The organism is Qipengyuania atrilutea, assembly GCF_013370205.1.
In the GTDB taxonomy this organism is placed as follows: Bacteria; Pseudomonadota; Alphaproteobacteria; order Sphingomonadales; family Sphingomonadaceae; genus Actirhodobacter; species Actirhodobacter atriluteus.
Map to the genome: position 1 here is coordinate 57,672 of NZ_JABWGV010000007.1, position 47,187 is coordinate 104,858.

A 47,187-nucleotide genomic window follows, 5' to 3' on the forward strand; every position below is an offset into this window, starting at 1 on the left:
TCGGCGAGCGCGGCAAGGGGATAGATCCATATCGCGTTCACGCTTCAGTCCCCTCGGCGAGCGCTTCAATGACCAGACAGGTGCCGACCGTTCCTTGCTCGCAGTTTTCCAGCATCCGGCGCAGTTCCCTTCGGAGAGCCTCCAGATCGGCAATCTTGCGGTTGACTTCGCCCAGGTGCGCTCGTGCCAGCGTGTCGACCGCATGGCAGGCCCGCGACCGGTCGTCGGCCAGTTCGAGAAGTTCGCGAATGCGCGTCATGGAAAACCCCAGGTCGCGCGCGCGGCGAATGAAATTCAGTCTCCGGGCGTGCTCGGGACCGTAGTCGCGATAGTTGGCCTGTGTGCGGGGCGGGGACGCGAGAACGCCCTCGCGTTCATAGTAACGGATGGTTTCCGCTTTTACGCCCGCCGCGCGGGCGAGTTCACCGATCCGCATAGGCTTCCCTCGATCGCTTGACCTTGTAGCGACTACAAGGTGTATAAATCGATTCGACACAAGGAGTCGAGCGAATGGGAAAAAATTGCTGCGGTCCTGTCGAGGACGTCGAGGCGAATAATGATCCGCTGTGGCGCCGTATCCTGTGGATCGCTCTCATTCTCAATGCGGTTATGTTCAGCGTCGAAATCGTGGCGGGCCTTGCTGCTGATTCGCGTGCATTGCAGGCTGACGCACTCGATTTTCTGGGCGATGCGGCAAATTACGCCATAAGTCTCTGCGTTGCCGGAATGGCGCTTGCGTGGCGCGCTTGCGCAGCCATTGCCAAAGCAGCGACCATGCTGGCGTTCGGGCTATGGGTGCTTGGCTCCGCGATCTGGGGTTTCTTTGTCGGTGCCTCGCCGGACGCCGGGACCATGGGCATTATCGGAACCGTCGCGCTTGCGGTGAATCTCGCAGTTGCCGCGATGTTGTTCCGGTTTCGCACGGGTGATGCCAACATGCGCTCGGTGTGGATTTGCTCGCGCAACGACGCGATCGGCAATGTAGCGGTTCTGGGCGCGGCGCTGGGTGTCTTCGGAACCGGGCGCGCGTGGCCCGACCTGGTCGTGGCCGCCATTATGGCCAGCCTAGCAATTTGGGGCAGTATTGAGGTATTCGGTCAAGCGCGCGGTGAGTTGCGCTCTGCTTGAGAAGGGACTCCGACAGGCAGTTACGTGATAGCACGACCTCTGCTGGCTTACGCTAACTTCCTTTCAAAGCCCATTGAAGGCCAACCGCTTTCAATTATTGCAGGTGACCGCATGAGTACTGGTCCATCAAAACCATCCTTGCGGTGGACTCCGGAGACGGTGATGTTTTCGGCGGCCGGGTAACGATTGTCTCTCCTGATGGTGACAGTCTTGATGCAATTCGTCGCGCTGCTCATCCCGGCGACCGCTGCTCATTAGGAATCACTTTCGCTCGCTTCGACTAGGCTGACCCAAGTCCCATTTTTCGTGAGAGCCAAAGGGTCGCGGTCGGGACAAGAACCCACATGATTATGGGAACGAGTCCGATCTTTGTCCCAGGGACTAGCGGCATAGTGGGACTGTAGGTCCAGCCCCAGGCAGCCCCAACGGCCAATATTTCGACCACGGATGTTATCGCGAGACCGATGGCGAGATAGATAAGGAAGCGGGATATTGGCCAGTCGACAAGCCAAGGTGTTCGGCGGTTTCCCAACGAGGCGCCCAGATAGGCCGCCACCATGATACCCGCGTCACCGAACGATGCCAGACCACATCGGTATGCGGCTTCAACAGGACCAAGCCCGTCAGTGCTGTAGAACGGGAGCTGGAACATTTCCCAGGCGAAGGCAATCAGTCCGCCGAAAATGGCGATCCACAGGGCGGGATGCGCGCCCCGCCACACTGCTTCGGGCCTACCCGTATTAATAGGCTCCAAAGCTCACCATCCTATTGCATTGGCTCCGCCATCGCCATGCCGATCCGCTAAACAACGAACCGGTCCCAGCTTCCGTAATGTTCGTCGCTCCGATGCCCTCTTGGCAGGCTCAGTACAATCAGAAGCGCTCCGAGCATCGTACCGACAACGTTGCCAACAGTACTGGCGCCTCCGTCCATAAGCCACGGAGCCACGATGAGCCAGGCACCGAACGCGACGTTGAGAAAGCGCAATGGCCTTGCGACCTCCGCCATGGCAATTACCGATACCGTGATGACCAGCGCGCCGACCAGATGGTCGCTGTCAGCAAGAGGCGGTACATTCCCAAGAACGAGCCTGGAGAACATCAGGAAAGCACCGATCAGCACACTGATGGCCAATGTCCATGGGACCGTGACCCCGCGCGCCGCCGAACCGCCGATCGCCGCGAGCGGAGCATCGAAACCGGGATGTGAGTCCTTGCTGCCGCCTGGCAGCGCGTCGCCGCGGAAGAACGAGCGCCAGAACGGTCGCCCGCGCCGCGTGTTGAGAACCAGGAACTGGCCCATCGCGACCAGCTCGTCGAGCGAATAGGGGATCATGATCAGCATCGCGGCCGCCGCCATGAGGCAGATCGTGCAATAGGTGCCGATCATGATCGGCTGGATGATGATGAAGTAGATGCTGATCACGCCGAGGGGCACGACGACGATGCCGAACAGTGTCACCATCCAGGGCATGGTCCGCCAGCGGGCCCTGCCGCCCATGACGCCCATCAGGATCTCGAACATGTAGCTCATCGCACCGATGCCGCCATCGGCCACCGGCCAGGCCTTGGAGACATCGGAGGTAATGATGTATTCGGTCCCGTTGAGCGCGCTTGGCGAAGCGAAGAACGGCTCCCACACGCCGTCGATATGGCCGAGCTGATATGCCGTGAGGATACGTGAAAGAAAGAAACCGACGGCGCCGAGAATAATGATCGGCATGCGCTGGACATAGGTCGAGGGCGAATAGGTCCAACCCGGCGGCACGTCGCTGTCGTCCATCATGCCTTCCGGAGCCATGCCCGGCATCATGGGCACCAGGATGGTGAAAGCGATCACCAGTGCGCCGATGAAAGTGTCGTTGGCATAGACGGCAGCATCGGGCGTCCAGAACAGCAACGGGGCGCCGAGCAGCCAGATGCCGATACAGGTGTTCGCCCATTGCGCCCAGCCTCCGCGCGGCGAAAGGGAAATGGCCGCGAAGATCATGATCAGCACGCCGCTCACCAAATCGTTCCAGGCTGTCAGCCAGCTTCGTAGCGCGGGATCCCAGAGATCGCGATCCTCGGTTATGCGCGTGACTGCAGCGGTAAATTCGCTCTGGTCGAAGGTCCCGAAGACAAACGGTGTGGTCGCGAGCCATAGGCCGAGCAACATCGTAAACCAATGAACCCAGAGCATGTTGAAATGCATCTTGCGCATGTGACCGGCGTGGTCCGCCAGAGCATCTTCGCTTAGCGGGGCAGGCTCTGCCTCATCGGCTTCATCGAAATTGCTGCCGGCCACCCGCGCGGCATTGAGCTTGTTCTCAGCGTACCAGGCCGAAGGATCGGCTTTCAGACCTTCGACGATCCGCGGGAGGGCGGTCCTCAGCCTGTGCTGCGGCGTCCAGTCCAGCCTTTCCCGCGCATTGCTGAGATCGAGTTCGTAGTGGTCGTCCGAAATGTCCACCATCCACGGCCGGATGAAAGTCTCTTCGCCAAGCACTTCGTTTTCGACCCAGGCGCCGGTCTTGGCGAGGCCCTTCGGCACCGTGCGCGTCGTCCAGTCCTCATCGTGGATCAGGCGTCCAAGCGACTTTTGCAGTTCGCCATAGGACATCACGTCATCTTCGCCGAGAAGAACCGGCCATTCACTGGGAAGCTCGCTCCGCCGGTCGACGATTCGCTCGATCCCGTCGAGCAAATCCTCAAGGTGCAAATATGGCTGTCCGGTGTCGAGGTCACCGGGATAGACGCGGGCGCTCGGCCGCTTCTCGTAAATTCGCGCGACCTGCTGTGCCAGAAACGCCGAATGGCCTTCATCGTCGTATACGCCCGCAGGCCGCACGAAGACCGCATCGATGTCGCCGCGCTTCTCGCGGATCAACTGCTCGGTGCGGACCTTCGATTCGCGGTAGGGCAGATCCGTGTCCAGCGGCGAGGTCTCGTCGATCAGCCCGCCGCCCTTGATGGGGGCATGGGCCAGCATCGTGCTCACGAACACGAACTGGTCGATTTCGAAATCCTGAAGTGCGTCGAGCAATCGACCGGTTCCCTTGACCGTCACCGCGTCATATTTGGGGTTCGGTTCACCGGTAAGATCGAAATAGGCAGCAAGGTGGACGAAGGAGGCGATCCTTTTGCCATAGGCGGTTCGAACGCGTTCGAAGGCGGCATCGATGCTCGCCTGGTCGGTGACATCGACACAGACGCATTCGGCCTCTGCCGGGGGATGGGGAGCGGCGTCGCGGTCGAATCCGATCACGCGGTATCTCGCTGCAAGCTTCTTTACGATGGCTGAGCCGATATAGCCGCTCGAGCCAGTAACGATCACGACAGGTTTATCGGAGTTGTCAGTCAAGATATGATCCTTGCTTCGACTTTGAACGACCTCACGACCCTTGAGCGGTGCCTAAAAACCTCAATCTAACAGAGTTTCCAACCCGAAAGCGTGCGGGAAAACGCAGTCCTTCTCCCTGTTACGAAATAACGATCGATTTCCCTCACATCGAGAGCAATTTCCGCAGCGAGCGGGCATTGGATTTAACTAACGGCACCCTTCCTGCCGAGCCTCGGGTTTCCTCGGCAGCCGATAATACGGACCAGCGCGAAAGACCAACGAGTCGGCTTTGAAATAGGAACACATGGTAAGGGGAGACCGTAGTTCTGTCATATCAAACTACAATTTTCGAAGAGTAGGAGGCGACATGAAGGCCCAAGACGTAATGACATCGAACCCCGCATGCTGCAATCCATCGAGCACCGTGCAAGAGGCAGCTTTACTGATGGTCGATAATGATTGCGGCCAAATCCCCGTTGTCGATGATTCCGGTGCGTTGGTGGGCGTGGTGACCGACAGGGACATCGCCTGCCGCTGTGTTGCCAAAGGCAATTCCTCCGACCAACGCGTTGAGGAGGTGATGACATCATCACCTGTTACTGTCACCGCCGATGCAAGCGTCGACGAATGCTGCACCAAGATGGAAGACAATCAGGTTCGGCGGCTTCCGGTGGTCGATGACGAAGGCAAATGCTGCGGCATCGTTGCGCAGGCCGATATCGCCAGAAGCGCAGCTGAGAAGGAAACCGGCGACCTCGTGCGCGAGGTATCGGAGGCCAGTTCGGAGCCAGCTTCGGCGGGATGCTGCTAGTCGCACAAGACTATTGATTTTACGCGGATAAAGCGGACGGGGCGATCTGATCGGTCCCCGTCCGCAATCGCTCGTTACTTGTCAATCGCCTCGCCCCCGACTATCTCGGGCCGGTGAAGTTCATTCGTACCTTGACCTTGATCCTTTTTGGCTTCGGACTCTTTGTCCAGGTTGGAGCGAATGCGGCAGCCCTTCCTCAGATCGAGGCGGCGGAGATGAGCGACTGTGCCGAGATGGCCGATAACGATACATCCACCGATCCGGCAGGACCATGTTCCAGCATGACGCTCGATTGCGTGATTGCCATGAATTGCTTGCCGCCTTTGGCTCTGTCGAATGCGACTGAAATGGAGGGTGCGCCCCTTCGTTTGGTACCGAGCTACCTTGTTTCTGCGGCCCCGTGGTTTGAAACAGATCCACCGCGACCGGAATCGCCTCCTCCAAAACCAATCCTCACCGTCTAGTTTTCCCTGAAGGCGCGTTGCGACTTTTGCGAGACTGACGAACGATGCAGCCGCACGAACCGGTCTTCGCCGGTGCGGCATGTTATGTCGTCAGCTCGCTCTGCACGAGTGAGATTTATGAACTGGCGAATTGGTTGGGTGCCGTTTTCGGCCCTGCTGGTCGCGCAGGCTGCCCAAGCGCAGTCGGTCGGCTATGAAGAAACCCTTGCGGCGGCGCGGGCGGAACAGCCCATGCTTGAAGCGGGCGCTTTGCGTGTACAGGCGAGGCGCGATGCTGCGGACGCAGCGGACGAATTGCCCGATCCACGCGTTCGTGCAGGCGTGATGAACTTGCCGGTCACCGGACCCGCTGCATTTAATCCGTATGCGCAATTGCCGACGCAGCTCGCGGTGGGCATCGAGCAGGAAATTCCCAATCTTGCCAGGCGGCGAGCACGATACGGCCTTGCCGGATCCGAAATCGGTATTGCCGAAGCCCGTCTTGGCTTGTCCGAACGTTCCATCCTCGCCGAGGCCGGGACGGCTTGGATTGGCCTGTATTATGCTCAGCAGCGCCTCGCTCTTGCGCGCGACTCTCTGGACAGCTTAAGGGACTTCGTTCCGGTCGCAGTCAGTGCCGTCGCTTCGGGATCGGCCAGACCTGCCGAAAGCCTTGCGATCCGGCGCGAGCTTCTCGAAATCGAGGATGCCATTACCCGGATCGAGGCCGCGCGCGCAGCCGCGCGTGCCCGGCTGCAGCGATATATCGCCGGAAGCGAGCCCGTCGCTGCGGGGGGCGCTCCCCAAGTTACCGTGGACCCGGAAGAGCTTCGGTTCGCGTTGGAGGCCAATCCGGAATTGCGTCTGGCGGATGCCGAGCAGCGACGTGCCGAAGCTGCAGCCGATCTGGCACGCGCTGAAAAGCGACCTGATTTCGGCGTCAGCGTGACTTATGGACACCGTAATCCTGATTTTGGCAGTGTCATATCGGTCATGGGATCGGTCACTTTGCCAATCTTCACTGACAGGCGGCAGAATCCGCGCATCGCGGCGGCCGAAGCAGACGCTGCTGCCGCCTCGGCCGAGCGCGTCGACCGCCTGAGGGCGATCAGGGCCCGGTTCGAAACCGATCTTGCTGAATGGCGCAGCGCGCTACAGCAATGGGAACGTGCGCGTGACCAGCTTCTCCCGCTCGCGCGCGACCGTGCCGACCTAGAAACCGCCAGCTTCGCTGCTGGACGCGCCGACCTCGTTGAAGTGATCGCGGCCAAATCTGCGCTGGCATTGCTCGAACTCGAGATTCTCGAACGCGAACAGATGGCTGTCGAAGCCGCTGCAACTCTACGACTTACATATGGGGAGGACAGGCCATGAAAGCCGTGTTCGAACGTCTTTCGCCGCGCCAGCGTTCTTATGCAGCGGCGGCGGGTATAGCCCTGATCAGCCTGGGGGCTGGCTACGGTCTGTCGATGCTCGGCGGCGGCAGCGATGGCGGTGACGCCGCTGCCGATGCCGGCTGCGAAGAAGTGCTCTACTGGTACGATCCGATGGTGCCGGATCAGCGCTTCGACGAGCCGGGCAAGTCGCCATTCATGGACATGCAGCTGGTTCCCAAATGCGCGGGCGGCGATGCGCAGGCTGGCGAAGGGGTCAGCATCGATTCCGGAATGGTCCAGAACTTCGGGATCCGCACTGCCGAGGCCGAATACGGCGTGCTGGAACCGGAAACGACGGTGACCGGCACGCTTGCCTACAATGGCAGCGAGGTAGCGATCGTCCAGCCACGCGCGGGCGGCTATGTTCAGCGAACATACGGCCACGCCCCGCAGGATCTGATCGCAAGAGGCGCGCCGGTCGTCGATTTGCTGGTGCCCGAATGGGGCGGCGCCCAGCAGGAATTTCTTGCCGTGGCGGCCACTGGCGACGCGGCGCTTACCAGTGCAGCCCGCCAGCGCCTTCGATTGCTCGGGATGCCGGAAGGCGTGATCTCCTCGGTGGCTCGAAGCGGGAGACCCCAATCGACGATCACCGTCACCGCGCCGCAATCGGGCGCGATTACCTCGCTCGGTGTAAGGCCGGGCATGACCGTCATGGCAGGCCAAAGCCTCGCCGAAATCAGCGGCTACAGTCCGATCTGGCTCGAGGCCGCTGTGCCCGAGGCCCTTGCGGGAAGCGCCCGCGTGGGACAGCCGGTAAGCGTGACGCTCACCGCTTTTCCTGGCGAGCGATTTGCAGGGCGGATCATTGCCATCCTGCCGAGTGCACAGGAGGCAAGCCGGACGATTACCGTGCGCGCGGCGATGCCCAACCCCGGCCTTCGCCTGAAACCGGGCATGTTTGCGCAGGTCACGATCGCTCCTGAACGGCGTGAAGCATTGCTCATCCCGTCGGAGGCCGTGATCCGCACCGGCGAACGCACGCTGGTGATGATCACTCAGGAAAGCGGAGGATACCGACCTGTCGAAGTCCGGATCGGGCGAGAAGCAGGCGGCCGCACCGAAGTTCTCGCGGGCCTCGCGGCAGGCGAGGAGGTGGTTACCTCCGGCCAGTTCCTGCTCGATTCCGAAGCCAGCCTTGCGGGTATCGATGTACGTCCCATCGATGATGCACCGACGGCTGCCGGTGAAGAAGGCGCACAGGCGCAGGCGGATGCGGACGAGCCGCGCACCTATCGAGCCACAGGTACGATCGAACGCATCACTTCCCGCAGCATTACCTTGCGGCACGGGCCGGTCGAAGCTCTGGAATGGCCAGCCATGACGATGGGTTTTGCCACTGAAGGTCCGGCCCAGGTTCGCGGTTTCCAACGCGGCGACCGGGTGACCTTTACCTTCGTTCAGGCAAGCACCGGTCCGCGCATCGTCTCGATCCGGAAGACCGGCCAATGATCGCGCGGATCATTGACAGTTCGATCGCCAACCGCCTTTTCGTGGTTCTGGCGGCGATCGGCCTGGCGCTCGCCGGCTTCTGGGCAGTGCGGACCACCCCTGTCGATGCGCTTCCCGATTTGTCCGACGTGCAGGTGGTTATCCGCTCCAACTATGCCGGGCAGGCCCCGCGTATCGTGGAGGACCAGGTTACCTATCCACTGGCGACGACCATGCTCTCGGTGCCGGGAGCAAAGACCGTGCGAGGCTATTCGTTTTTCGGCGATAGCTATGTCTATGTGATTTTCGAGGACGGGACCGATCTCTACTGGGCGCGCTCGCGCGTGCTCGAATACCTCAACCAGGTCCAGAACCGCTTGCCTGACGGAGTCGAAAGTACTCTCGGCCCTGACGCGACCGGCGTGGGATGGATCTACGAATACGCCTTGGTCGACCGCAGCGGCGGCCACGATCTGGCCGGACTGCGCAGCCTGCAGGACTGGTTCCTGCGCTACGAGCTGAAGACTATACCTGGGATCGCCGAGGTCGCCAGTGTGGGCGGCATGGTCAAGCAGTACCAGATCGTTCTCGACCCCTACCGCATGGCTTCCTTCGGAGTGACCCACGGCCAAATCGTGAGCGCGATCCAGGCAGGCAACCAGGAGGCAGGCGGTTCCATCGTCGAGATGGGCGAAGCGGAATTCATGGTGCGTTCGTCGGGCTATCTCGGCAGTCTCGATGATTTCCGCTCGATCCCTTTGCGCGCCGAAGCGGGCGGTGTGCCGGTGACGCTTGGCGATGTCGCCAATGTGCAAATCGGCCCCGAACTGCGCCGCGGTATCGCCGAGCTGAACGGCCAGGGCGAAGTCGCAGGCGGCATCGTCATTCTGCGGCAAGGCGCCGACGCGCGCGGTGCGATCGAGGCGGTCGAAGCGAAGCTCGACCAGTTGCAGGCAAGCCTGCCCGAAGGGGTCGAGATCGTCACCACCTATGACCGATCGCAGTTGATCGATGCCTCAGTCGATAACCTCACCACCAAGCTGATCGAGGAATTCGTCGTCGTTGCGCTCGTGTGCCTGCTGTTTCTGTGGCACGCCCGCTCTGCGCTGGTCGCCGTGGTGACCTTGCCGCTGGGTGTTCTGGCAGCCTTTCTGGTGATGCGCTTCCAGGGCGTGAACGCCAACATCATGTCGCTTGGCGGGATCGCCATTGCGATCGGCGCGATGGTCGATGCGGCGGTCGTGATGATCGAGAACGCGCACAAGCACATCGAGCGATGGACCGAGGAAAATCCCGATACGGTCATGTCGGGTGAGGAGCGTTGGCGGATCGTCGCGGATGCTTCCAAGGAAGTCGGTCCGGCGCTGTTTTTCAGCCTGCTGATTATCACCCTTTCGTTCCTGCCGGTCTTCACTTTGCAGGCACAGGAGGGACGGCTCTTCGCTCCGCTGGCCTTCACCAAGACCTACGCGATGGCAGCGGCTGCAATCCTCTCGATCACGCTGGTTCCGGTCCTCATGGGATGGCTGATCCGCGGCAAGATACCGCGGGAAGACAGCAACCCGATCAACAAGGCGCTGACCCGTGCCTATCGTCCGGGGCTCGACTGGGTGATGCGGCGTCCGAAGGCGACGCTGGTCATCGCAGGACTGATATTCGCGACGACGCTGGTGCCTTTTACGCGGCTGGGCGGCGAGTTTCTCCCGCCGCTCGACGAGGGCGATCTTCTCTACATGCCGAGCGCGCTTCCCGGACTTTCACCGGGGGAAGCCTCGGCCCTGCTTCAGCGGACCGACCGCCTGATCAAAACGGTGCCCGAAGTCGATACCGTTTTCGGCAAGGCGGGCCGCGCTGATACGGCCACCGATCCCGCGCCGCTGACGATGTTCGAGACGACGATCAGCTTCAAGCCGCGCGAGGAATGGCGCGAAGGGATGACGCCTGACAAGCTGGTGGAAGAACTCGATCGCGTGGTCCGGGTTCCGGGCCTCGCCAATGTCTGGGTGCCCCCAATCCGCAACCGCATCGACATGCTCGCCACCGGCATAAAGAGCCCCATCGGGGTCAAGGTCTCGGGCGAAGATTTGGGCGAAATCGAACGAGTGGCGCTACATGTCGAACAGATTGCGAAGGAGGTGCCGGGCGTCAGTTCGGCCCTGGCCGAAAGGCTTTCAGGCGGGCGCTATGTCGATGTCGATATCAATCGTCTGGAAGCAGCCCGCTACGGGCTCAACATCGCCGATGTGCAGCAGATTGTATCGGGCGCGATCGGCGGCGCAAATGTCGCGCGTACGGTGGAGGGGTTGGCCCGTTATCCGGTCAATGTCCGCTATCCGCGCGAGATTCGCGACAGCGTCGATGAGCTGCGCAATCTTCCGGTTCTAACCCCCGCGGGACAGCAGATTACGCTTGGTACAGTGGCGGACGTCCGCGTGACCAGCGGGCCGCCCATGCTCAAGAGCGAGCAAGGCCGGCCGACGAGCTATGTCTATGTCGATGTACGCGGGCGCGACCTCACCTCGGTGGTGGGCGATTTGCAGGAGGCAATCGGTGCCGAGGTCGATCTGCCCGCCGGCGTCAGCCTGTCCTATGCTGGGCAGTTCGAATATTTGACGCGCGCTTACGAGCGGTTGCAGATCGTCGTACCGGCGACGCTGGCGATCATTTTCCTGCTACTTTACCTGATCTTCCGCCGCTTCGACGAGGCGCTGCTGATCATGGGCACGCTGCCATTCGCGCTGACCGGCGGGTTCTGGTTACTTTACCTGATGGGATACAACCAATCCGTCGCCACCGCCGTCGGGTTCATTGCGCTGGCAGGCGTGTCAGCGGAATTCGGAGTGGTCATGCTGATCTACCTGAAGGCCGCGCTGGAACGGCGGGAGGGCGATCTCGATGCCGAGGAGGTATCGGCAGCCATCCGCGAAGGCGCGCTGCTGCGCGTCCGGCCCAAGGCGATGACCGTCGCCGTGATCCTCGCTGGACTTTTTCCGATCCTGATCGGCACTGGCGCCGGATCCGAGGTGATGAGCCGTATCGCGGCCCCGATGATCGGCGGGATGATCACCGCCCCGCTGCTTTCAATGTTCGTACTTCCCGCCGCCTTTCTGATGATGCGGCGGCCCAGGGCCAAACGGTCCAAACCCCTCGAAGGAGAAGAAGAATGCGTATTACAACCCTCGTGACCCTATTGGCAGCGCCGCTGGCTCTCGCCGCGTGCGACTCGGGCGACGATACCGAAGCGATGGACGACACGGCCATGGCAGACGTTCAGATGCCGATGGACGATAGCGACATGCCGATGATGGGATCGGATGGCGCGATGCGGACCGCCAGCGCCGAAGGGATCGTCACCGCCATCGACGCCGATGCGGGAACGATCACAGTCGATCACGGCGCTGTCCCCGCGATCGAATGGCCCGCCATGACGATGGGGTTCCAAGCCGACGAACAGCTGCGTCAGGACGTGGCGGTTGGCGACACGATCTCGTTCGACTTCACAACCGGCGAAGGCGGCAACACGATCACTTCGATCACCAAGAAGTAATTGTGAACCGGCCCCGGATCATTTTCGGGGTCGGCACAATAGGAGAAGTACGATGATGAACGGTGACATGCCAGCGGCCATGATGGGGATCATGGGCCTGTTCTGCTTATTGCTGACCATCCTCATGGTGTTGGGCATCGCTGCACTGATCAAATATCTCCGGAGCAAGTAAGATGGACCAGTGGTCGATTGCATCCAGCCTCAACCGTCGTGCCTTGCTGCGACGGGCTGGCACAGCGGCTGCCGGCCTCGTGGCACTTCCCTTGTCTGCATGCGAAGCGCAAAATTCGCTGTTTAGTGCGGATGGAGCCGGCGCCAATCCGCTCGCCATTCCCGAGCTCAATCAGGGAATTGTCGAACAAGGCGAACGGGTCTTTCGACTGTCGATATCCGCGGGGCAGAAGGAATTCGTTCCCGGGGTCGTTTCGCCTACGATCGGTATAAACGCGCCTTATCTTGGTCCGACATTGGAGATGCGCCGCGGCGAGCGGGTCCGGTTGCATGTCGACAACGGCTTGGACGACGGCGCGACAGTCCACTGGCACGGGTTCGAGCTTCCCGCCGCTGCGGATGGCGGACCGCACCAGCTTATCCGCCCCGGCGCGCGCTGGAGCCCGTCTTTCGAAGTTCGCCAGCGTGCCTCTCTCTATTGGTATCATTCGCACCTGCATCGCGGCACGGGACCGCAGGTCTATGCTGGTCTTGCCGCGCCGATCTATGTCCGTGATGATGAAGAGGACGCGCTGGACCTGCCGAGCGAATACGGCGTGGATGATATTCCGCTTATCGTTCAGGACCGCGTGCTCGATAACTCCGGCAAGCTCCTCTATCCGCAGAATATGCATGCGCAAATGATGGGCGTGCGCGGGGATCGACTCTACGTCAATGGCACGCAAAACGCGGTGTTTGACGCTCGGACCGGTCAGTTACGCTTGCGGATCCTCAATGGATCGAACGCACGCTTCTACGATTTCTCGCTGTCCGGTGGTCAGACCATGGAGCTCATCGCGAGCGATGGCGGCTTGCTGGATCGCCCGCATGCAGTCCGCTCGCTCAGGCTCGCACCGGGTGAGCGGGCGCAGATCCTCGTCGATCTTTCCGAGGGGCGCCCACTCAGCCTTCTGGCGACCAGTCCGGACAATTCGATGGGCATGATGGGCAACGGCGGCGGCATGATGGGCGGCGGTATGATGGGCCGACGCCGCGACGATGCCCGGACGGACGAGCCGTTCCGGATCCTCGATATCAGACCCTCTGGCTCCTCGCCGAGAAGGAATCTGCCGCCGCAGCTTGCCGCGCTACCAGCACTCGACCCTTCACTTGCAGTGCGAACCCGGAGGTTCGTGCTCGATATGGGCATGATGGGCGGCGGGATGTCTATCAATGGTGCCAGCATGGACATGAATGTCATCAACGAGCGGGTGCCCGTCGGCCAGTGGGAAATCTGGGAAATCGCCAACGCTTCGATGATGGCCCACCCTTTTCATATTCATAACGTCCAGTTTCGTGTGATCGACCGCGATGGCCACGCGCCCCCGCCACTGGAAACCGGTTTCAAGGACACGGTTATTGTCAATCCGCGCGAGCAGGTGCGCGTGCTGCTGCGCTTCGAGGAACATAGCGACCCGGACACGCCCTACATGTATCACTGCCACATCCTCGAACACGAGGATGCGGGCATGATGGGGCAGTTCGTCGTGGTGAACAGCTAGGAAGGAATGGTCATGAGCAGGGATGAAAGCGTGATCAAGGGAACCGCGATCGATCCGGTCTGCGGGATGAGCGTCGAGATCGACGGCGCGAAACACAAGGCCAAGCATGAGGGGGCGGAGCACTATTTCTGTTCTTCGCGCTGCCACGACAAATTCCTCCTGGACCCCCAGCTCTATCTGTCGAACGCGCATCTCGATGCTGTTGAGGACGTGCCGGAAGGCACTATCTACACCTGTCCGATGCACCCGGAGATCCGCCAGCCCGGTCCCGGCTCATGCCCGATCTGCGGAATGGCGCTCGAACCCGAGACTGTCAGCCTGGATGAAGGGCCCGATCCGGAACTGGTCGACATGCGCCGCCGGTTCTGGTGGAGCGCGCTCCTGACGCTGCCGCTGTTTGTCTATGCAATGGGAGACATGATCCCGGGGATCAGCTTCGACCGCCTGATTGAGCCTGCCAGGGCGCAATGGGCGCAGTTCCTCCTTGCCACGCCGGTGGTCCTGTGGGGCGGCTGGCCCTTCTTCGTCCGGGCCTGGCAATCGCTCAAGACCCGCAATCTCAACATGTTTACGCTGATCGGGATCGGCGTGGGCATTGCCTATGTGTTCAGCCTCGTGGCAACGGCGCTGCCGGATCTGTTCCCGCCTGCCTTCCGCGACCACTCGGGGCGCGTGGGCGTTTATTACGAGGCGGCGGCGGTTATCACCACGCTCGTGCTTCTGGGCCAGGTACTCGAACTCAAGGCGCGCGGTTCGACTTCCAGCGCCCTGAGGGCGCTGCTCGAACTCGCACCTCCCTCGGCGGTGAAGATATTCGGCAATGGCGACGAACGCGAAGTGCCGCTTGACGAATTGGCGACCGGCAACCGCTTGCGAGTGCGGCCCGGCGATAAAGTGCCGGTCGATGGCGAAATCGAGGAGGGTTCAAGCGCGATCGACGAATCCATGGTCAGCGGCGAGCCTCTGCCCGTGACCAAGCGCGCGGGCGATACGGTTATCGGCGGGACCGTGAACCAGACCGGCGGCTTCATCATGCGTGCCACCAATGTCGGCAAGGACACGATGCTGTCCAAGATCGTCCAGATGGTTGCCGAGGCGCAGCGCAGCCGCGCGCCGATCCAGCGGCTCGCGGACCAGGTCGCGGGCTGGTTCGTTCCTGCGGTCGTGGTTGTTGCGATCGTCACCTTTGCGGTGTGGGCCATCTGGGGTCCCGCGCCAGCGCTTGCCTATGCGTTGGTCAATGCGATTGCTGTTCTGATTATCGCCTGTCCCTGCGCGCTGGGGCTTGCCACGCCGATGTCGGTGATGACCGGCACAGGCAAGGGCGCGCAGCATGGCATCCTGATCCGCAATGCCGAAGCACTGGAGACATTGGAGAAGATCGATACGTTGGTGGTCGACAAGACCGGCACGTTGACGATGGGTAAGCCTGACCTGGTTGCGGTCGACCCGGTCGAGGGTATCAACGAAACCGAATTCCTTGCCGCGGTCGCGGGCGTCGAGATGGGCAGCGAACACCCGCTCGCGCACGCCATAGTAGAAGGCGCGCGGGCCCGCGGTGTTTCGCCTGCCGAAGCCACAGACCTGGCTTCGACCACGGGGGAAGGCGTCGAGGCGAATGTACAGAATCGTCGCATCGCCATCGGCAATGAAAAGATGATGCGGCGGGTGGGGATCGATGACGATGTCTGGCTGGGCTCTGCGGAAAGCGGTCGCTCGCAAGGACAAACAGTGATGTTTGTCGCATTCGATGGGCACCCTGCGGGGATGATCGCGGTGGCCGATCCGATCAAGCCGACCAGCGCGGCAGCCATCGCCGCTTTGCACGCTCGCGATATCCGCGTGGTCATGCTGACCGGCGATAGCCGAGCAACGGCTGAAGCGGTCGCGCGGGAAATGGGCATCGACGAGGTGCACGCCAATGTCTCGCCCGAGGACAAGCACCGCGAGATTGAAAGGCTGAAGAGTGAAGGACGCCGCGTCGCCATGGCGGGCGATGGTATAAACGATGCGCCGGCTCTGGCAGCCGCCGATGTCGGCATTGCCATGGGAACGGGCACGGATGTAGCGATCGAAAGCGCCGGTGTAACATTGGTGCGTGGTGATCTGACCGGGGTAGTGCAGGCAATCATCCTGTCGCGCGCGACCATGCGCAACATCCGCCAGAACCTGTTCTTCGCCTTTGCCTATAACACGCTCGGGATACCGGTTGCCGCAGGGGTGCTGTTCCCGGCGTTTGGACTGCTGCTCAACCCGATGATTGCGGCAGCGGCGATGAGCCTATCATCGGTTTCGGTTATTGCCAATGCTTTGCGATTGCGGGGGGTGAAGCTTCCGGTTTTCGAAATGCAAGTGCAGGATCGAAATAATCGCTAGAAAACCGGGGTGTCACGAAGCGGCAAATGGCCTTATTTGTGATGACGGACACGAAGCTTGAAGCGATCAATGCCGGTTCTGCCTAGGAACGCTGGCAGGCAATCCCTCTGCCCAGTGATTTCTCCTTAGCTAGTTCCAGGGCAGCGCGTAGGCTACTATTGCGTCGCTGACAGGTGTCTTCATGAAATGATGCCCGCCTGCCATAACCACGACATACTGGCGGCCGTCCTGGGAGTAGGTCATCACGTTGGCTTGGCCGCCGCCCGGCAGGACGTCGGTCCAGACGGTTTCACCGGTTTCTACGTCGATCGCGCGGATCAGATTGTCGGTCGTCGCGGCAATGAACAGCAGTCCTCCTGCCGTCACGACACCGCCGCCATTGTTGGGCGTACCGATCGTGAACGGAATGCCAAGAGCAAGACCCCAGGGACCGTTTGCGCGTGCCGAACCGAAGGGCCGGTCCCATAGCGTCTCGCCGCTACTCATGTCGATCGCACGAATGCCGCCATAAGGCGGCTCTTTACACAGAAGGCCGGTCAGCCCGAGCCGCCAGCCCGCGTTGACGTCGATGGCGAACGGCGTACCGGTCTGGGGCGAGCCTTCACCTTCAGAACCACCGCCACCTTGATTGCCCTGCGGGCCGCGCGGCTCCCATCCCTTTTCGTCCGCCACTGCGCGAGGGACGAGGCGGTTGTGGTTGGGCATGTCGTTATAGTTGGCGTAGATCACTCCGCGGCGCGGATCGATCGCCACCGATCCCCAGTCGGATCCACCATTGTAACCGGGATACTGGATCCACCGGCGATCTGACGTGGGAGGCGTATAGTAGCCATCATAGGCCGACTGCCGATACTGGATGCGGCAGATCATCTGGTCGATTGGCGTCATGCCCCACATGTCGCGTTCTTCGAGAGAGGGTCTGCGCAGCGTCGCAAAGCCCGAATAGGGCTGCGTGGCGGTGCGCTCGGCGGGCTCCACACCACCTTGCGGCACGGCGCGCTCGATCACGGTGTGCAGCGGTCGACCGGTACGTCGGTCGAGAATGTAGATCTCGCCCTGCTTCGACGGGAGAATAATCGCCGGCGTTCCGCCCGGCAGATCGACAAGCGTTGCCTGGCTCCCGAGGTCGTAGTCCCAGACGTCCTTGTATACGGTCTGGAAACGCCAGCGTGGCTCGCCCGTCTCGCCGTCCAATGCCACGAGCGCCGTCGAGAATTCGTTTTCCTGTGGACTGCGATCCGAACTCCAGTAATCGACCGCGCTGTTGCCCATGGGAAGGTAGACGAGACCGAATTCCTCGTCCGCCGAAGCCGTCGTCCACATATTGGGCGTCCCGCGCGTGAATTGCTCGCCTGGAGCAGGTTCGCCAAATTCTCCCGGACGCCCCATATCCCATGCCCAGGCGCGCTCCCCGGTAACGGCGTCAAACGCCTGGATTACGCCCGACGGTGCGCTGTTGCGCTGCCCGTCGAGAACCTGATGGCCCGTCACGATGTTGCCGCGCACGATCACCGGAGGAGCCGTGATCGCCACCATGCCTGGATATGTCTGGCCCATGCCCTCTTTGATATCGACCTCGCCGTTGACGCCAAAGTCGGCGCAGGGGCGGCCGGTTTCGGCATCGACGGCGATGAGACGGCCATCGAGCGTCCCTTCAATAATGCGCATCGCGCAATTCGCTGCAGCTCTCGAAGGTACGAGCGGCGCGCCTCCATTCTGGGAAGGAGAGCCTTGGGCGCCTCCGGAAAGCTGTGTGCCGCTGTCCCGTGGGCGGGTGTAGGCGGTCACGCCGCGGCAGGAGGCCGAATAGGGAATGGCGGCGGTGGAGACTTGTGGATCGTGGCGCCAGATTTCCGCGCCGGTTTGCGCGTCGAGCGCGATGAGAATATTCATCGCCGAGCACAGATACAAACGGTCGCCGATCTTCAGCGGGGTCGTTTCTGGGGCGTATTTGCCTTCACCCGCACCTAGGGGCAGATCGCCGGTATGTGCTATCCATGCGCGCTTCAGGCCGCCGACATTGGCCGGTGTGATCTGATCCAACTGCGAATAACGCTGACCTGAATGGGTTCCTCCCCAGGCTGGCCAGTCAACGCCCACATCCTCGAACTCTATCCCGGCCTGGGCTATCGGGAGTTCCCCCCTCACCGGATCGGGGCCCGATGCCGATGCAACCCAGAGTGCAACCGCAAGGAACACCACCGCTCCCCCAGCCCCTGCAAGTGCAACTGGCCATCTTGTCGGCCGATAAAGGCGGGGTGAAACCAAAGCGACCAGAGCGAGGAGAACGGTCGGACCAACAAGCCGCGGCACGAGCGCCCACGGATCATTGCCGCTCTCCCATAATGCCCAGGGCACGGTCACCATATAGATGCCGACGTAAATCCACGCGCCCAAGGCTTTCCCGCGAAAGATGAAATAGGCGGAAGCAAGCAGCGCCGCGCCGGTCAGCCCATAGTAAAGCGAGCCGCCAAGGATTGCGAGCCAGATGCCACCGGCAAACAGTGTTGCACCGATGAGTCCGATCAGAATCGCGACTATCCGCGGTAGAATCGAAACCTTTCGATGAGGTGCGGTTTGTTCGGAACTGTTCATGACGGGCCTCGCTGTTTTGATCTTGGCAAACTTTCCCGATACTTCTGGGCAGGGATGACATTGCGCCTTTCTATCATTAGCGCGATTATTGGATACCTTGGATAGATCACCGGACCTTTCTGCGGCGCAGTTTCGGGAACCGGTTCGCCAGCAGTACAAAGCCCGACAACGCGATGACCGTTCCACCGATTCCGAAAAGCAGCAGCCACCAGCTGTTGATCCGGTCGCGCTGGGTCCAGTCCATGATGTGCAAGCCCCAGACGAAGTCGAAGAAGCGCCAGGTATCGCTTCGAGCGGCGAGAATCGCGCCGCTCGACGCATCGATGTAGAGCCTCGTCGCGTCTGGATCGGAGAAGGTGATTTGCCACGCCGGAAACGGACCTCGGAACTCTGTTCCTATCGGGCGCTCGATCAGCTTAGCACCGGTGATCGAGGTCTCGGGACCGGTCCAGGCCCGCGAAGCGATGGCCTGGGCATCGGCGAGTGGGAGGGGAGATACCCTCGTTCCGGTCTCGGTCTCATGAAGCGTCATCGAGCCATCGCTACGCTCGACTTGAACGAGGGGACGGCCAGCTACGGACTTGGTCGTCACGGCAACGATGCCCTGTCGATCCACCAACCATTGCGGCGCCGGAAACTCAGGATCGAGTGTTTCGGCCTCGCGCGATATGACGTGCTCGGACCGTACCTGCTCGATCTTGAGAAAGGACATGATAGCGCCGGTTCCCATCCACAACAGCACCTGCACGCCGACAACAAGCGCGAGCCACTTATGCAGCTTGCTGCCGAATATGTGCAGCCGCAGCTTGCGTGACGGCTTTCGTAGAGCTGGAACCGACGCCATGAGGTCTTATTGGTTGCGGGGAGGACGCGACGATGAATGGTATTGCACGATCTTCCAGCCATTGGCGTCGTGCGTGAGTACCGACGTTGCCACGCCTTCGCGATCGATCACGCGTCCATCCGCCAGTTCAATCCGGTAGGTATAGGTTTCCCGGCCGTAAGCCATGTGTCCCATCCGGGTGACTGCAACGGTCGGCTCACCGAAGGTGAAACTGGTGATCGCGTCCAGTTCAGGCCCCAGGTGATGCGCCATGTAGTTCGTGAAGCTGCCTTCATCCTTTCCGTTCTCGTAAACGAAGGATTCTTCCGCAAACAAGGCTGTCATGGCCTCAGCATCGCGCGCCGTCAGCGCGTTACGATACGCTGTGAGAGCAGCCTCCGCCCCCGCGACGTCGTCGTTCATGGCCGCCATATGATCCGCCTGGTTCATGCCCTGCGCCGAATGGTCCATCTGCTTCGATTGCGAATGCTCCCCATGCGCGGAATGGTCCATGTCCTGGGCCAACGCCGGTGCCGCGGATAAAGCAAGCGCCGCAGCGGCCACGCCCCGAATGATTGTAGTGTGCATCGAACTTTCCTTGTTACTCAGAACCAGAACCGTATGCCGACGACATAATTCGTCACGCTGGGATCTTCTCCTTCGGCGCGTGCGTAGTCGGCGCTCTGACCGATCCTCCATTCCTGATCGATCCCGATATAGGGCGCGAACTCACGCGCGAAATGATAACGCAGGCGAAGGCCGGCTTCGACTGTATCCAAGCCCGCACCGATGCCCAGTTCAGGCACGTCCTGCGCCGAAAAGGACGCTTCCACACGGGGTTGAAGGACCAGGCGCTGGGTAATTCGCTGGTCGAGCTCGGCCTCAATGCGCGCCGTCAGGTCGCCTTTGTCGGACAGGAATGCGGCGGCATCCACCTCGAACAGATAGGGTGCGAGGCCCTGGATGCCGACCACCGCATAGGTGCGGTCCAATGGCGCGAAATCCTGCCGGATACCGGCCTGGAAATCGAAAAACGGCGCGATAGCGCGACTGTAGAGCGCCTGGACTTCGGCGCTTTCGATCTTCTCGCCGAAACTGCCTTCACCTTCCGATTTGAACCAGAATTTGTCGAGATCGCCACCGTAATACCCCTGAAGGTCGAACAGATAGCCGTCGGATCCTTCGCGCGCGCGGTATTCGACGCGGTCACCCTGGAACCAGAAATATGTCTGGCCGCCCTGTTCATCGCGCAACTGCTCACGGCTCTCGCGCATTGCCTCAACACCCCATATGGCATCTGCGGCGCGTGCAGGGCCCGAACCCGCGGAAGCGGGCGGCGGACCCGAGGGAATGTCCATCGCCATCGCCTCATGACCCATGGCGGAATGGTCCATTTCTCCGCCCGCTTGGTCGTCGACCACTCCGGACTGATCCATCGACCCATGGCCCATTTGCGAATGATCCATCTGTGAGTGGTCTACAGGTGACTGGCCCATGGGTTGCGGCATCTCGGGGCTACCTTCACCTTGCGGCTGCATGGATTGGTGATCCATTGCACCATGGTCCATTTGCGAATGGTCCATGGGCATTGCGGAGGATGGCGGCGAAGCATCCTCTCCGCTGCTTTCCTCTTCGGCGGCCTCCTCTGCGTCCTGCGGGTCGGCAGGCTGCATCGGCATGGAATGGTTATGGCCATGGTCTTGCGCGAAGGCGGGCGTTGCCGTTCCGGCGAGCATGAGCGCGATCATATACTTCATCCGCTCTCTCCCACGCGCTGTACGTCTGGTTGCCCTGCTTCCTGCGCGACCGTTACGATCTGGAACATGCCGGCATGCATGTGATAGAGAAGATGGCAGTGAAACGCCCAGTCTCCTGGCTCGTCGGCGGTGAGATCGAACTGGGCGAAGCCGCCGGGCTGCACGACCACCGTGTGCTTTTGTGGTTGGCGATCGGCAGGTGCGCCGTTGACGAGCTCGAAGAAATGACCGTGAAGGTGGATCGGGTGCGCCATCATGGTGTTGTTGACCAGCTTGACCCGAACCCGTTCGTTATAGGCAAAGCGGATCGGCTCGTCGCTGACGGCCGAGAACTTCTCGCCGTCGAACGACCACATGTAGCGTTCCATGTTCCCGGTGAGATGAATTTCCATCTGGCGCGACGGCGTGCGCAGATCGTCATTCGGTTCGAGCGCGACCAGATCCTTGTAGTTCAGCACCTTATGCGGAACCTTGTCGAGGCCGATACCAGGATCGCCCATCCGGTCCTGCGGGTTCATGGCAACCATGTCTATGCCTGGACTGACCTTCACATCGGGTGGCAGCCTGGACGTGTCGCGCATGTCCATGCCGCCCATCGACATTCCAGCCATTCCGGCCATCGCTCCCTCGCTTGACCCGTCGCCGCTGTCGCTCATGTCCATACCGTCCGGCGGCGAGGTTCCATGTCCCATCGCGCTATGATCCATGCCTGACATGTCACCTTCCATTCCAGCCATGCCACCCATACCCGCCATGCCCATATCGGCCATCGTCAGGAGCGGCGGATCGCGCAGCGCGGGGACAGGCGCGCGGGCACCGGGGCGGCTGGCAAGCGTCGCGACCGCCATGCCCGAGCGATCCATGCTTTCCGCGACGATGGTATGCGCTTCGCCGGTCGGTTCGACGACTATATCGTAGGTCTCGGCGGTGCCGATCTGGAACTCTTCGACCTCGACCGGCCTCACGTTGAGACCGTCGGCCGCTACGACCCAGAATTTCAGCCCGGGAATACGGACGTTGTAAAAGGACATGGCGCTGCCATTGATCACCCGGATGCGGACCCGCTTGCCGCGCGAAAACAGATATTCCAGCCCTTCTTCGGGACCGTGTCCATTGGCGAGGTAAGTGTAGGTCGAGCCCGTGACGTCGAGGATATCTGTCGGCATCATGCGCATTTCTGCCCACATCCGGCGCTCTTCTCCGGTCAGCGGATAATCATCGGTCAACGTGCGTTGCTGGTAATTGAAGTACCCCTCGCCCTTCTTCAGCTTCGACATGATTGTGTGGGGATGCATCGGCGTAAATTCGCTGAGCAGCATCACGTAATCGTAGTCGGCCTGCACCGGATCGGGTCCGGTAGGATCGACGATGATGGGCCCGTAATGCCCGGCCTGTTCCTGCAGGCCGGAATGGCTATGCCACCAATAGGTGCCAGCCTGCCGTATGGCGGGCATTTCGTAGGTGAATGTCTGCCGCGGCCCGATACCGGGAAAGCTCACACCGGGCACGCCATCGAACTGAAACGGCACAAGCAGTCCGTGCCAGTGGATCGAACTGTCTTCGTCCAGCGCATTTGTCACATTGAGATTGACAGGATCGCCTTCTTTCAGCCGCACCAGCGGACCGGGAACGCTACCGTTCACCGCCACTCCCATACCGCTACGGCCCTGAACAATTCGCGGGCCGCGCGCGATGGTTAGATCGATATTGCGGCCGGATACTTCATCGAAACCCTGGCGGATCGTCGCGCCATTCATGTTGCCGCCGCGCGCCCAGGCGGGCATCGCGGCGGTGGCACCAAACAGGCCGCCGGCGACGATACTCGAGCCCAGGAATTTGCGTCGATTGATTGCTTGCATGAGAAAGTCCTGTTCGAAGGAGGTTTGCCCTATCCTACGCGGCTGGAGGCGCTTCCCCTCACGCGCGCGAAATTTTTTCCTTCAGAGCCTTTCGGGCACGGTAGACCAGCGATTCCACCGCCTTCTCCGAAACACCCATTATATCGGCAACCTCGTTCTGGCTTCGCCCATCGATGGCAACGAGAATCAGCGCCTCGCGCAGCCGCACGGGAAGCCGTTGAATTTCGGCATGGGTCTTTTGCAGAAGCTGCCGATCGACTGTCTCGGATTCCGGCGAGGGCGCAGGATCGGAGGCAAGTTCCGGCATGGAAGCCTTTCCGAACCCCAGGAACTGCGCTGCCTTCCGCCTGCGGAGTTTGTCGCGGCATTTGTTGAGTGTGATCGTCGTGAGGAACGGGAGAACGGGCCGCGCCGGATCGAGGCGCTTGCGGGCGATCCACGCCGAAGCAAGGGCATTCTGCACAACGTCTTCGGCTTCATCATGTGAGCCAACCATTCGCAATGAGGTTGCAAGCAGGCGGGGTATGAGCGGTTCTACAAGTTCCGTGAATGCGCGGCGGTCACCGGCGGCAACTTTTGCAACAAGCGCCTGCTCCTGACTATCCGGCTGCCCCTGCACTCCGCGATCATTCCGAAGGCGAACCGGTCAGTGACCGGGCAACCTGCTGATCGAATTCGCGTTGCTGCTCTTGGTCGAGAATGCGGCGCATCGCGAAAACATGCCGGACCGTCGCCTTCTGCAATTCGCCCATGCTCTGGTGGACCTCGTCGATGGCTAGACTGACCTCGGGGCCGTATTCATGCTCCTTGTCCATCGCGGCGGCCAGATTGGCGTTAGCACGCCGAACCGCCAGTTCGCGCTGGGCGTTCTCGATTGCGTAGCGCTCCTCGAGACGGTCGAGCCGATCTTCCTGTTGGGCGGTGAGGTCGAGCTGTTCGTGAACGAATTCGTGGAGACTGCCCGGCTGGGTTGGCGCGAACCATCGCTCTGCTGCGACCGCGCCCAGAAATCCCGCAAGAGCAGCGAGTAGGACGGCAAGCGCGATATACAGTTTGGGACTTTTCATCAATCGACGTGTAGCAGCGCGGCGGGAGAAAGGCGGGCGTCGCTAAATAGCGGGTAGGCGGGTTCCTGAGCATAGACAGGAGCCTGAACCGTGAGGGCACCCGCGCCGAGTCCAACTGCGAACAGGCCGGCAAACAGCATGCTGCGCATGGCCCCGTCCCGCCGCGCACTCATATCGCCGACACGTTCCCAGACGCCTTCCATGAAGCCGCCGAGCACGCCGGGCGCAACATCGTGGGCAAGAGCGCTCAGAATAGGGTCCAGGTCCTGTTCCATCGGTGCGGGTCGATCCTTCAACTGCTGTTCGTTCTTCCCATACGCGCGGCGCGTCCGCTCCCCGCAAAGATATTTAATGAGGGGAGGCGGCTCGGGATGCGTAACAGGCAGCATAGCTCTCGTTAATCTGCGGTGAAAGGGCACGCGCCACCATGAAAGCAGTCCATTTTTTGATACTTGTTTGCGCGGTGATCCTGCCGCTCGGTCCTGTTTATGCGCACGGCGACGAAGCGCATGATCCCGCTACGAACGCTGCCGCCTCTTCCGAGCCAAGTCAGGAAGCGACTGGCATGAGCGGGATGCAAAGCGCCTCGGGTCAGTCTGCCGAAGCCGGCCACGGCTCCGACGGCCATGATGACGCATCCGGCGGACACGAGAGCGTCAGTGAGGGTGACTTTGTCACTGTCCTCAAGAAGCTGCATCCCGCGACGATCCATTTCCCGATTGCACTGTTCCTGCTGGCAGCCTTGGCCGAATTGTTCGTCATGGCCGGGAGAGGCGCTGCAGCCGAACCCGCTGTCCGCGTGCTGATCTATGGCGGTGCGGGCGGTGCCGTCGTCGCAGCCCTGTTCGGCTGGATTCATACCGGCCTCTGGTTTGGCGGCGATACGGTCATGCATCTCCACCGCTGGAACGGAATGCTGATCGCCGCGCTCGGTCTCGCTCTTGCCGCCCTTGCTTACAGGCCGCGTAAAGACAGAGTCCTTCTGCGCACCGGACTTTTCGCGATGGCCGCGCTCATTCTGCTTCAGGGTTTTCTCGGCGGAGAGCTTGCGCACGGCCCCGATCACCTTGGCCTCTCCTGGATCTGAAGGATAAACATGATGCAGCATTTCAAGACGAAGAAGATGATTGGAACGCTTTTCCTCGGGACCGCGCTGGCGGGCTTGGCGGCGTGCGATCAACAACCCGAGCCTATGGCGGATGACGGAAATACGGCTGCCATCGAGACAGCACCGGCGAGCGCGCCGTCGCCAGTTGAGGCCGCTTCCGTAAATTCGACCGAGACCGGCGTAGAAACCGCGCCCGTCGCCAGCGTACCCGCGACCGAGCGCAAGCCGGCTGGTCCGGCCGAAGCGCCACCACCGCGCACGCCGACAACTGGTTTGACGCCGGCACCCGGTCCAACGACCTCGGATGTTCCGGAACCGGTCGACCCGCATGCAGGGCACAACATGGAGACCATGTCCGATCACGACATGGAAGGAATGTAGGAGATTTGAGCATGAAATTCATAGTTACTGGCTTGGGCATACGCCGCGCGCGCGCGGCACTCGCTACTTTCGGCGTGATCCTCCTTGCAGCCTGCACGAGCGCCGCACAGGCAAGCCCCTATGTAATGTTCCGCGATCCGCAATGCGGATGCTGCGGGGAATGGGCGAAGCATGTTCGCACCGGTCTGGATCACGAGGTCACGGTTCGCGAAGACCGTCCCATGGCCGAGGTTAAGGCTGATGCAGGCGTGCCTGACGACTTGATTTCCTGCCATACGATGGAAGTCGATGGCTATGTGATTGAGGGACATGTTCCTGCACGCGAGATCGCGCGCCTTCTCGAAGAACGACCCGACGGCGTGACTGGCCTCGCCGTTGCGGGAATGCCCCTGGGCTCCCCCGGCATGGAAGTTGGCGGGAGGGTGCAGCCCTACCAGGTCATTGCCTTCGGCCCTGCGGGCGAGCGCGTATTTGCAAGCTATCCATGACCCGCTGGAGCGGGCTGGAGTGAAAACGATCCGATTGAAAGGAAAGCCGATATGACCGATCGATCGATCCGCCCGGACATCTTGCGATGGGGCTGGACGCTCAGCAGTTTTCTGCTTCTCAGCTATCTGCTTTGTGTGGGTTTCGGCCTCCTTTTCCCTGAGCGGTTTCACATGCACGAAGCTTGGGCGCCTCTTTTGCCCGGCTTCGAATGGCTGACCTGGCGCGGCTTCCTTGCCGGAGCCCTCGGCAGCTTCCTTTATGGCTGGTATATTGCCGTCGTCGTGGTGCCGCTTTACGCCGTGTTCGGTCGAGAAAAGCGCGGATGACGTTGCACCTCACACTCCACAAGACCTGTCGTGATCGACGCGCTCCCGGCATTCCGGACGGGGGAGTTCGAGCCTTATGACTGCGACGAAGCATGGCACACATGCCGCGATGGAAAGCGCGCCCGACGCCGCTGGTGAGGGGACAATAAGTCTCGCCGGGGGTGTGGCTATGGGTACCGGCGTGATGATCGGCGCTGGGATCTTCGCTCTCACCGGTCAGATCGCGGAACTTGCCGGCCCGCTGTTCCCGCTATCGTTCGTTCTGGGTGCGCTCGTCACATCACTGGCCGCCTATAGCTACATCAAGATGTCCAATGCCTGGCCGTCGTCGGGCGGCATCGCGATGATACTGCAGAAAGCCTATGGTCCTGGCGTCGTTGCGGCCTCGGCTTCGCTGCTCATGGCGCTTTCGATGGTTATCAACGAAAGCCTCGTTGCGCGAACCTTTGCTACCTACGCCCTGCGACCGTTCGGGCTTGAGGAGAACAGTCTCCTGCTGTCAGCCCTGGCTCTTGGGTTGATCGTATTCGCCTATATCGTGAACAAGGCGGGCAATCGATCGGTGAGCGGCTTCTCGCTTGTCATGTCGGCGATCAAGATCGGCGGGATCGCTCTGTTCGCCGTGGCCGCAATCGCCGCGAGCGGATTTTTCTCCGGCGCGTTTGCCGAGCCTGCGTCTATGACGAGCGGCGGCGCGTTCCTGGCGTCGGTCGCGTTCTCGATCCTGGCGTTCAAGGGCTTTACCACGATCACCAATAGCGGCGGAGAGATCGTCGATCCGCATCGCAATGTAGGCCGCACGATCATGATCTCGATCGCGATCTGCGTCGTCACCTACCTGCTCGTCGCGTTCGCGGTCGGGTCCAGTCTGACGATCGGCCAGATCGTCGAGGCGCGCGATTATTCGCTCGCTGCCGCCGCCCGGCCGGCGCTTGGAGAGCTCGGGTTCTGGTTTACCATCGTCATTGCGATTGCGGCGACCACTTCGGGCGTGATCGCCAGCGTATTTGCAGTCTCGCGGATGCTCACCATGCTGACCGAGATGAAGATGATCCCGCACAGTCACTTCGGCATGAAGGGTCCGATCCGCGGTCACTTGCTGGTCTATACGGTGGTGATCGCGGGCACGCTCGCGGTGCTGTTCGACCTGTCGCGGATCGCTTCGCTCGGGGCGTTCTTCTATCTCGTCATGGACATGCTGGTCCATTGGGGCGTGTACCGCCATCTGCGCAAGGAGATCGGGGCCAAGGGTTCGGTCCTGCTTGCGGCAATCGCTGCCGACGGCGTAATTCTTGTCGCCTTTGCGGGGGTGAAGCTCGATTCCGACCCCGCCATCGTGGTGATCGGGGCGGTCCTCATAGCTGCGGTATTTGGTCTCGAAGCCCTGTTCCTGCGCCGGAGACGTGCGGAGGATGGGAACGCGCATGCGGACGCCGGCGTCAATGGAAGCAGCCAAGACCATCAAAACGAGGCAGAAAAACAATGAAGCAGGCAAAAGTATACCGGATGGTGATGGACAAGCACATCTGTCCATACGGCCTGAAAACGGTCGACCTGCTCGAACGGCAGGGTTTTGCGGTCGAGGACAATCACCTCTCCTCGCGCGAAGAAACCGACGCGTTCAAGCAAGAGCATGGCGTCGAGACGACACCGCAGACCTTTATCGATGGCAAGCGGATCGGCGGATACGACGATGTCCGCGCCCATTTCGGCAAGAAGAGAACGCAGACCGGCGACGACACGATCAGCTATCAACCCGTCATCGCCATCTTCGCGATCGCGGCGCTGCTTGGCCTCGCCATCAGCTGGTACGCGCTTGGCGAGCTGCTCACCGTGCAAGCTGCCGAATGGTTTGTCAGTCTGTCAATGTGCTTGCTCGCGGTGCAGAAGCTGCAGGACGTCCGCAGCTTCTCGACCATGTTCCTCAATTACGATCTGCTGGCGCAGCGCTGGGTGCGCTACGGTTTCGTCTATCCCTTCGGCGAGGCGCTGGCTGGTATCCTGATGACCGCGCATGCGCTGCCGATCATCTCGGTACCGGTCTCACTGTTCATAGGCACGATTGGTGCCGTCAGCGTGTTCTACGCGGTCTACATCCAGAAGCGTGAGCTCAAATGCGCCTGCGTGGGCGGCAGTTCCAACGTGCCGCTGGGGTTCGTGTCGCTGACCGAGAACCTGTTCATGATCGGTATGGGCCTCTGGATGGGAGCAAAGGCGCTGGGCTGGATCACTTTATGATCGCGGCTCTGCTCCTCGGCTTCGTCCTATTTGCGGTCTCGCTCTATTTTCATATGTGGATGCTGCGCGGCGCCAAGGCCCTTTCCCCGCCCGGGAAGGAGCCAAGGCATCTTCGGGTCCTTGCCGGCTCGTCCCTGGTTCTTGCCAGCCATCTCGTCATCGCCGGTATCTTTGCAGGCGGTATGTATCTCGCCAGTGTTTGGGGACTTGGAGCGCTGGAGCAGGACGTCATCGATAGCTGGATGGACTATTATTACTTCGCGCTGATTACGATATCGACTGTCGGACTGGGCGATATTCTGCCCGCCGGTCACATGCGCGCTATTTCCGGAATAGCCGCACTGACCGGGTTCCTGATGATCAGCTGCACCGCCCAATATGTCTACCAGACCATGAGCAAACAGGAGAACTGATATGGCGAAAGGCACGCAACACGATCATAGCGAGGGAGGCGGTGGCAATTACTGGCGCTTCATGGCGATGGTCTCGACATCGACCGTTGTCATGTTTGTCCTCATGTATGCCAACACCTACGATGCCGATCACTTCTTCTGGAGCGAAACGCGCTTCTGGATGATGTTCGTGATGGGCGCGATGATGATGGTCGTCATGCTGCTCTTCATGTGGGGCATGTATAAAGACAGAACCAAGAACTTCATCATTCTCGGCGTCGCAGCAGTGGTCTTCGCCCTGGCATTGTGGCTCGTGCGCAGCCAGACCACGATCGACGACGAGGAATATATGGCGGCGATGATCCCTCACCACTCGATCGCCATCATGACCAGCGAACGGGCGCATATCCGCGATCCGCGCGTGCGCAAGCTCGCGCACGATATCATCCTCGCCCAGCGCCGCGAGATCGCGCAGATGAAATACCTCATCGAGGATATCGAGGAAAATGGCGTGCGGACCACTGAGAGGCTCCCCGAAGATATCGAAGCTCCGGTTCCCGCAACTCCGCAACCTGACCCAACCCTTGCCGAGACACCCGAAGAAAGAGCTGCGCAATGAAGACGACCTTTATCCTCACCACAGGGCTGGCTGTCGCGCTGGCTGGGTGCAACCAGAACACCGCCATCGGCAATGATCGCGAAGCGCAGCTTGATCCGCCGGCCAAAGCGTCGCCAATCGAGCCGGCTTCCAGCGCGCTGCAGAACATATCGACGGCGCTCGTAAAGCCCGAGACGATGAGCGACGCCGATGTTTCGGCAATCGGCGGGAAGGAAGGTCGTTGTGTCTTCCGCTTGACCGAGGTTGGCTACCCCACCTTCGTCTACGAACCGGGAAGCCAGGGCTTCATCAAGCTGAACGGCAAACTGATCCCGGTCAGCGCTGCCGGTACGGATCGCTATACCAGCGGCGATCTGCTCGTCACCACGCGTCTGTTGGACGATGAAGGCAATGCGGGCTTGCAAGCGCAGGAATTGATCGTGGTCCCGCCCGGGGCCGGAGACGAACTGGGGTATCGCGGATATTCTATCTGCGACCAGTAGCAGAAGAACCCGCGTGAGGTGCCTGGATTGTTTCCGGAGGCAAGCCCGGCGCGGGTTTCGAAGCTACAGTGGATAGGCGGTTCCAGCTCCCCCAAGAGAGCCCTGCGGGTCGCAGGCTCACTGGAGCCGTCTTGGAGCCCCGCGCATGACCAACCCCATGCGCGGGGCTTCATATTCATCCGCATCATTTGCAATTGCGAAGGTTTCTTTTTGACCGATAATCTGACCCATGCCGTCTTCGGCGCCGGTGGAAAGACCGGCACGCTGCTCCTCGAACAGGCGATGCAGCGCGGCCACCACGTGCGCGGTCTCGAGCATCATTTACCGGACCCGGCGAAACGGATCGAAGGTGTCGACTATATCCAATGCGACGTTCTCGAGGACGACCTTGCTGATGCCATTCGTGGTTGCGATGCGGTTATTTCCACCCTTGGCGTTTCGTTCACGCCATCGACCGCGATCGACCCACCACCGCTCTACACCGAGGGTACGCGCCGCATTGTCGAAGCGATGGGCCGCGTCGGCATCGACCGGATCGCAGTGATATCCGCCGCATTCGTGGACCAGCAAGCCGGAGTGCCGTCATGGTTCCGGCTGACAGTTGTCCCCGCTCTGGCAAACATTCTCGAACACATGCGGGCCATGGAGCGCATGCTCGAGGCCGAGCAAGGTCTCAAGTGGACGGCCGCAAGACCCGGTTGGCTTATCGATTTGCCCTATAGCGGCGAAGCGCAAGTGAAAGCGCGGACGCTATCGACGGACTGCTTCCGCTGCTGCCATGCCGATCTCGCTGCCCTGCTTCTCGATTCAGTAGTGAGTGGGAGGTGGATCCACGAAAAGCCTGCCGTAGGCAAACCGGAGGCTGACGATCTGGAAGGGCTTCTTGCCCTTCGCGAGGAACTAGAAAGCCTCCATCTTCGTCGCGATAGGTGAGCGATGGCGATGTTCGTCGCCGTTTGGAATTCGCCGCTCGCGGCATGGTAAAGTAGGTCTGGAGTTTGAGAACATGGCACACGACAAGAAAGACATCGCGGTGTCGCGGTGGGAAGCGGAGGGCGGGGCCCTGCCCTGTGGTCCCCAGGAAGCGTTAGCAGCAACTTGCGACGAGTGGGATATCCCCGCTCTGTCGGACGCGGAACTCATCCAGCTGCGCATCCGCGTGATTGCCTTGGAAAATATCGTTCTTGGTCTGCTCTCGAAGGCTAGCGAAGAGCAGCTCGAGCTTATCGCTGAAATGGCGGACTTTATAACGCCGCGGCCCGACGCGAAGCAGCATCCGTTGACCATCCACGCAGCGACTCAGATGAATCATATGGTGGAGCGCGCCAAGCATTTTCGATCATGACGCAGAATGCGCAGGGCATCTGTTAGCCGACTTTCTAACGCTGCCGTTCAAGTCTTTCTCGAAACAGCCTTCAGGAGGGCAAGGCATCGTCTCTAGCGGTTGAACTTTCCAAAGAGATCTGAGAGTTCCGCCAGTTTCATTCGCTGTGCTTCCTCGTCGCCGCTTTCGATTATGGCTGCGATGGACTCCTGCGCATGGATGGCGAGAACTTTGGTTCTCGTTGCGCGGCCAGCGTTTCGATCGGATCGTCTCGGTCGGCATGTTCGAGCACGTCGGACGCCCGCAATTCGCAACGTTCTTCCGCTGCTGCGCCAATATGCTGACGGATGACGGGGTGATGCTGCTCCACACGATTGGTCGGATCGGCACACCGGGCACAACCGACGCTTTCACGCGCAAATACATCTTTCCAGGCGGCTACATCCCGGCGCTTTCGGAAACCGTCGCGGCGAGCGAGAAATATCGCCTCATTGCCAGCGACGTCGAGATGCTGCGGCTGCATTACGCCAGAACGCTGCGCGCATGGTATGCCAATTGCGAAGCCAACCGCGAACGGATCGAGGCGATGTTCGATGCGCGCTTCTATCGCATGTGGACCTTCTATCTCGCCGGAGCCACGGCGGCTTTCGAACATGGCGGCATGTGCAATTACCAGATTCAGTATTGCCGCGATCGGAGGGCTTTACCCTTGACGCGCCGATATGTCGGCGAAGCGGAGGGGGCATTGCGGGGCAGGTGGGGCAACCTTTCGGGACGGGTTTCTTAAGATCCTTTGCTGACCTGACAGCAACCGTACGGGCCAGCAACGGAAGATCATGTCCAGATGCTACTGCTCATGGTGCAGTTCTACTTCCGCGCGAGCGAGTTGCATCATCCAATCTGGTCGAACGCAAGGCGCATATCATCCAGGCGACAGCTTCATGCGTGTCTTTCACGTGATTTTCCGCATCATCGAGAGAAACCACCATATCGAGCAGGACGTTTTCGTCGCAGCTTGCTTGACCGTCTTTGCCGACATACCGGTGTCTGACGGTCCTGATCGATCGGATCAGTGACCGGCTGCACCGGGTCCAGATCCATGAACCCGACGTATTGCTCGACGCTGTAGAAAGCCTCGCTGAGATCGGGGCGAGTCTACGATGCTCGCGTGACATACGGATGCGCGCCTTGCGGCGTTACCTTCGCAGATGCGAGGAGCGCGTTCCGCAATTGGTCAGTCGGCTATCGGGATAGGTTTTAGCAATTCAATTCTGCGCTGCTTTCCACGCGCCCATCGAACCCAGGTACACATCCACATTGTCAAAGCCGTGGGCGTCGAGCCAGCCTGCCGCCACTGTCGCCCGCATTCCGCTCGCGCACATGAGGGTGTAGCTGCGGGCCGGGTCCAGATCCTGCCAGCGCTTAGACAGTTCGCCGACATAAATATGCTCCGAGCCGTCGATCGCGGCTGCCGCCCGTTCATCGGCATCACGCACATCGAGCAGTGTCCATTCGTTGTGTTCGCCGGTCAGCCGCCGTTCGACTGTTTCGGTATCCACCATCGGAATCGATCGCATCTTCTTGCCCGCCGCCGCCGCGGGCACCACGCCTACGTAACCACCCAGAACGTTGTCCAGTGCAATGCGGACCAGGTGTTCCATGGCAGTATTCAGCTGGCCCTGCGACGAGGCGATCAGGGCGACACTCTCCCCTTCGCCGATAAACCACCCCGCAAAGGCGGGGATCATCCCAACCGGGAGATTGATACTGCCGGGCAGATGGCCCGACGCATAGGCGAGCGGCTCGCGGATATCGACGAGGTGGTCCGCGCCGCATTCGCCTAGCTCCTGTAGCGACATCGGTTTCGGCTCAATGACCCGCGGAGCGGGACTCCCGCCCTCCAGGTTCAGCCGCTCCATCAACCTGAAATAGGGAGGCTGATAATGGTTCTCTCCCACCTTGAAGTCGATAAAGGCTTCGCGGTCCTCGATCTGCAGCCGCGGATTGTTGTGCCGCTCGTGGCCCACGCTTGAGAACTCGCGGTCGGCCATGCCCGACCCGCAAACAGAACCGGCGCCGTGGGCCGGATAAATGATGGCCTGATCGCCCAGGTCGCAGATCTTGCGCAGGGAATCATAGAGCAGGCCTGCGACCTCGCGTTTGCGGTCGGGATAGAAGTCGGTGCGTCCGACGTCGCCGACGAACAAGACGTCGCCGGTAAACACGGCAACGGCTTTCTCCGGATATTCGGTGTCGAACAATGCGTAGGCGAGATGATCGAATGTATGGCCCGGCGTCTCCAATACGCGGAATTCGAGCTGGCCGACGCGATAGCTGTCGCCCTCGCACGTCGTTTGCGCATAGACGACTTCGCCATCGGCGTTCGGGCCGTGCAGCACCTTTGCCCCGGTCATGTCGGCCAGGACCGCTGCGCCGGAAACGAGGTCCTCATTACGATGCGTCTCGAAAATATGCGTGATCGCCAAGCCTTCGGCGCGGGCCTTCTCGATATAGATGTCGCAATCGCGGCGCGGATCGATCACTGCCGCCTGCCCGCCGGACCCGACGAGATAGGACAGATGGGATAGGCCGGGTGTCTTGATTTTTTCGAGAAGCATGATGAGTTTCCTTCTGGTCGGTTTACGAGGGGATGCGGTCAGGCCGAAAGCAGGCCTCCGAGCAAAACGGTTGGCAACCGTAAAGGATTGCGAGTTCACAGGAAAAGTGCCGCCTGTGCGGACGATGAGGAAAAACAAGTGCGTCGAGAATGCCTATAGCGATGGACGCCGAGAGATATGCCAATCTCGATTTCCTTTTTGGATATTCGTTCATATCAAACCTCGAGCGATATCGTCGGGCAGAGACGGATCGGCATTATCCCGCGACAATTCGCGAAACGCGCGGTTCTGCGACAGGAACACACGCCCGCCGATTTTCTCGAGAAATTCGGTTCGCTTGAGCCGATCCATCACCGGGCCTTTAACTTCCGATAGGTGGAGGTCGATCCCGCTATCGGAGAGCCGGTGATTGATCGCCTCGAGGCTTTCCAGGCCCGAGGCGTCCACTTCGTTGACCGCACTGCACATCAGGATGACGTGGCGCACCTCTGGCTGGTCCGCGACGCGCTCGAGCACATATTCCTCCAGCCAGCGCGCATTGAGATAGGTCAGGCTTTCATCGATACGGATCGACAGGACGTGCGGAACGGTAAAGACATCATGCCGCTCCACATTACGGAAATGTTCGGTTTCCGGAACACGCCCGACGATAGCCGCGTGCGGCCGCGATGCGCGCCACAGATACAGCAGCAGACCAACCACGACACCGGTAATCACGCCCAGTTCCACGCCAGCCAAGAGAGTGGTGACGATGGTCGCCAGATGCGCTGCGAAATCCGCCTTGGAATAGCGCCACAGCTGACCGGGCGTCTTCAGATCGACCAGGCTGAGCACCGCGACGATAATCGTGGCCGCCAGCGTGGCGATAGGCAGGCTGAACAGCAGCGGCGTAAGGAACAGCGATGCCAGGGCGATCCCGATGGCCGTATAGGCGCCCGCAGCCGGCGTTTCCGCGCCGGCATCGAAGTTTACCACCGAGCGGGCGAACCCGCCCGTCACCGGATAGCCGCCCGAAAAGGCGCTTGCGATATTCGATGCGCCCAAGCCGATCAGCTCCTGGTCGGGCGCAATACGCTGGCGTCTCTTGGCGGCCAAGGTCTGCGCGACCGAGACGCTCTCCACGAAACCGATCACCGAGATCAGCAGCGCGGGCACCCATAGCTGCGCGATCAGGTCCATGTCGGTCGACGGGGTGGCGAAAGGCGGCAGGCCCTGCGGAATGGCCCCGACCAGATCGACGCCCTTTTCCGCAAGATCGAGCATAACGGCCGCGAGAATGGTCAGCGCCACCGCGATCACGGGCCCCGCCTTAGCAGCGATATCGGCGGCGCGCGGTTTCAGGCCGATCCTCAAGAGGGCTGGTTTCAGTCCGCCCCTGACCCAGAACAGGAACAGCGTCGCCGGGATACCGATGGCCAGCGTCCACGGATTGGTCAGGCCTATATTGGACGCAAGCGATCCCAGCATCTCCGGCCAATTGTCGCCGCCGCCCGAAATCCCGAGAATATGCTTGATCTGGCTCGTGGCGATCAGAATGCCGCTGGCCGTGATGAAGCCGCTGATCACCGGATGCGAGAGCAGGTTGGCGAGAAAGCCCAGCCGAAGAAAGCCCAGCACAGCCAGCATGATGCCCGACAGAGCGGCCAGCGTGATCGCGGCTTCGAGATATTCGGCCGTGTCCTGCGCAGCGACAGCGCCCGCGGCCGATGCGGTCATCAGTGACAGGACCGCGACCGGACCCACCGCCAGCGTCCGGCTCGTCCCAAACAGCGCATAGGCCACCAGCGGCAGGATCGAGGCATATAGCCCGACGACCGGTGGCAGCCCGGCGAGCAAGGCGTAAGCCAGGCTTTGCGGGATAAGCATAATCGTGACGATCACCGCCGCCACCAGATCGTTCGTCAGGACAGAACCATTATAGGTGCGCCCCCATTGCAGAATGGGGAGGTAGCGTGCCAGCAAGGTGGGTTCGGCCATGGCTTCGATTGCTCCGACGACGCTTTAGCGCTGCGGCTCGAACAAGCGTACGATCAGCATTCCGCCCAGCATCGCCACCACGAAAGCCGCCGCCTTTGCCGGTTCGATCGCCAGTGCAGCGAATCCAGGTCCGGGACACAGGCTGGCAATTCCCCAACCGGTGCCGAACAGCGCCGCGCCGCCGATCAGACGGGGGGTCAGGTCGGTCCGGTCGGGAAGAGCGAACGTCGCGCCAATCAAAGGCTGCGCCATGCGTGCCTGGATCCGCCAGGCAATCGCCATCACGATCACCGCGCCGCCCATCACGAAAGCAAGAGTGGGATCCCAGTCCCCAAAAATGTCGAGAAAACCGCGTACACGCGCCGGGTCGACCATGCCGCCCAGCGCCAGCCCGGCGCCGAACAACGTCCCCGATAGGAGCGTCACCGGCCACGAACGCGTCATGACAGCACCTCCAGCCCAAAGGCATTCATGATGGCGACGGTCGCGATCCCGGCCGCCATGAAGGTCACCGTGGCGACGAGCGAGCGCTGTGACAACCGGCTGACTCCGCAAACGCCGTGGCCGCTGGTGCAGCCACTGCCGATGCGCGTGCCGATGCCGACCAGCAGGCCCGCCACAATCAGCGGTACGTAACCGACAAAGCTGGCCTGGATCCCGCCAGGGCCCCAGGCAATCAGCATTGCGCCAATCGGCAGACCCAGGACAAACGCCCACGCGCCGGATCTGGGCGTACCGTCACCGCTGATGCCGAAGGCGCGGGCGGCGATGCCGGACACGCCGGCAATTCGCCCTGCGCCCAGCAGCATCAGCGCGGCCGCGAGGCCGATGAGCACGCCTCCGAGCAATCCTGCCAGTGGAGCGGCGTCGGGAAATCCGGGCAGCATCACAGCTTGTTCACCGGCATCTTGAGGTAGGACGTGCCGTCATCTTCCGGCGGAGGCAAATGTCCACCGCGCATGTTCACCTGGATGGCGGGCAGGATCAGGCGCGGCATCTCCAGCGTCGCATCGCGCTGCGTGCGCATATCGACGAACTCATCCTCATCAACATCTTCGTGAAGATGCACATTGGCTGTGCGCTGTGCGAGCATGGTGGTTTCCCAGACGAATTCGGTGCGGTTGGGTGCCTTGTAATCATGGCACAGGAATACCCGCGTCTTGTCCGGCAGGCGCATCAGTCGCCGGACCGAGCGATAGAGATTGCGCGCATTGCCGCCCGGAAAATCGGCCCGCGCAGAGCCATAATCGGGCATGAACATCGTATCGCCGATAAAGGCCGCATCGCCCACGATATAGGCGATGTCGGCCGGGGTATGGCCGGGAACGTGGAGCGCGATCAGCGGTATATCGCCGATCATCAACTCGTCGCCATCCTCCAGCAGGCGGTCGAACTGCGAGCCGTCGCGCTCGAATTCGGTGCCTTCGTTGAACACCTTGCCGAACACGCCCTGAACGGTCACGATGTCGCGGCCGATGGCCATTTCGCCGCCCAGCTTCTCCTGCAGATAGGGCGCGGCCGACAGGTGATCGGCATGTGCGTGGGTTTCCAGAATCCAGTCGACGGTCAGGCCTGCCTCGCGCACATAATCGATAATCTCGTCCGCCGCTTCCAAGCTGGTGCGGCCCGAAGGCTGATCGAAATCCCAGACGCTGTCGATAATGGCCGCGCGCTTGGTCTGATCGTCGCTGACGACATAGGTCGCGGTAAAGGTCGGCTCATGGAAGAACGCTTTGACGTGAGGCGCTCGCGGATTGCCGGCAAGAACGCCGTTCACCTGTTCGATGGCCTTTTCGATATTCGTGTCGTCACTCATACTGTCTCTCCGATGTCGTCGCTCGGCTGGGGGATTGGCCGAGCTCAGGGCAAAACATGTCATGCAGCAATTCCAGAACACGCTGCGCATTGGGGTCGCACACACGGTAGAACACCGACTGGGCCTCCTTGCGGGTCGCGACGAGATCGCCTTCGCGCAATTTTGCGAGGTGCTGCGACAGGGCGGACTGGCTCAGCCCGACGCGCTGCGCCAGATCCCCGACGGACAACTCGCCTTCCTCGGCCAGGAAGCAGAGGACCAGCAGGCGCGATTCGTTGGCCATCGCTTTCAGCAGGCGGCTGGCCTCGCCAGCCTGGCGCATGAAATCCGTTTCTGAAGGCCCGTCCTGGCCCATAATCTTCTCCATTAGCTATTACTAATTTAGAGCAGGCTAAGATATTTTCAAGGAATGACTTTTGCCTTTCACCGATCTTTCGATGGTGGCATTGGAACCTGTAGCCGCTCCAGCTTCGTTGAGCGGGCAGGAGAGTGAACATGGAATACGATTTGGTAGTGATCGGCACGGGGACTGCAGCCATGGTTTGCGCTATGCGCGTTGCGAAAGCTGGCTGGAAAGTCGCGGTCGTCGACGAGAAACCGTTTGGCGGCACCTGCGCGCTACGCGGCTGCGATCCCAAAAAGATGCTGGTGGCCGGCGCAGAAGCGATCGAAGCAAAACAACGAATGACAGGTCACGGGGTAGAGGGGACTTTACGCATCGATTGGTCCGACCTTATCCGCTTCAAGCGCAGCTTCACCGACCCCGTGCCTGAAAAGCATGAGCGTCGGTATGAAGAGGCCGGCATCGTGACCTTGCATGGAACGGCAAAATTCACGGGGCCTGATCGGCTCTCCGTAGGCGACCAGGAAATCGAATACCGCAAAATCCTGATTGCGTCAGGAGCCAGACCTATACCTCTAGTCATCCCGGGCGAAAAGCACCTGATCGACAATGAGGGCTTTCTCGAATTGCCCTCGCTGCCGAAGCGGATCGTGATGGTCGGCGGCGGATATATCGCCGCCGAGTTTGCGCATATCGCCGCCCGCGCGGGAGCCGAGGTAACGATCCTCCAGCGGGGACCGCGCATGTTGACGCAGTTCGAACCAGAACTGGTGAGCTGGCTCATGGATGCGATCAATCGGATCGGTGTCCGCGTGATTACCGATACGACCGTCGATGCCATTCGAGAACGGGACGGAGAGTATACGGTCCATGCGAGTGGCAAGGAGGGGCCGATCGAGGTTGCGGCCGATCTTGTCGTTCATGCGGCAGGACGGGCCCCGGCGATTGAGCGGCTCGATCTCGAAAAGGGCGGTGTCGCAGTCGAAAACGGAAAGCTGAAGCTGAACGAATTTCTGCAGAGCGTGAGCAATCCGGCCGTCTACGCTGCCGGAGATGCTGCCTCGAACGGGCCGCCACTCACGCCCGTTTCCAGCCATGATGCAAAAGTTGTCGCGACCAATCTCGTCGAAGGCAATCACCGCAAGCCCGACTACAAAGGTGTACCGAGCGTGGCCTTCACGCTTCCGCCTATCGCCCGGGTTGGCCTCACCGAGGCCGACGCGAAAGAGGCGGGGCTGAAATTTCGAACAAAGTGCGAGCGGACCTCTCAATGGTTCACCGCCAGGCGGATCGCTGAACCGGTCTACGGCTACAAGACACTGGTTGATGAGCAGACGGGGAAGATACTGGGCGCCCACCTTGTCGGACCCGGCGCAGATCAGACCATCAATATTTTCGGACTGGCGATCCGCCATGGGCTCACTGCGGACGATCTGAAGACTACGATGTTCGCCTATCCAACCGGCGCGTCTGACATCGGATACATGGTCTAGGGGTGGGTCTAGGGCCGGGCGGTTTCCAGCATGTCTATGACTGCGCAGTCGGGCACATGCCCGCCCGAACACTGCTCGACGGTGGCGGCTAGGTGCCGTTCCAATCGGACGAGATCGTCGATTTTGCCCCGCACTTCTTCGAGGTGATGAACTGCAATCTTGCGCACTTCGTCGCAGCATGCTTTGGCAGGACCGCCCAGGTCCAGAAGTGTCCGAACCTCCTTTGGCGCAAAGCCTAGTTCGCGCGCCCGCTTGATGAATTTGAGTGTGCGAAGGTGACCATCGTCGAACACCCTGTGACCGCCTGCTGTGCGCTCCGGCGCACCGAGCATTCCGATCTTCTCGAAATACCGGATCGTCTCGATATTGACGCCGGTCTTGCGCGCCAGCTCACCTATCGACAGGCCGCCCATGTCGAATCTCCTTGCACCTATATCTACTACAGGAAGTACATAGGGATCGAATCGAGCGGAAGCAAAGATGACCGAGCAGACTATCCAATACGACGAGCCGAAAAACGTGAGCGATCGCGGGGTGGCTGGCGTCGGAGTACTGGCAAGTGCAGCTGCGCTTCTCTCCGCGGCTGCTTGCTGCGTTCTGCCCTTGGCCCTTGTCGCGGTCGGCCTTGGCGCTGGAGGGCTCGCATGGTTTGTTCCCTACCACTTGTCGCTCACAATCGCAGCCTTCCTAGTCGTGGCCCTTGGGTGGTTTCTTCACTTGCGCAAAGTGCGTTTTTGCAGTGCTGATGGCTGTGCGCAGCCTGCCCACAGCAGCGCTACCCGGCTGATATTGCTGATTGCCACCGCGATGGTCGTTCTGTCCGCGCTATGGGGTTTTATTGAACAACCGCTGATGCGTGCACTCGGAGGAGCCTGATGCAGACTGTCTCCACGATCACTTGCCCCCAATGCGAAGCGGCCACGACCGAAACCATGCCGAGCAACGCATGCTGGTTCTTTTACGAGTGCCCGCATTGCCAGAAAAGGCTGAAGCCGCTGGCCGGAGACTGCTGCGTCTTTTGCTCTTATGGAGATGTGCCATGTCCGCCCATTCAGGAGGCGCGCGAAAATGGCGGCGGTTCCACTTGTGGCGCGTCGCAGTAGAGGACCGCATCACCAACGGTGCGAACGAGATGTCTGTTCCAGTCGTCGAGGGCTTTGCCCTATTTCCTGTTTCCAGTTGGGGCGCTGGTAGGCGCGCGCAACGCCTGCTTGCGAACCGCTCACATGGTTCACCACCGCCAAGCCAGCTTCGGGTAAGGATACCGCTAGCGATTTCAACGAGGAGAAATGCAAGCGACAAGAACCCCGATATTACAAACGAAGGTTGCCAAATGGCCCTATATGACCCATACGATGCCATATAGGAGTATCATGATGACTGCATTTCAGCCTGTAGACACCGCAATTCGCGATTTTCGGCCCGTCCCGATTACCGATGACGAGGCCGCTGCGATGTTTCGTGCGGTGGTAAACCTGTTCGGAAAATGGGATGTGACCGACGAACAGGCATCCACACTGCTTGACGTCCCCGTGCGGTCTTACCGCCGCTGGAAAGCGGACGGTGAACCCGGCCGGATCGACCGCGACGGCAAGGCGCGATTGTCCAACCTGATCGGTATTCACAAGGCGCTGCGCTATATCTTTCGTGAGACACGGCGCGCCCATGACTGGATCAAGGCACCCAATAGCGCATTTCAGGGTCGCTCCGCGCTCGATATCATGCTGGGCGGCGAACTGACCGATCTGATGCGGGTGCGCCGCTATCTCGACGCCGAGCGTGGCGGCTGGTGATCGATCCCGACACGGTCCCGGTTTCCACCATTGAATGGCAAGACGCGGTCCGTATCATCCGCAGCATCCATCCGCCGATCGATCTGTTCGAGGATATTGCCGATCCTGCCGACTGGCCGCTGCTCATCTCGGCGGAGCAAAAGACCAATCCGCGATTGATGGAAAATATCGGCAATCTCGACCTCGTACCGCAAGAACGGCGTGTCGGCGGACCGGGGGCGACGTATCTTATGGCACCGTTCACCCATGTCAGCCCCGACCGCCCGACGCGATTCAGTGACGGCAGCTATGGCGTGCTCTATGCGGGCAACAGCTTCGAGGTCGCGCTGCTCGAAACCATTCATCATCATAGCCGCTTCATGGCGCGCACGAACGAAGCACCAGGCTGGACTTCGCAATTCCGCGAGGTCGTGATGGACATCAATGCGCGGTTGCATGATCTCCGCGCGGATGAGGGACGATTTAGTAAAGCCGCGGATCCGAATGACTATTCGGCAAGCCAAACGCTGGGAGGGCAGTTACGGGCAGCCGGGTCCAACGGCGTGGCTTATTCCAGCGTGCGCCGCGAAAGTGGCGAGTGTGCTGGCCTGTTCTATCCCGACCTCGCCTCAAATGCGATCCAGGGTCGCCATCTTGATTATCATTGGGATGGGGAGCGGGTTGATCTCTACCGCGATACCAGGACAGGGGAAGTGTTTCGGATCGTGTGACATGTGAGATGCAAATTTTCGGCGGAAATTTTGGAAGGGACGCGGCGCTGACCATACGCCGACAGCTCTGGTCTAATATTGCTGTGGGCGGCCTGTCGATATCCCCGCGACCGCCTGTTCCATCATCAATCGTGTCGAACGCAAAGCGCAATTCAACAAAATGCGATCTTCTTGAGTGCAGCCGATATAAATTCGCGCGTCTTCGGGATCGACGAGCATATCGATCAGAGCGGTTTCGTCGCCGCTTCGATCGCCATCTTCGCCGGCAACAAAGGATCGTTTCATAGCCGCTTCGCAAAGGGTCATCAGGCTATCAAAAACTGGGACGAGAATTTCAAGCCGATGCCGCGCCAGCGTCTGGTATATGTAGGGCTGAACCGCTTCGCCATGATCCTTGGCATCGCGCCAGCATCGCATGACGTCCAGAATTATGCTTTCCGGCATATCCAATGCTTCATCAAAGCGGACCGCCTGAGCCTCCGCCATTGTTTAAAGCCTCTCTAGTCTCTCGAACAGAGTCTTGGATCAGGACGCGCGGAACCAATTTATTGTATCACATACCGAGCGGGGTGGGCGAGCGGTCGCCTGATCGACAAAGCTTCAGTACGGCGATACCGGCGATCAATCATCCTTGTCGGCGTGCTCGGGTTTCCCTTGGCGCTCGCCCTTGGCGAAATCCTCAAGCTCGTCCTCGCTCATCGAGTCGTACATGTCTTTCGAAGCGCCTTGCAGATCGCTCACCTTGGTATCGCCGCGCTTCGCAGACAGAGCTGCTCCTGCGGCTTTTTGCTGGGCTTTCGATTTTGTCGGCATGGTATCTGCTCCTCGTCTCCACTCAATATGCTTCTCGCCACTTCGTGCGCGCTCGGTTCGTGGCTTCCGTCACCAGTAAGGTGTGACCGCCCAATAGTCGTACGACCGCGTCTGGTAATCGCGGTCATAAGCGGTGTCGCGCTCACTTTCCTTATAGGTCGGCGCGCCCTTCAACTGATCCTCGGTCACGTCGAGCTGATAGCCACCCAGATCGGTATTGTAGTCGAACTTCTCCCAAGGAAGGCTGTGCAACTCGCCGCCCATACCAAGGAAGCTGCCCACCGAAATCTCGACATCGCGGGCCTGACCACCGCGTTTTTCGATCAGGACACGTTCGACAGTACCGATCTTGTCGCCATTGGACCCATAGACCGCCGTTCCTTCGACGCGGTCGCTGCCAATCAGATCGCTGCTCCTTACGTTTTGATGCGACATCGTGATAACTCCTTTCCGACTGAAATTGACCAAGAGTGACTTGGTCACAGCGGAGTAACGCTCGCACCGCGATGATAGTTTCTCCGCTCGTCGCAAAAATCCTCTTTGATAACAAAGGTTAGTCACTGAAGCAGTAGGCTGATCGCCATTTAATATGAGCAAGGCGCTCGAACGGCCCGGCGGTTTTCTCGTCGAGAATAGGCTGGCAGCACGGCAGGAAACCGCGTCAAGTTTGCGCGCAACTTGCTGGGGGGCGCTGCGGGATCACATTATGGCGGCTCTGGGAATCCCGGTCCGGAGCCTAATCTTCCGACTTCGAATGCTCGACTATCATCAGAACAAGCCCTGAGAAAACCAACCCAAAGCCCAAGAGGTGAGACCAGCGAAAAGGTTCGCCGAGCAACAAATAAGATAGCACAAGCGCGCTGAGGGGCATGACCGCCATAGCACCTGCCGTGAGTGCTCCCGGCGCTTTGCGGGCACCATTATACCATAAAACAGGAGCAAGCCCCGCTGTAGCCGCGCCCCAGAAGGCTACCGCAAACCACCCAGTCTGACCTACGTCGGAAAAATCGAACGGTTGGGGGTCGAAAACGATAGCCAGAACAACAAAAACCAACGCAGCAATCAATGAGGCTGCCAGCGTGGCCTCCAGCGAGCTTATACCGTCGGACAGTTTCCGTGAAAGCAGGGTGTAGGCTGCCTCGAAACACACGGCCATTGCGACAAGAGCTGCGCCGAGGATCGGAGCTTCCGTGTCTCCGCCTCCTTCCGTTCGTAGCAGATTGATTGCTACTATCCCCGCGACCGCAAGGGCCAGTGCTCCCGACGTCCGCCAGTTCATTGCGGCACCGAAGAAAACTACGGCCGCGCCGGCAGTCACTGCCGGTGTTGCGCTCATGATCGTCGAGCCGATCACGCCTGTAGTGAGACGCATACCAAAAAGCATGGCTGCGGTGAAACCGACCATCCCGAATAATGAAATCGCGACAATCACCCACCAGTCCGACCGCTTCGCACCGGCAAACCGTTTCGTCAGCAGCCATGTAAATGGAGCAAGGACCAGACAAGCGATCAGCATTCGCATGCATGATGCCGTGAAGACCGAGAACTGTTGCCCGATTAGCTTGCTGAGCGGCGTCGCACTGCCAAAGAGTGCCATGCCCAGCAAAAGCTGCACAACAATCGCAGGAGCGGTCGAGCGTCTTTCGGATGCCATGATACTGCAAAAAGTTAGCATGCCGGGCTCCGCTTGGAAAACATAGTCTTGTTTCCGTTTCGCGGGCGGCGTCTCGTGTCAGATAGCTCAGTTCTTCAAGGATCTCGTCTATTTCTTATGCTGCGCCAGAGCCCGATCGCACGTATTCGAGCGATGAGAATTGGGAGGTTGGGAGTGATACGGACGTGACCCGCTCATCCGGCGACCGACCGAGATCAGTCCTAGGGCCACGCGCGCTACTTGGTAGCGGATCCGCGCACAAGCTTTCCTGGGAAGGGTTCCGAAAGGCAGGTCGAGCTGATCCGCTAGAATGATAATACTTCTTATGTTAAATCCGATACTTATTGTTAGCATATCAGAGTGCATGTAAAGTTCGCTGACGCAAGAGCGTCAGCCTTAGAAAACCGAAGGCCCTGTTAGCAGTGCCGGGTTCCATTTGCTGGTTGACCTCGGCAAACCATCTGGTGGCGTGCTCTTCATTGAGCTCGTCGATGCAGAGACCCGGAAAAGCCTCCTGCAAGTAGAGCCGCCGGTAGCAGCCATTGATGTTCTTGGTCTTTGGGACACCAGCGCATTGCCCATTTCTCCCAGAACTCGTCGAGGAACTGGGTGAGCAGAAGGATTTCGGCGAACTGATCGACATCTGCGAAAGTGGCGGGAGGGCGGTGTAATGACCGCTGGCACACTTTCACGCACCGAGAAAATTGTCCGGCTCAATGACCGGGCGCGGCAGGCGATGGGGCTGGCCGGTGTTGCCGTGGCGACAGAGGGATTCCGGGCCTTGCCCGAGGCAGATCGGTCTCGGGTGCGTGAGTTGATCGAGACCTTCGACGCCTTCGTGCCGGACAACGATCCGTAAGGCGCGCGTGATTTCGGAACGATCTATCAGGGCGGCGATGGAAATTGGACGATCATGCGACCGGCACAACTTGCCGAAACCGTGTTCTGGAAGATCGATTCCTACGACCGCGATTTGCGGTTCGGCAGCGAGAACCCGGCCAACCTAGCGACTGCCCGTCGAGTGCTGACGATCATGCTTGCCAGCGAATATTGAGGGGTGGAGCATGACCAGGCGCAATCCACCGGTCCACACCGCCGGACCCGACCCCGACCAGATCACCATGCCGGGCGTGCGCCCGGCCACTCTTAGCGAGATGTTGCAATGCCGCGCCGACATGCCGCGAGGTGCTCGGGCCGTGCAGCAACCGATACCTTGACGCGAACATCGCGGTCGAGCCGGTCGAGGATGCGCATCAGCCGGTCGACGGTGAAGCGGTCGAGCTTGACCTGGCGGATGCGCGAGAAATCGGCCGCCGCGATACCTGTGCGGGCCTGGGCATCGCGGACGGTCAGCTTCTCCTTGTCGAGCGTCTTGACCACTTCGGCGGCGAGGATTGCGCGCAGCTGGCGCAGGCTCGCATCGGCCACGTCGAATTCGGCAAAGACATTGCCGGACCCGCGCAGCAGTTCGATGTCGTCCTTGTATTCGGTCATTCCAGCATCTCCATCAATCGCCTGATCCGCTCGCGCACGAGGTCGATCTCCTACTGCGGCGTCGATATTCCTTTCGTCGGCTTCTTCTGGAAGGCATGCACCACCCAGATATCGTCATCCAGTTGCAGGGCGTAGACGACACGGTGGGCGCGGCCGCGCTCCTTGATCACCAGCTCCCAAACACCGGAGCCAAGACCAGCGAGCGACTTGGCGACGGCCGGCGTCCCGCCATCGGCCACGATCGTCAGCGCATCGAGCGCCTTGTCGATCGCACGGGCCGGGAACGCTCCGAAATCCTTGCGCGCTACCTTGATCCACGAAATCGGTCGAAGCGTTGGGCGCGACATGAACTGATGTAGTCATATCTGACAACATTTGTCAATCGGGTATGTCGGGATGTTTGCCAGCGTGATCGAAGCGAAGCTTTCGTCTAACCATGTTTTCGGATTCGTCCTGGTAGGACGTTCCCCACCTTCCCTGACCGCCCTCGCGCCGTGCGGAGATCAAAACCGAGGTCTTCCATCCGGCTCAGCAGACGCCTTGGCGATGCCGAACGGCAGCCAAAGGCGTCTGCCAATTCCTGCGGTGAATATGGACGTCAATCTCCGCATCGCCCAATATATTCACGGCAGTTCGTGTGGAGATTGGGGAGTCTATTCTCCGCCGACCGCATGGAACCAGAGCGACCGGATGCGAAAAGTCGGTCGCTTAAGCCTTTTCAACCGACCGATATGCCACTCCGATCCGGTGCTTGGCGCTTCCGCGTCGGCTACGAACTGCATCGACAAAACGCCGCGCCGACGCCGCATTC

General features: G+C 60.5%; 51 protein-coding genes and 2 pseudogenes (1 of these 53 cut by a window edge). 29 read left to right on the forward strand and 24 right to left on the reverse strand.

Going from position 1 to position 47,187, the window contains the following annotated elements; all coding sequences use genetic code 11:
* Positions 1–41, reverse strand: partial view of a YnfA family protein gene (locus HUV48_RS13300; protein WP_050600435.1) — the beginning only. 286 nt of this gene lie to the left of the window's left edge; 41 of the gene's 327 nt are visible here — the first part of the coding sequence; its start codon is at positions 39–41; the stop codon falls past the left edge of the window.
* Positions 38–436, reverse strand: coding sequence for a MerR family transcriptional regulator (locus tag HUV48_RS13305; RefSeq protein WP_050600434.1), 399 nt, complete (start codon positions 434–436; stop codon positions 38–40). Before HUV48_RS13305 ends, HUV48_RS13300 begins: the two co-directional genes overlap by 4 nt.
* A 74-nt stretch (positions 437–510) precedes the next feature.
* Between HUV48_RS13305 and HUV48_RS13310 the strand changes: the two genes are divergently transcribed.
* A complete protein-coding gene (locus HUV48_RS13310) occupies positions 511–1,128 on the forward strand; it encodes a cation efflux transmembrane domain-containing protein (protein WP_050600433.1) in 618 nt (205 codons plus the stop codon).
* An 801-nt stretch (positions 1,129–1,929) separates the two neighbouring features.
* Here the strand turns inward: HUV48_RS13310 and HUV48_RS13315 are convergent.
* The gene (locus HUV48_RS13315) at positions 1,930–4,470 is read right to left on the reverse strand and encodes an SPW repeat domain-containing protein (protein ID WP_050600431.1); all 2,541 of its coding nucleotides are present in this window, start codon (positions 4,468–4,470) and stop codon (positions 1,930–1,932) included.
* Between the two features lie 346 nt (positions 4,471–4,816).
* On the opposite strand from HUV48_RS13315, the gene HUV48_RS13320 reads away from it, so the two are divergent.
* From HUV48_RS13320 to HUV48_RS13350, 7 genes are all read left to right on the forward strand, one after another.
* Entirely contained in the window at positions 4,817–5,260 is a 444-nt protein-coding gene (locus HUV48_RS13320; RefSeq protein WP_050600430.1) for a CBS domain-containing protein, read from the forward strand.
* Between the two features lie 581 nt (positions 5,261–5,841).
* Complete coding sequence (locus tag HUV48_RS13325) at positions 5,842–7,077, forward strand: TolC family protein (RefSeq protein WP_063506157.1); 1,236 nt, start codon at positions 5,842–5,844, stop codon at positions 7,075–7,077.
* Complete coding sequence (locus tag HUV48_RS13330) at positions 7,074–8,591, forward strand: efflux RND transporter periplasmic adaptor subunit (protein ID WP_067505937.1); 1,518 nt, start codon at positions 7,074–7,076, stop codon at positions 8,589–8,591. The genes HUV48_RS13325 and HUV48_RS13330 overlap by 4 nt, the downstream gene beginning before the upstream one ends.
* Positions 8,588–11,755 (forward strand): efflux RND transporter permease subunit, encoded by a 3,168-nt coding sequence (locus HUV48_RS13335; protein ID WP_067505939.1) that lies wholly within the window; start codon positions 8,588–8,590, stop codon positions 11,753–11,755. Before HUV48_RS13330 ends, HUV48_RS13335 begins: the two co-directional genes overlap by 4 nt.
* A complete protein-coding gene (locus tag HUV48_RS13340; protein ID WP_202392052.1) occupies positions 11,734–12,117 on the forward strand; it encodes a copper-binding protein in 384 nt (127 codons plus the stop codon). Before HUV48_RS13335 ends, HUV48_RS13340 begins: the two co-directional genes overlap by 22 nt.
* A gap of 173 nt (positions 12,118–12,290) precedes the next feature.
* On the forward strand, positions 12,291–13,829 hold the full coding sequence (locus HUV48_RS13345) for a multicopper oxidase family protein (RefSeq protein ID WP_067505942.1): 1,539 nt from the start codon (positions 12,291–12,293) through the stop codon (positions 13,827–13,829).
* 12 nt (positions 13,830–13,841) lie between these two features.
* Positions 13,842–16,205, forward strand: a complete 2,364-nt coding sequence (locus tag HUV48_RS13350; protein WP_063612665.1) for a heavy metal translocating P-type ATPase — start codon at positions 13,842–13,844, stop codon at positions 16,203–16,205.
* Positions 16,206–16,334: 129 nt separating this feature from the next.
* On the opposite strand, the gene HUV48_RS13355 is transcribed toward HUV48_RS13350, so the two are convergent.
* From HUV48_RS13355 to HUV48_RS13390, 8 genes are all read right to left on the reverse strand, one after another.
* Positions 16,335–18,800, reverse strand: a complete 2,466-nt coding sequence (locus tag HUV48_RS13355) for a membrane-bound PQQ-dependent dehydrogenase, glucose/quinate/shikimate family (RefSeq protein ID WP_063612664.1) — start codon at positions 18,798–18,800, stop codon at positions 16,335–16,337.
* A 106-nt stretch (positions 18,801–18,906) separates the two neighbouring features.
* On the reverse strand, positions 18,907–19,644 hold the full coding sequence (locus tag HUV48_RS13360) for a PepSY domain-containing protein (RefSeq protein WP_174539187.1): 738 nt from the start codon (positions 19,642–19,644) through the stop codon (positions 18,907–18,909).
* 6 nt (positions 19,645–19,650) lie between these two features.
* Positions 19,651–20,211: a YybH family protein gene (locus HUV48_RS13365; RefSeq protein WP_225871716.1), complete on the reverse strand. Its 561-nt coding sequence runs from the start codon at positions 20,209–20,211 to the stop codon at positions 19,651–19,653.
* Positions 20,212–20,228: 17 nt separating this feature from the next.
* Positions 20,229–21,380, reverse strand: coding sequence for a copper resistance protein B (locus tag HUV48_RS13370; protein ID WP_063612663.1), 1,152 nt, complete (start codon positions 21,378–21,380; stop codon positions 20,229–20,231).
* Positions 21,377–23,239: a copper resistance system multicopper oxidase gene (locus HUV48_RS13375; RefSeq protein ID WP_063612662.1), complete on the reverse strand. Its 1,863-nt coding sequence runs from the start codon at positions 23,237–23,239 to the stop codon at positions 21,377–21,379. Before HUV48_RS13375 ends, HUV48_RS13370 begins: the two co-directional genes overlap by 4 nt.
* A gap of 58 nt (positions 23,240–23,297) precedes the next feature.
* Positions 23,298–23,858: an RNA polymerase sigma factor gene (locus tag HUV48_RS13380; protein ID WP_063612661.1), complete on the reverse strand. Its 561-nt coding sequence runs from the start codon at positions 23,856–23,858 to the stop codon at positions 23,298–23,300.
* Between the two features lie 7 nt (positions 23,859–23,865).
* A complete protein-coding gene (locus tag HUV48_RS13385) occupies positions 23,866–24,306 on the reverse strand; it encodes a periplasmic heavy metal sensor (RefSeq protein WP_063612660.1) in 441 nt (146 codons plus the stop codon).
* Positions 24,306–24,695 carry a hypothetical protein gene (locus HUV48_RS13390; protein ID WP_067505945.1) on the reverse strand — a complete coding sequence of 130 codons (390 nt, stop codon included), beginning with the start codon at positions 24,693–24,695 and terminating at the stop codon, positions 24,306–24,308. Before HUV48_RS13390 ends, HUV48_RS13385 begins: the two co-directional genes overlap by 1 nt.
* Before the next feature lie 38 nt (positions 24,696–24,733).
* On the opposite strand from HUV48_RS13390, the gene HUV48_RS13395 reads away from it, so the two are divergent.
* The 12 genes and pseudogenes from HUV48_RS13395 to HUV48_RS13450 all read left to right on the forward strand — a co-directional run.
* Positions 24,734–25,393 (forward strand): DUF2231 domain-containing protein, encoded by a 660-nt coding sequence (locus tag HUV48_RS13395; protein WP_063612658.1) that lies wholly within the window; start codon positions 24,734–24,736, stop codon positions 25,391–25,393.
* Positions 25,394–25,402: 9 nt separating this feature from the next.
* Complete coding sequence (locus tag HUV48_RS13400; protein WP_176268261.1) at positions 25,403–25,795, forward strand: RodZ family helix-turn-helix domain-containing protein; 393 nt, start codon at positions 25,403–25,405, stop codon at positions 25,793–25,795.
* A gap of 11 nt (positions 25,796–25,806) precedes the next feature.
* Entirely contained in the window at positions 25,807–26,283 is a 477-nt protein-coding gene (locus HUV48_RS13405; protein ID WP_063612656.1) for a DUF411 domain-containing protein, read from the forward strand.
* Between the two features lie 51 nt (positions 26,284–26,334).
* Positions 26,335–26,610, forward strand: coding sequence for a DUF5676 family membrane protein (locus HUV48_RS13410; RefSeq protein ID WP_063612655.1), 276 nt, complete (start codon positions 26,335–26,337; stop codon positions 26,608–26,610).
* A 169-nt stretch (positions 26,611–26,779) separates the two neighbouring features.
* Entirely contained in the window at positions 26,780–28,096 is a 1,317-nt protein-coding gene (locus tag HUV48_RS13415; RefSeq protein ID WP_233997512.1) for an APC family permease, read from the forward strand.
* Positions 28,093–28,848 carry a glutaredoxin family protein gene (locus HUV48_RS13420; RefSeq protein WP_063612654.1) on the forward strand — a complete coding sequence of 252 codons (756 nt, stop codon included), beginning with the start codon at positions 28,093–28,095 and terminating at the stop codon, positions 28,846–28,848. Before HUV48_RS13415 ends, HUV48_RS13420 begins: the two co-directional genes overlap by 4 nt.
* Entirely contained in the window at positions 28,845–29,261 is a 417-nt protein-coding gene (locus HUV48_RS13425) for a potassium channel family protein (RefSeq protein WP_063612653.1), read from the forward strand. The genes HUV48_RS13420 and HUV48_RS13425 overlap by 4 nt, the downstream gene beginning before the upstream one ends.
* 67 nt (positions 29,262–29,328) lie before the next feature.
* Entirely contained in the window at positions 29,329–29,859 is a 531-nt protein-coding gene (locus tag HUV48_RS13430) for a DUF305 domain-containing protein (RefSeq protein WP_063612733.1), read from the forward strand.
* Positions 29,856–30,341: a DUF6692 family protein gene (locus tag HUV48_RS13435; RefSeq protein WP_063612652.1), complete on the forward strand. Its 486-nt coding sequence runs from the start codon at positions 29,856–29,858 to the stop codon at positions 30,339–30,341. The genes HUV48_RS13430 and HUV48_RS13435 overlap by 4 nt, the downstream gene beginning before the upstream one ends.
* A 210-nt stretch (positions 30,342–30,551) precedes the next feature.
* Positions 30,552–31,274 carry an NAD(P)-dependent oxidoreductase gene (locus HUV48_RS13440; RefSeq protein ID WP_063612651.1) on the forward strand — a complete coding sequence of 241 codons (723 nt, stop codon included), beginning with the start codon at positions 30,552–30,554 and terminating at the stop codon, positions 31,272–31,274.
* A gap of 73 nt (positions 31,275–31,347) precedes the next feature.
* Positions 31,348–31,686: a hypothetical protein gene (locus HUV48_RS13445; RefSeq protein WP_063612650.1), complete on the forward strand. Its 339-nt coding sequence runs from the start codon at positions 31,348–31,350 to the stop codon at positions 31,684–31,686.
* 223 nt (positions 31,687–31,909) lie between these two features.
* Positions 31,910–32,452 (forward strand): annotated as a pseudogene (locus tag HUV48_RS13450) (class I SAM-dependent methyltransferase); the annotation flags it as partial.
* Positions 32,453–32,930: 478 nt separating this feature from the next.
* Here HUV48_RS13450 and HUV48_RS13455 read toward each other — a convergent pair.
* From HUV48_RS13455 to HUV48_RS13480, 6 genes are all read right to left on the reverse strand, one after another.
* On the reverse strand, positions 32,931–34,283 hold the full coding sequence (locus HUV48_RS13455) for an MBL fold metallo-hydrolase (RefSeq protein WP_063612649.1): 1,353 nt from the start codon (positions 34,281–34,283) through the stop codon (positions 32,931–32,933).
* 210 nt (positions 34,284–34,493) lie between these two features.
* Positions 34,494–36,260 carry a SulP family inorganic anion transporter gene (locus tag HUV48_RS13460; RefSeq protein ID WP_063612648.1) on the reverse strand — a complete coding sequence of 589 codons (1,767 nt, stop codon included), beginning with the start codon at positions 36,258–36,260 and terminating at the stop codon, positions 34,494–34,496.
* A gap of 24 nt (positions 36,261–36,284) precedes the next feature.
* Positions 36,285–36,704, reverse strand: a complete 420-nt coding sequence (locus HUV48_RS13465; RefSeq protein ID WP_063612647.1) for a DUF6691 family protein — start codon at positions 36,702–36,704, stop codon at positions 36,285–36,287.
* A complete protein-coding gene (locus HUV48_RS13470) occupies positions 36,701–37,147 on the reverse strand; it encodes a YeeE/YedE family protein (RefSeq protein ID WP_067505948.1) in 447 nt (148 codons plus the stop codon). The genes HUV48_RS13465 and HUV48_RS13470 overlap by 4 nt, the downstream gene beginning before the upstream one ends.
* Positions 37,147–38,076, reverse strand: coding sequence for an MBL fold metallo-hydrolase (locus tag HUV48_RS13475; protein ID WP_063612645.1), 930 nt, complete (start codon positions 38,074–38,076; stop codon positions 37,147–37,149). Before HUV48_RS13475 ends, HUV48_RS13470 begins: the two co-directional genes overlap by 1 nt.
* Positions 38,069–38,443, reverse strand: coding sequence for an ArsR/SmtB family transcription factor (locus tag HUV48_RS13480; protein WP_225871717.1), 375 nt, complete (start codon positions 38,441–38,443; stop codon positions 38,069–38,071). Before HUV48_RS13480 ends, HUV48_RS13475 begins: the two co-directional genes overlap by 8 nt.
* A 128-nt stretch (positions 38,444–38,571) precedes the next feature.
* Here HUV48_RS13480 and HUV48_RS13485 point away from each other — a divergent pair, with 128 nt between their 5' ends.
* Positions 38,572–39,912 carry a dihydrolipoyl dehydrogenase family protein gene (locus HUV48_RS13485; RefSeq protein WP_063612644.1) on the forward strand — a complete coding sequence of 447 codons (1,341 nt, stop codon included), beginning with the start codon at positions 38,572–38,574 and terminating at the stop codon, positions 39,910–39,912.
* An 8-nt stretch (positions 39,913–39,920) separates the two neighbouring features.
* Here HUV48_RS13485 and HUV48_RS13490 read toward each other — a convergent pair whose 3' ends face one another.
* Positions 39,921–40,325, reverse strand: coding sequence for a MerR family transcriptional regulator (locus HUV48_RS13490; RefSeq protein ID WP_063612643.1), 405 nt, complete (start codon positions 40,323–40,325; stop codon positions 39,921–39,923).
* A gap of 67 nt (positions 40,326–40,392) precedes the next feature.
* On the opposite strand from HUV48_RS13490, the gene HUV48_RS13495 reads away from it, so the two are divergent.
* The 4 genes from HUV48_RS13495 to HUV48_RS13505 all read left to right on the forward strand — a co-directional run bounded on the left by HUV48_RS13495 (position 40,393) and on the right by HUV48_RS13505 (position 42,415).
* Positions 40,393–40,788, forward strand: a complete 396-nt coding sequence (locus HUV48_RS13495; RefSeq protein WP_063612642.1) for a hypothetical protein — start codon at positions 40,393–40,395, stop codon at positions 40,786–40,788.
* A complete protein-coding gene (locus HUV48_RS14630; RefSeq protein ID WP_082834648.1) occupies positions 40,788–41,015 on the forward strand; it encodes a GDCCVxC domain-containing (seleno)protein in 228 nt (75 codons plus the stop codon). The genes HUV48_RS13495 and HUV48_RS14630 overlap by 1 nt, the downstream gene beginning before the upstream one ends.
* A gap of 273 nt (positions 41,016–41,288) precedes the next feature.
* Positions 41,289–41,705: an MbcA/ParS/Xre antitoxin family protein gene (locus HUV48_RS13500; protein ID WP_063612731.1), complete on the forward strand. Its 417-nt coding sequence runs from the start codon at positions 41,289–41,291 to the stop codon at positions 41,703–41,705.
* Entirely contained in the window at positions 41,702–42,415 is a 714-nt protein-coding gene (locus HUV48_RS13505) for an RES family NAD+ phosphorylase (protein WP_063612641.1), read from the forward strand. Before HUV48_RS13500 ends, HUV48_RS13505 begins: the two co-directional genes overlap by 4 nt.
* A gap of 72 nt (positions 42,416–42,487) precedes the next feature.
* On the opposite strand, the gene HUV48_RS13510 is transcribed toward HUV48_RS13505, so the two are convergent.
* The 4 genes from HUV48_RS13510 to HUV48_RS13525 all read right to left on the reverse strand — a co-directional run bounded on the left by HUV48_RS13510 (position 42,488) and on the right by HUV48_RS13525 (position 44,882).
* Complete coding sequence (locus tag HUV48_RS13510; RefSeq protein ID WP_063612640.1) at positions 42,488–42,901, reverse strand: hypothetical protein; 414 nt, start codon at positions 42,899–42,901, stop codon at positions 42,488–42,490.
* 135 nt (positions 42,902–43,036) lie between these two features.
* Positions 43,037–43,228, reverse strand: a complete 192-nt coding sequence (locus tag HUV48_RS13515; RefSeq protein WP_063612639.1) for a DUF3008 family protein — start codon at positions 43,226–43,228, stop codon at positions 43,037–43,039.
* 69 nt (positions 43,229–43,297) lie between these two features.
* Positions 43,298–43,663, reverse strand: coding sequence for a PRC-barrel domain-containing protein (locus HUV48_RS13520; protein ID WP_063612638.1), 366 nt, complete (start codon positions 43,661–43,663; stop codon positions 43,298–43,300).
* A 301-nt stretch (positions 43,664–43,964) separates the two neighbouring features.
* A complete protein-coding gene (locus HUV48_RS13525) occupies positions 43,965–44,882 on the reverse strand; it encodes a DMT family transporter (RefSeq protein WP_063612637.1) in 918 nt (305 codons plus the stop codon).
* Between the two features lie 545 nt (positions 44,883–45,427).
* Between HUV48_RS13525 and HUV48_RS14560 the strand changes: the two genes are divergently transcribed.
* The 3 genes and pseudogenes from HUV48_RS14560 to HUV48_RS13535 all read left to right on the forward strand — a co-directional run.
* Positions 45,428–45,553, forward strand: a complete 126-nt coding sequence (locus HUV48_RS14560) for a hypothetical protein (RefSeq protein WP_257730376.1) — start codon at positions 45,428–45,430, stop codon at positions 45,551–45,553.
* A complete protein-coding gene (locus HUV48_RS13530; protein WP_082834649.1) occupies positions 45,553–45,741 on the forward strand; it encodes a hypothetical protein in 189 nt (62 codons plus the stop codon). The genes HUV48_RS14560 and HUV48_RS13530 overlap by 1 nt, the downstream gene beginning before the upstream one ends.
* A gap of 15 nt (positions 45,742–45,756) precedes the next feature.
* Positions 45,757–45,936: pseudogene (locus HUV48_RS13535) on the forward strand (DUF3768 domain-containing protein); the annotation flags it as partial.
* A 92-nt stretch (positions 45,937–46,028) separates the two neighbouring features.
* Here HUV48_RS13535 and HUV48_RS13540 read toward each other — a convergent pair.
* Together HUV48_RS13540 and HUV48_RS13545 are read right to left on the reverse strand one after the other, a co-directional pair.
* A complete protein-coding gene (locus HUV48_RS13540; RefSeq protein WP_067673797.1) occupies positions 46,029–46,376 on the reverse strand; it encodes a helix-turn-helix domain-containing protein in 348 nt (115 codons plus the stop codon).
* Between the two features lie 50 nt (positions 46,377–46,426).
* Positions 46,427–46,723 carry a type II toxin-antitoxin system RelE/ParE family toxin gene (locus tag HUV48_RS13545; protein ID WP_176268262.1) on the reverse strand — a complete coding sequence of 99 codons (297 nt, stop codon included), beginning with the start codon at positions 46,721–46,723 and terminating at the stop codon, positions 46,427–46,429.
* A gap of 244 nt (positions 46,724–46,967) precedes the next feature.
* On the opposite strand from HUV48_RS13545, the gene HUV48_RS14265 reads away from it, so the two are divergent.
* Positions 46,968–47,187, forward strand: a 220-nt coding sequence (locus HUV48_RS14265; protein ID WP_217906832.1) for a hypothetical protein, incomplete at its 3' end; no start/stop codon positions are given.

Coding starts and splice junctions, on each gene's coding strand:
- HUV48_RS13320 (WP_050600430.1), top strand. CDS start 4,817: ATGAAGGCCCAAGACGTAATGACATCGAACCCCGCATGCTGCAATCCA.
- HUV48_RS13500 (WP_063612731.1), top strand. CDS start 41,289: ATGACTGCATTTCAGCCTGTAGACACCGCAATTCGCGATTTTCGGCCC.
- HUV48_RS13495 (WP_063612642.1), top strand. CDS start 40,393: ATGACCGAGCAGACTATCCAATACGACGAGCCGAAAAACGTGAGCGAT.
- HUV48_RS13490 (WP_063612643.1), bottom strand. CDS start 40,325: ATGGGCGGCCTGTCGATAGGTGAGCTGGCGCGCAAGACCGGCGTCAAT.
- HUV48_RS13415 (WP_233997512.1), top strand. CDS start 26,780: ATGGGTACCGGCGTGATGATCGGCGCTGGGATCTTCGCTCTCACCGGT.
- HUV48_RS13530 (WP_082834649.1), top strand. CDS start 45,553: ATGACCGCTGGCACACTTTCACGCACCGAGAAAATTGTCCGGCTCAAT.
- HUV48_RS14560 (WP_257730376.1), top strand. CDS start 45,428: ATGTTCTTGGTCTTTGGGACACCAGCGCATTGCCCATTTCTCCCAGAA.
- HUV48_RS13485 (WP_063612644.1), top strand. CDS start 38,572: ATGGAATACGATTTGGTAGTGATCGGCACGGGGACTGCAGCCATGGTT.
- HUV48_RS13410 (WP_063612655.1), top strand. CDS start 26,335: ATGACCGATCGATCGATCCGCCCGGACATCTTGCGATGGGGCTGGACG.
- HUV48_RS14630 (WP_082834648.1), top strand. CDS start 40,788: ATGCAGACTGTCTCCACGATCACTTGCCCCCAATGCGAAGCGGCCACG.
- HUV48_RS13525 (WP_063612637.1), bottom strand. CDS start 44,882: ATGGCATCCGAAAGACGCTCGACCGCTCCTGCGATTGTTGTGCAGCTT.
- HUV48_RS13355 (WP_063612664.1), bottom strand. CDS start 18,800: ATGAACAGTTCCGAACAAACCGCACCTCATCGAAAGGTTTCGATTCTA.
- HUV48_RS13395 (WP_063612658.1), top strand. CDS start 24,734: ATGAAAGCAGTCCATTTTTTGATACTTGTTTGCGCGGTGATCCTGCCG.
- HUV48_RS13520 (WP_063612638.1), bottom strand. CDS start 43,663: ATGTCGCATCAAAACGTAAGGAGCAGCGATCTGATTGGCAGCGACCGC.
- HUV48_RS13370 (WP_063612663.1), bottom strand. CDS start 21,380: ATGAAGTATATGATCGCGCTCATGCTCGCCGGAACGGCAACGCCCGCC.
- HUV48_RS13375 (WP_063612662.1), bottom strand. CDS start 23,239: ATGCAAGCAATCAATCGACGCAAATTCCTGGGCTCGAGTATCGTCGCC.
- HUV48_RS13420 (WP_063612654.1), top strand. CDS start 28,093: ATGAAGCAGGCAAAAGTATACCGGATGGTGATGGACAAGCACATCTGT.
- HUV48_RS13390 (WP_067505945.1), bottom strand. CDS start 24,695: ATGCTGCCTGTTACGCATCCCGAGCCGCCTCCCCTCATTAAATATCTT.
- HUV48_RS13545 (WP_176268262.1), bottom strand. CDS start 46,723: ATGTCGCGCCCAACGCTTCGACCGATTTCGTGGATCAAGGTAGCGCGC.
- HUV48_RS13385 (WP_063612660.1), bottom strand. CDS start 24,306: ATGAAAAGTCCCAAACTGTATATCGCGCTTGCCGTCCTACTCGCTGCT.
- HUV48_RS13330 (WP_067505937.1), top strand. CDS start 7,074: ATGAAAGCCGTGTTCGAACGTCTTTCGCCGCGCCAGCGTTCTTATGCA.
- HUV48_RS13400 (WP_176268261.1), top strand. CDS start 25,403: ATGATGCAGCATTTCAAGACGAAGAAGATGATTGGAACGCTTTTCCTC.
- HUV48_RS13540 (WP_067673797.1), bottom strand. CDS start 46,376: ATGACCGAATACAAGGACGACATCGAACTGCTGCGCGGGTCCGGCAAT.
- HUV48_RS13455 (WP_063612649.1), bottom strand. CDS start 34,283: ATGCTTCTCGAAAAAATCAAGACACCCGGCCTATCCCATCTGTCCTAT.
- HUV48_RS13430 (WP_063612733.1), top strand. CDS start 29,329: ATGGTCTCGACATCGACCGTTGTCATGTTTGTCCTCATGTATGCCAAC.
- HUV48_RS13305 (WP_050600434.1), bottom strand. CDS start 436: ATGCGGATCGGTGAACTCGCCCGCGCGGCGGGCGTAAAAGCGGAAACC.
- HUV48_RS13360 (WP_174539187.1), bottom strand. CDS start 19,644: ATGGCGTCGGTTCCAGCTCTACGAAAGCCGTCACGCAAGCTGCGGCTG.
- HUV48_RS13435 (WP_063612652.1), top strand. CDS start 29,856: ATGAAGACGACCTTTATCCTCACCACAGGGCTGGCTGTCGCGCTGGCT.
- HUV48_RS13445 (WP_063612650.1), top strand. CDS start 31,348: ATGGCACACGACAAGAAAGACATCGCGGTGTCGCGGTGGGAAGCGGAG.
- HUV48_RS13340 (WP_202392052.1), top strand. CDS start 11,734: ATGCGTATTACAACCCTCGTGACCCTATTGGCAGCGCCGCTGGCTCTC.
- HUV48_RS13515 (WP_063612639.1), bottom strand. CDS start 43,228: ATGCCGACAAAATCGAAAGCCCAGCAAAAAGCCGCAGGAGCAGCTCTG.
- HUV48_RS13405 (WP_063612656.1), top strand. CDS start 25,807: ATGAAATTCATAGTTACTGGCTTGGGCATACGCCGCGCGCGCGCGGCA.
- HUV48_RS13480 (WP_225871717.1), bottom strand. CDS start 38,443: ATGGAGAAGATTATGGGCCAGGACGGGCCTTCAGAAACGGATTTCATG.
- HUV48_RS13460 (WP_063612648.1), bottom strand. CDS start 36,260: ATGGCCGAACCCACCTTGCTGGCACGCTACCTCCCCATTCTGCAATGG.
- HUV48_RS13310 (WP_050600433.1), top strand. CDS start 511: ATGGGAAAAAATTGCTGCGGTCCTGTCGAGGACGTCGAGGCGAATAAT.
- HUV48_RS13345 (WP_067505942.1), top strand. CDS start 12,291: ATGGACCAGTGGTCGATTGCATCCAGCCTCAACCGTCGTGCCTTGCTG.
- HUV48_RS13350 (WP_063612665.1), top strand. CDS start 13,842: ATGAGCAGGGATGAAAGCGTGATCAAGGGAACCGCGATCGATCCGGTC.
- HUV48_RS13475 (WP_063612645.1), bottom strand. CDS start 38,076: ATGAGTGACGACACGAATATCGAAAAGGCCATCGAACAGGTGAACGGC.
- HUV48_RS13325 (WP_063506157.1), top strand. CDS start 5,842: ATGAACTGGCGAATTGGTTGGGTGCCGTTTTCGGCCCTGCTGGTCGCG.
- HUV48_RS13425 (WP_063612653.1), top strand. CDS start 28,845: ATGATCGCGGCTCTGCTCCTCGGCTTCGTCCTATTTGCGGTCTCGCTC.
- HUV48_RS13335 (WP_067505939.1), top strand. CDS start 8,588: ATGATCGCGCGGATCATTGACAGTTCGATCGCCAACCGCCTTTTCGTG.
- HUV48_RS13365 (WP_225871716.1), bottom strand. CDS start 20,211: ATGCACACTACAATCATTCGGGGCGTGGCCGCTGCGGCGCTTGCTTTA.
- HUV48_RS13510 (WP_063612640.1), bottom strand. CDS start 42,901: ATGGCGGAGGCTCAGGCGGTCCGCTTTGATGAAGCATTGGATATGCCG.
- HUV48_RS13470 (WP_067505948.1), bottom strand. CDS start 37,147: ATGCTGCCCGGATTTCCCGACGCCGCTCCACTGGCAGGATTGCTCGGA.
- HUV48_RS13465 (WP_063612647.1), bottom strand. CDS start 36,704: ATGACGCGTTCGTGGCCGGTGACGCTCCTATCGGGGACGTTGTTCGGC.